Here is a 56,117-nt window from a genome sequence, read left to right on the forward strand (position 1 = left end):
CCGAGGCGCACGACCACCTTGACACCGCCCGCGCGGACATCCTCGCGTTCACCCAGTTCCCCGACGGGCTCTGGTCCCAGATCTGGTCCAACAACCCCAACGAGCGCCTGAACCGGGAGATCCGCCGCCGCACCGACAGCGTCGGAATCTTCCCCAACCGCGACGCGATCATCCGTCTCGTCGGTGCTGTCCTCGCCGAGCAGACCGACGAATGGGCCGAAGGACGCCGCTACCTCGGCCTCGACATCCTCGCCAAGAGCCGCCTCACCCTCATCACGGACAACAGCAAGGAGATGACCGACCAGCCCGTCCTCGAACTCAGCGCCTAACCCATCACACCGAAGGACACCGCGCTACACCACCACCAGGGACTTGACCGGCGTCGACGGTAAGCGGACGTGGCGAGGCACATTCGACCGGCGTCACGTTGGCGCAACTCGCCATCTGAGTCCGACGAGACCTTGGTTGCTGCCGGGTGAGGGGAGAACGCTACCGGAACGCGCTACTGGTAGCTCCGATTGTTGCCGAGTCGCGTATTCGAGGTTCTCGACTCTGAATGATTAGTCAGCGCCTGCTGTATAGTTCAGTAGATGCTGACTATTGCTTCACGCCTCGACGTCATGAACCGGCTCGGCCGGGCGATGGCGGACCCGACGCGTTCCCGGATCCTGATGACTCTGCTCGGCGGCCCAAGCTACCCGGCCGTGCTCTCGCGTGAGCTGGAGCTGACCCGCTCGAACGTCTCCAACCACCTCACCTGTCTGCGTGACTGCGGGATTGTGGTTGCCGAGCCCGAGGGGCGGCAGACGCGCTACGAGATTGCCGACCCGCATCTCGCGGCGGCGCTGGCCGCGCTTTTAGATGTCACGCTCGCGGTGGACGAGAACGCGCCGTGTGTAGATGCGTCGTGCACTGTGCCGGGCTGCTGCGGAATCGGGGCGGGCGCATGAGCGATGTGACGAAGTCCCAGGTGGAGGGCGTCGAGCGCGACGATGACGATGATGACCACGACGGTCCTTGGTGGACCGATCGCGGGATCATGGTCCCGGTGCTCTCCGGCGTCGCGTTCCTGACCGGTCTGATCCTGGAGTGGTCCGGGATGGAGATCCCGGCGCTGGTGGCGTTCTGGATCGGCCTGCTGCTGGGTGCGTCGACCTTCACCCCGGGCGCGATCCGGAAGTTGTTCAAGGGCAAGCTGAGCATCAGCCTGCTGATGACGATCAGCGCGGTCGGCGCGGTCATCCTCGGGTATGTCGAGGAGGCCGCCGCGCTGGCGTTCCTGTACTCGATCGCCGAGGCGCTGGAGGACAAGGCGATGGACCGCGCCCGCGGCGGGCTGCGGGCGCTGCTCAAGCTCGTCCCCGAGACCGCGACCGTCCGCCGCGACGGCGTCTCGGTCGAGGTTGCCGCGAAGGACCTCCAAGCAGGGCAGCTGATGCTGGTGCGGCCGGGCGAGCGGATCGCAACCGACGGCGTCGTCCGCACGGGACGTTCCAGCCTGGACACGTCCGCGATCACCGGGGAGTCCATCCCGGTCGAGGTCGAGCCCGGAGACACAGTGTCGGCCGGTGCGATCAACACCGCCGGGGCGTTGGAGGTCGAGACGACCGCGGCGGGCACCGACAACTCGCTGACCACGATCGTGGAGCTCGTGGAGCAGGCGCAGGCGGAGAAGGGCGACCGGGCGCGTCTCGCGGACCGGATCGCGCGCCCTCTCGTCCCGGGTGTGCTCATCCTCGCTGCCCTCGTCGCGATCATCGGGTCGCTGCTCGGCGACCCGGAGCTGTGGATCACCCGCGCCCTCGTCGTGTTAGTTGCGGCGTCTCCATGTGCGCTGGCGATCTCGGTGCCGCTGACGGTGGTGGCCGCGATCGGGTCGGCGAGCAAGTTCGGCGTGATCATCAAGTCCGGTGCCGCGTTCGAGCGTTTCGGCGTGATCCGTCACGTCGCCGTCGACAAGACCGGCACCCTCACCCGCAACGAGCCCGCCGTCACCGCCGTGCTCACCGCCGACGGCATCACAGAGGAGGAGGCGCTGGCTTGGGCTGCCGCGCTGGAGCAGCACAGCACCCACCCCCTCGCCGCCGCGATCACGGCCGCCGCACCGGGAGCCGCCGCGGCCGAGGGTGTGACCGAGCAGGCCGGGCACGGCATCGAAGGCACGCTCGGCGGTGCGCGGATCACGGTCGGCAGCCCGCGCTGGCTCGACGCCGGGACGCTCGGAGACCGGGTCGCAGGGCTGGAGGAGCAGGGCATGACGGTCGTGATCGTGCACCGCGACGGTCTGTCCGTGGCTGCGATCGGCGTCCGCGACGAGCTGCGCTCTGAAGTTCCGGAAGTGGTCCGCACCCTCGCTGCCCAGGGCGTCGGTGTCACGATGCTCACCGGCGACAACGCCCGTACCGCCCGCGCGCTGGCCGCGCAGGCCGGGATCGAGGACGTGCGCGCCGAGCTGCGCCCCGAGGACAAGGCCGCCGCGATCGGCGAGCTCGGCACGCACGGGCCAGTCGCGATGATCGGCGACGGCATCAACGACGCGCCGGCCCTCGCGGCGGCGGACATCGGGATCGCGATGGGCGCGACCGGGTCGGATGCCGCGATCGAGTCCGCCGACGTCGCCTTCACCGGGCACGACCTGCGCCTACTGCCGCGCGCGTTCGACCACGCCCGCCGAGGACGGCACATCATCAACCAGAACATCCTCCTGTCGCTGCTGATCATTACTGCCTTGCTCCCGCTGGCCCTGTTCGGCGTCCTCGGTCTCGCGGCCGTGGTGCTGGTGCACGAGATCGCCGAGGTCGTCGTGATCCTCAACGGCCTGCGCGCCGCCCGGACGCGGAAGGTCAGCGCGTGACCGCGCAGGATGTCGTTGTTGTCGAGAAGACGAGTGAGTCGTCCAGGGGCAGCGGGCGGGCGCTCGGTGTCACCCTCGCCGTCGCGGTGCTCGCTCTGGTGATCGACCAGGGCTCCAAGGCCCTCGCGGTGGCGCAGCTGACGCAGGGTGAGCGGATCCCGCTTCTCGGTGATCTGTTCGGCCTGTCGCTGGTCTACAACCCCGGAGCCGCGTTCTCGCTCGGCTCCGGGGCCACCTGGATCATCACCCTCATCGGCGTGCTCGCGTCCGCCGCGGTGGTCGCCTTCGCCGTGCGGCTGCACGGCGCACGGTGGGGTCTTGCGTTGGGACTGATCCTGGGAGGCGCGGTCGGCAACCTCGTCGACCGGCTCGTGAACCCGCCCTCGTTCGCGCGCGGGCACGTCACCGACTTCCTCGCCTACGGCGACCTGTTCGTCGGAAACGTCGCCGACGTCTTCGTCGTGGTCGGTGTCGGCCTGGTGTGCCTGAACCTCCTGCTACCGATCGCGCGCGAGACGCTCAACGGCTGAGGACGTCAAGGAGGTCGTGGGCCAGGCCACCCACTCACTTCAGCCGGGCACTGCGCGGACCTTCGGGTAGTCCGACCAATCGCCGCTGGCGAGGCGCGACCACGCGGCCGCGGATGCTGGTGTGATACCGAGCAAGTCGGAGACGATCCGGGGGTGCATCTGACGGGTGAGCTCGATCAGGGCCGTGGTCCGGGCGCTCCCGGAGCGGAGTCCCTCCGCACGGAGACGGCGGCTGATTGGCCCCGGGGTCAAGTGCAGCCCCGGGTTTCTGCCAGGGAAGAGCCACCCCTCGGGATGGCGCATCGATGCGTCGACGAGGTCGACGATCGCGTTCCCGAGGGCCTCGGGGAGTTCGATCGGCTCGGTTCCGACGGTGAGTTTCACCGGGCGGGAGGTCGCGTCGACCTGATCGCGGGTGAGGGTGACGATGCGGGTGAGCTGGATACCGTAGAGGAGCACGAGCAGGCCCGCGGTGCGGGTCCTCGAGTCCATGTCCGCGTCGGTGAGGAATCGGCGGGCCATCTGCCACCGATGGTCGGACTCGTAGTGCCGGCCCTCGAGGCGACTCATGCGGAACTCGACGCGGAGGGTGCTCAGCCGGTGCCGTCGCAGCCAACGAGTGAATGGAGCCAGCGCGTCGCGCTGGCTCGGCGAGTCGGTGAGAAGCGCGTCGAGGCGGCGTTGCGGGAAAGTGGCGATCGTCTCGTGCTGCGATCGGATCTCGTGAAGGAGCGCGGCGCAGTGCTTGAGTGCTGCTCGTTGCCGCTGGAAGCCGACGGCGGGGCTCGATGGGCTGCGGGACACCGCCCGGAACGCACGGGTCGAACGGAGCAGCTCCCAGGTGCAGTACCGGCGCAGGATCAGCCGGTCCTCGGCATGCTCGACGTTGGCCAGCCATTCCTCGAGCCAGTGGTCGAAGCGCGCGGCCTCGACGTCGAGCTCCGGCAGAACGCCAGAGCGGACCAACAGTGAGAGGAGGAACGCCGCGGACTGCCCCGACCTGGCTCTGATGATGATTGCGTCGGCGGCAAGGGGCAGGGTCCCGTCTGCGAGCTCGCTGAGCACGGCTGCGCACTTGCTCTTGTGCAACCACCGCTCGAGCGAGATCGCTTTGCCATGGTGCGTGATCAGGTAGTCCGCGAGAGGTTGTAGTTCCGCACGGATCACTCCAGTGTCGTCGGCGAGGAGCCGGCGGATTGCGATGGGCCGGCGGCACTCGACGCACAGGCGGTGCTTGCGGACCTCCTCGATCGAACCGCAACCAGGACACGCCATCGTGACCGGGGTGCCCGCGCAATCGGCGCACACCTTCTGGTCGTTCATGAACCCGGTGAGGAACACCTTGCGCCCGCACTCCGGACAGGGCTGCGGAGTGCGCATCGCGTAGTAGCAGCGGGCGCAGACGCGTCGCCCGTCGAGGTGGGACGCGACTCTGCCGGGCTCCCCGCAGACCCCGCAGGTCTTGATCGGCGCGGTGTAACAGGCCAGGCAGACGAGCTCGGGGCGACGGACGACGATGGTCGCGTGCTGACCACACCGCGAGCAGTGGCCGAACGAGCGGGGGTCGGCGCGCCAGCATTCGCGGCAGTACCGCTTTCCGCTGATGGTGCGCTGCACTGGCCTCTCCCGCCCGCATGTCGCGCACGCGACGGATCTGGCATTCCTCTCGCACCGGGAGCAGCGACGTCCGCCGCTCGGCGTCTTGTGCGGCATGCGGACAGCGCGCCCGCATGTCTCGCACGTCGGCAGGACGACCCGGCTCGCCCCTTCCGCGATGAGCGCGTGCGCGAGGTCCTGGACCGTCACCGGCACGTTCTGGTGACGGCCTTCGAGGACTCCAGGCTGCTTGAGGAGGGCAAGCTCAAGAAGGCGTTGCGTGAGCGGTACCGGAGCGACTGTGCTCACGATCTCGGCGAGGCGTTCCGCCGGGATCTCGAGCGCGCCCCACTGGATGAGCATCACGACTTCCGCGACCCTCGGCTCCTGCGGCAGCTTGGCCACGACGGGCCTAATTCGTGCGTGGACGGCGGATCGTCGCGCGAACGGGGCGGAGATCACCGATTGACCCGCGCGTCGCCTCCTCGCCCACAGCCACCGGGGCCGCGGCCTCGCGGCGGGTGATCGTCACGAGATCGTCGAGAGAGCACCCCAGTGCGTCACAGAGCGCGGCGAGGACGTCAAGACGCACCCGCTGCGGCGGCTGCGTCACCAGCCGATACACCTGCTCCCGGGAGAGGTCGATGCCGCGCTCCTCGAGCAGCGGCTTCAGCTTGGAGGTCTGGAAGATCCCGCGCGACGCCATCACGCTGCGCAGGTTCCAGCCAGTCTCGAGTTCAACGGTCATCCCGCTTCTCCTTCGATGAGGGACTTCAGCGCCTCCGCGAGCACCCGGTTCTTGTAGTCCGAGCTGACAGAGGCATAGATCGAGGTCGTCGACGCGTGCATGTGCCCGACCTGCTCCTGGACGAAGCGCTCGGCGTAGCCGAACTCCAGCAAGTGCGTGACGTAGGAATGTCGGAGGCTGTGCAGCGTCAGATCCTTCGACAGGCCGGCCTCGTCACGCAGCTCCGCGAACCTTCGGTCGAGGTAGCCGGCGGACAGGCGCGTGCGGCGCTCGGTCACCCAGAGCGCGTCGAGGTCGTCGCCGGGAGCGAATCGCTCCCGAGCCTGCTCGAGCCATTGCTGCATGCCCGGCACCCACCAGTCGAACTCCGGCACCAGCAGCACTGTACGACGACGAGGCGCACCGCCTCCCGCGGCCTTCGCCCACCGCACGTGGATCGCGCCGTAGCGCCGCCACTGACGCATCTCGGCGTTGTGGTGCAGGTCGACGGTGTCGAGCATCACCGCCTCGGTGCGGTGCAGCCCGAACGCGTAGACCGTCTTCAGCAGCTGCGCGTCCCGCAACGCCCCGAGCGCGCCCTTCCGCCCGGAGTTCACAAGCAGCTCGACACGGGCGTCGGCGGTGTCAAACAGGCGCTCCACCTCGTCGTAGGTGAACGGGCGGCGCTTCCCGTCGCCCTCGAACTCGAACCGGTGCGCAACCGTGTTCCACGGCAAGCACACCTGCGACGGGATCTCGCTGAACTCCCGTTCGCAGATCTCCATCCAGTCGTACAACGGGTTCGTCAGGTAGTCGCAGAACCCGCGGATGGCTCCATGATGGTGGCGCAGCGTCGACAGGGTCAGCGTGCGATCGGTGGCTTCCCTCGTGAAATCGTCGACGTCCGCGACCGTCCACTTCCACGGCGGCTTGTCCACGAAATCCCGGAACCGGAGCACCGTCGCCGTGCGGTTCTGAATCGTCTGCTCACGGAGCCCGCGTGAGAGCTGCTGATTCCGCCAGCCGTCCATCATCGCGTCGAAGACCTGCTGCTCCGGGTTCAGTCAATATGGAATGTCCGATGACACCTGGACCCGCGCGACGAAGGAATTGGAGGCATTGGGGCTTCTGACGATATCGATCGAGTCCTGGGGCGACGACGAGCGGATGCGGCGGGTCCGGCGGAGGTATCTACTTACCGATCTCTCTAGCATTCCAGGGCCAAGCTGATGCAACGCGGCGAAGCCCCATGGGGCACGCGAAGGTGGGGTGGCCAAAGGACCACCCCACCTACTGTTTCGGACTAGACAACGGCCGGCGCTCGCCCGGCTGACGCGACGGTGGCGACTGGCCCGGTCACGTATGTGTCCGGGCCTTCAGCTTTTGGGGCGCGGCGGATGACTTCCGCGGTGGTGTAGCGGAGGGAGGGGCCGACGCTGTCGGCGACGACTTCGGTGGCGGCTCGGGGTTCGCCGGTGGCTTGGTCGGTCCAGTGGCGGAACTCGAGGTTGCCGTTGACGATGACGGTGTCGCCTTTGGCGAGGCTGGCGCGGACGTTCTCGGCGGTGCGGCCGAAGACGGTGGTGCGGTGGTACTGGGTGTCTCCGTCGACCCACTTGCCGTCTTCGAGCTTGCGGTCGGTGACGGCGACGGTGAACTTGGCGAACTTCGTGCCGTTCTGGGACTCGCCGTAGTCGGGGTCGGCGACGAGGTTGCCTTCGATGCTGATCGGGACTCGTGTGCTCATCTTTCTTCCTTTCCATTTGGCGGCCATCTGTTGGGTCGCTTTCACTTAGAACTTCCGGGTCGGGCTCGGAAGATGCGCGCAGAGGGCGCGCAATCAGCGGCGTTCGGCTTGCGGATTGGCGTGGCTCTGGCGAATCCAATCGGCCCACTCCGTGGGGATTGTGTCGTCGCCGGTTTGTAGGAGTTCGGTGTGGCCGTTATGGCATTCGCCGTTGTACCAAGTCGCCAGTCGGGGCAGCGCGACGGCGAGGCGTTCGTGCCAGCCGATGGGTCCGTAGCCGGCGTCGAGGCTGTCGTAGGAGACCAGCCAGGCGGTGTGCAGGGCGGAGAGTTCCTCGACGAGCGCGCCGTGCTTGAACCAGCAGGGCGGGATCTTCCTCGGAGCGATGTTGTAGCGATGGGTGAACCAGACCACCCAGCTCCGCAGGTCGGTCCAGACCTGCGGGGCGTCCTCGTCCTCCAGGGTGCGCCAGTTGATGACGCGGATGCCGAGCATCCCCGGAGTCTGCCGGGGCGCTTGGTCTTCCCAGCCTGCGGCGAGGGAGGCGACGAGGTCGTCGAGGGGGATGTCGTCGGTCACTGCTGCTCCAGTGAGGCTTCGATGTAGTGGGCGATCTTCGCCCGTAGCCGGGCGATGGCTTGGAGTGAGGCGCTCCGGCGGGAGACGAACCCGGAGAACACGCGGTCGCGGTCGATGAGCTGGTGAACGTATTCGTGGCAGCGCGGATGCAGGGCCGTCAAGTCCTCGTGCTGCTCGTGGGCGGTCCAGCCGTGCGGGGTTTGAGTGACGCCGCGGTAGTCGAGGTGGTGCAGCTCGAGGCTGCGGGCACTGCCAACGCCGAGGCAGAGGGCGCAGCGGATGGTGCCGTTGCGGGACCCTTCCTCGAGGAACCATCGGTCGCGGCGGGCGAACCAGGCTCCCGAGTGCAGGTAGTTGGTGCGGTAGGTGTTGTCCCGGGCGGGACGGCGACGGTTGGACATCAGTTTCCCTCCCCCGCTGATCCTCGGCGATCGAGCGCGGCTTGATACTGTTCGGCGAAAACGACCTGCTGGTCGAGCTCGGTGAGCTTCTTGCCCGCGCTGACCTGTCGGGCGTCATCGCGATCTGTCCACCCCCGTAGGTCGAGCAGGATCCCGCGCCGGTTTCGGTAGGCGAGCAGCCCGACCGTTTCGGGCATCCGGCGAATCTCGTCGAGCGTCATGACCGGCACCTTCTCGTTCTGCACATTCGTGGACGATCCGTTGTCGTTGTACGAATGGCCGGTGTTCCGGATCCGACGGTTCCCGAGAAGCGATTCGATGTCCCGCAGGTGGTCGACATCGGACGCACCACCGAGCAGGAGCTTGGCCGTCGCGGCGGACCAGATCGTGTCAGCCTCGGATCGCGACCAGGCCGTCTCGGCCTGGGACAGAGCTTGGAGGACGACGATGGTGGAGATGCCGATGCCGCCGCCGTCGGCCATGATCCGCGGCAGTGCGGGCCAGGAGAACATGTTCGCGATCTCGTCGAGGATCAGCGCCAGCGGCAGGTCGAGCCGGGAGCCCACTGAGGCGAGTGCCTTGCGGCGCGCGGTCTCCACGATGTCATCGAGGACCGCTCCGAGGAATCCGCCGACCGACCCGGCTCCTGCTCCGGTGCCGACGAGATAGAGGCTGTTGGAGCCGACGAGGAAGGCGTCGAGGTCGAACTGCTCTCCTGGCCCGGGTGTCATCGCCTTCCGGATTGCGGGGATTGATAGTGGGCGGAGTGCGCCGAAGACTCCGAACCAGGAGTTGGCCAGCAGCTTTTCGTCGCCATTGATGATCGCGTCTAGGTCCTCTGACCAGCCCGGCGTCCCCTGGTTGGCGAGCACACCAACGGCCTCGAGGGCGAGGCGTGGGTTGGAGCCCCAGCGGGCGAGGGCGTCGGTGCCCCGCCCGGAGACGGCGGCCGCGTGCAGCAGTCGCGAGAGGACGGAGGAGGACACCTGCGCCCATTCCTGGTTCGTCTTGGATGCGCCGAGCGCGGTGCCGGCGATAATCGCTTGCCCACGCTGATCCGCGATCAGGGGATCCTCGCAGCCAGCCACTGGGGAGATCCGCAGCGCGGACCGAATACCGGTGAGTTCCTGCGGGTCGAACACCGTGACGTCGCCTACCCGAGCGCGCTCGCGCATCGTTGCCGAGAGGTTGTCGTTGCGGGTGGACGTGGTGATCAAAGGCCCGTCCCAGTCGAGGATGGCGTTGATGATGAACCGGTAGCCCTTCCCGGACCGGGGCGCGCCCTCAACCACGATCGAGTCCTCGATCGACACGTAGACGTCCTGCCCGTGGGCCCGCCCGACCTTCCAGCCCGCGGCCGACGGCGCGGGGTTGGCCACCGACGGCCGAAGGGTCTTGGCGCGGTGAAGAGCGGTGCGTGCGGAGGTGTGCTTGCGGACTTCGCCGGGCTTGGCGAGCCCGTCGCGGCCTCGGAGGTCGTTGATGAAGTGCCGGTCCGACTGCCGGTAGCGAAGCCACCAGACCACCCCAACGGCGATCGCGGTCAGAAGGAAGAAGACGGCCAGCAGAGCGAGGACCCGGATGAGGGTGACAGGCACCACGCACCCCGGCACCAAGCCGAAGCCGGAAACGTCTCCGCCGATGGCCAGTTGCAGACCGGCGAAGACGGTGCCTGGCTGGCCACCTGCGCCGCATGTTGCGGTGATGGTCGCGCTGGCGATTCCGGTGGTGAGGGCGCCGGCAATGACGATGGCGAAGAGGCTGTAGAGGGCGAGCTGCGTCCAGGAAGCGCCGTGGGTCCTCATGCTCGTTCACCACCCATCGCGTCGGTGCGGAAGATGCCGAGTTCGTAGTCGGTGCAGATATTGCGGACCTTCGCGACCCGGTCCTGGCCAATCTGCCAGAGCCCCTCCCCTTTATGGAGCTTGCGGACCAGGTCGGCCTGAGTGTCGTTCCAGCCCAGGATCTCCCGCGACCTCGCGATCTCCCCCGAGTGCTGCGCGTACGAGATCCGGGTCTCACAATCCGCGAGGAGCCCGAGCGCCCGTGAGTGGAGTGCGCTGTTGCGGTCACCGAGCGCGTCCAGGTCTGCGACGCGGTGGAGCAGATACCAGTTGGAGGTGCCGAGGTGTCGCGCGATCTTCTCGTCCTCGACCCGGTCGGCGAGGCCGTCTCCGCCGGAGACATCGTTCAGCAGCTCAACGGCGGCCTCCTCGTGGATGATGACCCGCGCCTGCCTATTCGCGCCGAGGGAAGAACGGCGGATCCAGTTCGCGGTCGCCAGCCGCGCTAGGGCCTGCGCTTCCGGCGATGCCCCTTTCAGCGCGGAGGTGTCGACGACCATCATCGGGGCGTCGGCGTCGAACCGGACGGTGGAGGGTCCGTCGAAGAACCCGGTGAGATCGCCGGAGACCATTCGCCGCAACGAGTGCGCCAACCGGTGGCCGGCCTCGACGACCTCGAGCGGCTGGCTCTGCTCGGGGTCGACGAGACGGTCGTAAACGTGGGTGATGGTGACGGTGGACTGGCCGCGGAGGGCGTCGAGTGCGACGTCGAGGGCGGTGTGCTCGACCGGTTCCAGGTTCCCTCCTTCGCGGAGGCGGCGGATGATCGTCTTCACTGTCGCGCGACGGTACTGGAGCACGTTCAGGTTCCAGTCCTCGTCCGAGAACGAGGGATCCCGTGCGCCTTCGTCGAGGAGATTGATCCGGGCAGCCTTGCCCGGGCCGACGCTGATCGACTTCCCGCCGACGTACGCAGCGACGCGCAACCACTCCCCGTTCGGGTCGTGCGGGACGGCGATCTTGCGCCCCAGCCTGGCAAGTCTTGAGGACCAGGACTTGGCGAGCATCGACTTGCCTGTCCCCTTCACCCCGAGGATCGCGACCGAGTGGGAGCGGACGGCTTCGGCCGAGTAGGCGTCCCAGGGGTCGAAGCAGAACGGCGCCCGGGAGAGGAGATTTTCCCCGATGTACGCGCCGGTGAGGATGTCCCCGGTCTCGGCCAAGAACGGGTATGCACCACCCAGCACTTTTGAGGAGCACCGGTGTGCTGGTGGGGTGGCGCGCAGTGGGCCGCGCAGGTTGTGCGGCTGCTTCCACCCCCACGCCGGCATCTTCGACGCCGGCAACTCCGCGGATTGCAGCTTCCAGGCGGAGTTCTTGTGGGTGGAAGCGGTCTGGCGGTGGCGTCCGTTGGCTCCGGGCTTCTCATTTGCCGGGATCCGGCCGATGACAGCTGACTGCTTCATGTCATTCCCCTTCCAGCGGCACCGTGAGTGCCGCGGTGACGAACCCGGCGGCCTGCTGCCCCGACATCGACGCCAGCACGAGACGTGCCGGGTGCGACGCTTGCTCGATGTCGGTCCGGGCCTTGGCGAGGGCGTCCTTGGACTCAGCGGAGATCGTCACGAACCCGCGATACTGAACATCCCCGAACCCATCGACAAGGTCATGCTCCCGCACCGCCAGGTCCTCCTCCTCCCGTAGATGAGTCAGCGGAATCCGCGACGACAGCTTCATCCGAATCGTCGCTGCGGTCTCCATGTCCGACTGGGCCCGATTCAGCTGGGCCAGCGCCTTGTGCGTCGCCACCGGCCGCACCTGCAACGTGATCACCCGGGTCGCGTCGCCGGCGTAGAGAAGTGGCTCGAGGAAACCGGTGCGGACGTCGGTGCGCGGCCACTCGGCGACCCAGAAGGTCTGGTGCCAGGACTCGTCTACCCGCAGCGCATCCCAGCCCTCGTCGATCCCCATCACCGGCGACGGCGCAGATACGATCCCGGAGTCCTGCTCACGTCGCGTCGCGGCGGCCACGGGGTCCGCCGACAGGGCGTTCAGTTCGTCGAGCTCCTCCGAGGTGAGCCATCCGGCCGGGGTGAGTCGGGCGTGCTCCATCGACGTCTCGATGCCGGCGACCCTCTCCTTGAGCACGGCGGCAAGCCCCGTGAGCCCTTTCCCCGCGTCCCGGATCGCGCCGTTGAGTGCGGCGGTGTCGAAGGTGAGGGTGATGTAGTTCGTGAACCCCATCGATCTTTTCGAGGCCGCCCGGGTCAGCGCCCAATACTGCTCGCGCAGCTCGGCGGTGACCTGCGGGTCGTGCTCGTTCTCCCGCACGACCAAGTAGTCGCGCAACTCGTTCGAGGAGGCCCGGTCGACGCGGATCCGGATCGTGGTCTCACGGACACCGGGCAGATTCTCCAGCGAGCTGAGCCATTCCACGAACCCGTCGTACGCGGCCTCCTGGGTGCCCTTGTCGCGCAGCGCCCACGCCTTCGATCCGACCTTCACGGTGACGGAGGCAAGCCGGCCGCGGGCGTTGTAGATGAAGCCGCCTGCACCGGGGATATGGACGATCTGCACGTCCCCGAGCGCGCCAGGGAGGAGGAACTTCGAGGTCACGACCGGGGTGACCGCGGCGACCTGCGCGTGCCCCACGTCGAGGGAGGCCACGCTCACGCGGAGCCAGACATCTCGGCGGAAGATCGTCTGGCCGGTCAGGCTCCTGCGCACGTAACGCGCCGCTTGGGCGACGATCACGATGACCGGTTCGCGCCGGTAGGTGGCGAGGGCGAAGAACACCACGACGGCGACGATCGGCAGCATCGCCCAGATCGCGTTGGTGTCGATGAACAGAGTGGAGAGCAGGACCGCGACAGCGGCGCCGATCACGACCAGCTGCAGGAACGTCAGCCCGAGGAAGATCCCTCGACGTTCCCGGGCGGCGAAGCGGACCCGAGGCGCGCCCTCCTCGGTGATGATCTGGTCTGCAGTGAGGGTGGTCATGAGCTATCTCCCAACCTTGACGACTCGTGCCGCAGTGCGGACGGGTGCGGCCGCGGTACTCGCCCGCGAGAACTGGTCGCGGACGGAGAACCGGTGATGGAGAGCGGTGCCAACTTCAGCACCGGCGAACGAGACGAGCTTGGTCGCCCACAGCGGGCTGAATGAGGCGGCGATCACCGCCCCGGCGGCGACGAGGATGACGCCGATACTGAGGCTGGCCTTGGTCAGCTCGACCGCCAGAAGGACCACGCCGGCGGCCAGGGGTTTGGCGATGAGGAGCCCGACGGAGAGATTCAGCCAACGTTGCGCCCAGGCGGTGAGCTTGGGCTGGCCGATCATCATCAACCCGACCGGAGCCATCGCGGCCAGGGCCAGGAGCCCGAACTCGCGGATCGACATGGCGATGAACAGGAACAGCGATGCGATCATCATCAGTCCAACGATGAGCAACGCCATCACGTATTCGCCGACCGAACCGGGACCCTGTGCCCCTTGTGTGGCCATGCCCCAGATGACGCCGTCCTGGGAGAACTGCATCGTCTTCATGACCGCACCGTGGATCTGCTTCGGGGCGTCAAAGAGGCCGACGACGCGGAGCAGGCTTTGGCTCAGGTCGCCGCCTTGGACGGCGGTGGTGAGCGCGTGTGTGATGTCGTCGGTGATGCCGGACGCCTTCTGCATCCCCCACACGCAGATCGCGCTGAACGGGATGGCGAGCGCGGCGCCGGCGGCGGTGCGGCCGATGCGTGACCAGTCCTGAAGAATCATCGCGATGCCGATCTGGACCAGCGCGACGATCAGAATGACCGGGGCGGTGACCGCGATCCAGAACAGGAATTGCGATTGGGCGATGTTCCAGCTGCCCTGGTCGATGTTGGTGTTGAAGGAGCCGGCGATCATGGTGGCGATGAAGTCGCCGAGGTTCTTGATCGTGGAGCCCATGAACTGGGCGACGGTTTGGGATGCCTGGCAGCCGAAGTCGGCGACGAAGCAGCCATAGTTCGGGGTGAACGGATCCGGCGGTGCGGATGCGACAGTGGCGATCATGATGGTCACGCCACGTGGAGCGACTGGCCCCAGTTGATCAGCCCTGCGATGCTGCCGGCGACAGCGACCCCGGCGAGACAGCTGAGCACGCCGATGATGCCCGCCTTCTGCACACGTCCGTTGCTGGAGACGTGGCCGACGACGATGAACCCGGCGGCGATCAGCCCGCCGATCACGCCGAGGATGAGCACGATGGCGAACACGACGTTCGCGATCGTCTGCAAGGCTCCGACGCCCGGCCCGGAGAAGTCGGGGCTGGGGTTCGGGACGGCCGCCACGGTGATGATGCGTGCGTGGACGGTGACGAGGGCTTCGTTGAGTGCGTTCATGATTCTTGGTTCCTTTCCGTGGGGTCGGTCGACGGTTCGGGTTCTTGTGCATCGCGCATGCGCCGGGCGGCGAGGTAGCCGGAGGCGGCGATGCCGAGCAGAGCGATGCAGATCAGGCACAGCAGGCCGAGCAGGTTGAGCAGCAGGTCCATGACGGTCACTCCCCGCTGGCGTTGGCCACGCCGGTCGCGGAGGCCGGAAGGGGGACGGTGAGGATGTTCGCCTTGCCTTCCGACGGGATGTTCACGGTGAGTTCGAGCTGGTCGACTCCGGCCGGGACGTAGTAGGCGGCGGCGAAGGATCGGCTCTTCTCGTTCGGGACCGTCCAAGTTGACTGTCCGTGGAAGAGCCCGGTGGGCAGCCAGGGCAGGCCAGCAGCCTTGGCGGCGGCGGGTCCGTCCGCGGTGTCGAGGACAGCTGGTTCAGGGCGGCCATCGAACTGGGTGCCCTTCAGGGTGGCGCCGGTGACGTCCTGGAAGTCCTGGTTGCCCTGAGACGGGATCCACTTGCCAGTCATAGTGACCTTCAGCAACAGGACCCGGGTTCCGACCGGGAAGAGCTCCGAAGGCGAGTTCGGGAGCGTGCACCGGCAGCCGCGCTTGGCCTTGAAGGTGGTGCCCGGGTAGACGTCCACCCAGACGCTGCTGACGATGCCCGATGCCGCCGGCATCGCGTCCTGCGCGGATGTCGAGGTTGGTGTCGGCTTGGCCGGTGCGACCGTCGTGAACGACGGGTTCCGTGTTGGCGTCGTGCCGACGCAGCCGGCGAGGGCTAGGCATGGGAGGAGCGCGACGAGTGCGATCAGCTTCTTGTTCATCTCAGTTCACCTCGGATTCGAATGCGCCCTTCACTTAGAACTTCCGGTTCGGAGCGATTTGTGGCACGCATCTTGGAAACTCGTTAGGTCAGGGCACCTGAATGTGCTGGTGGTTGCAGGTATCGGGAAAGTCGCTTGTGAAGTTCGTAAGCACACCGAGCGTCACGTGAGCGCGGGACCGGCAGTCGCTTTGACCGGCCGATGACCCGTGCGGTGCGTACGGGTCAAGGACGTGGATCAGCTGGACCGAGAGCGTGTCCGCGCCGGTCAGGGACTGTCGGTTGATCGCGTAGAAGTCGACAGCCTTGCCCTTCCAGTGCGCGGACGCGGTTCCCGCCCCCGGGGTCATGCCGGTGCAGCGCCGGTTGAGGTCGCTGACCCCGACCTGCTGAAAGGACTGGACGGCCACGGGGCTCGAGAAAGTTCAGCTTCTTCGCCTGGATCGCACGGACCAGGACTGCGGCGGCGGCGCGAGCGTCTGCCGGCATCTGACACGAACCGACGCTCGCTCCCGTCAGGGCGGCGAGGACCTGCTCGGCGGGAGTCCAAAACGGGGCGTAGTGGTTCGGGTCGGCATTGATCTGGACGGCGTGCGCGACCAGGGTCGGCGCGAGTGTCTGCCAGTCCGGGACGTGCAGCATGCGTGTGTAGAACGCGGCGGCCGCGGTCGCCGGGTTCATCCGCTCCCCTGGGGTGCCGTAACCGGCGCCTTGCTGGAAGACGCCGATCGTGGTGTTGTCCACCGCGTCGCCATGGTCCAGGTTGCGGAGGCCGGACTCCCCGATCGCGACCATCAGCGCGAGGGTCTGCCCGTGCGGGGGCACGCTCATTTGCTGGCCGACGGTGATGATTGTCGCGGCGATATTCAACTGCTCCGGCGGATCCACCGCACACTCCCCCACCGCCGCCGAAACCGTTGGCTCCCATCGCGAGAACCAAGCTGACCGGCACGGCGACAAGCGTGACGGGGACGACCAAGACGATGATGGCCGCGACGATCAGCAGGTTCCGCGTCGTTTTCGGATGCGTCACGGCATGAGCGGCCGCCGCGCCCGCACTGATCATGCCGCCACCTCCAGCTCGAGGACGTCCCGAGCGATCATCAGCAATCGCTTGGCGGTCGCGATTCGGGCTCGCGCCGATCCGGGGTGGATGTGGAGAGTGGCTGCGATGGTGTCTGCGTCGTCGCCGATCATCTCGGCGACTTCCCGAAAACCGCCGGTCTCGGGCACGCATGACACGATCACCGAACCGGTCATTGGCAGTCCCGCGTCCGCCGCTGCAAGGGCGGCGAGCACGGTTCGTGCGGTCTGGCACACTCGCTCACGGATCGTGCGGACACCGCGCTTGGACAGCTGGTGGGCTTCTGCCACCCGCTCGGCGTCGCCGTCGGCCAGGCTCAGGTCGCTCATCACGTGCCAGTCGGATGCGCCGACGTAATCGGCAACCAGCACCATCCACCGGTGCGCGTCAAAGCGGCGAATCATCGCCTCGAGCGGGTCGATGTCCGATTCGGACTCCACGTCCACGTCGACAGTGATATCGTCCGTCGGGCCGTACTTCCGCTCGATCTGCCGGAGCACGACGTGACGGGTGATCCCGAACACGAACGCGTGCGGCGATCCACGCTCCGGGTCATACGTGGAGGATCGGTGCCAGACCGTCTCCCGGGCGATCTGCAGAACGGCGTCGACCTCATTCGGCCAGCCGCGCAGTTGAAAGCGAACGTACGGCCGCAACGTGTCGACTTCACGGAGCAACTCCGTGAGAAAAGCATCCGTCCGCGAGCGGACTTGGGTTCCTCCAGCCACGAGATCACAACCTTCCTTGCATGGAAGTGGCTACTGCGAAGGACCGGGTTCGAGCCGGCGACGGCTCGTTAGAACAGGGCTATGTCAGCGCGCATGGGCGCGCAGGAGCCCTCCTTGGATTAGGAAGGTTGGATGTTCCGAGCTGCGCCGGGGATATGGGCTCCGGGGCGGCGCGCCCGGATTCGAGGGTGGAGTGGCGGCTTCGACTCTGAAGTTGGGGAATCTCAGCCACGATGCCTCACCGCCGCCCTGACTCGCTTAGCGAGGCCAGCGTTACGGTGAAGAGGGTAAGAATCAGCCGCTCCATTTGGTGCCGCACGCTACCCCCGAACAGGGGTCGCGCTTGGGCGGCACGCCGGGGTGAACCAGCTATTCTACTGACAGCTCTCGCACTGCAGAGCACCCATCGGATCCACCGGGACGAGATATCCGTCCACGAAGTCCTGAATGACGCCGGGAGGCTCTGTCGGGGGTTCGGCTACGCGTACGCTCCGGTCCTCGTCTGCGCGCTCGCTTCCAGCCATGCCAACACCTCCGCCCGCTTGTAGAGCACGGTGCGTGGGGTCGGCTTATAGAAGCGCGGGCCCTTACCGTGATACCGGAGTTGGGCGAGCGCTGCGATCGACAGCCCGGTGATCTCAACCACCTCAGCGGGCTGAATGAATTCTCCTGTCATCTCATCTCCTCCGTTTCGACAACTCAGGAGTGCTGCAATTGTTGAAACGACCATAGCAAGTATTCCGTGACTTGACAACAGAAGTGGCGTTAGGCTGTCGAAATGGCAGACTATCGATCGGAAACCAGCATCGGCGCGCGCATCAGACTGGCGCGACGTGAACGTGGATTTCGAACGACCAGCGACCTGGCAGAGGCGATTCCCGGTGGGAACATCACCCCCGCGATCCTGGAGAACATCGAATCCGGCCGGAAGGCCGACATCAGCGTCAGCCAGCTCTTGAATATCGCACGGGGCCTCGATGTGCCGATCAGTATGCTGCTCTCGCCAATCGGGCGGCCCGACGACAAACTCGACCTGCAAAATCTCGGCGAAGACTTCGACGGAATGACCGTGGCCGAATTCGATTGCTGGCTTTCAGCGACCCCCTCGAGTTCGTATCGGCCCCGATTGGCCGCCGAACGCGTGGACATCTCCGTCCTGAACTCGCTTCGCGAACTCGGGACCCTTCGACGTGAGTTCGACCGCCTCCGGATCGTTCGCGACGTCGGAACGGCGTCCGGAGACTCTGATCTCACCTTCGACTCAAGCGTCGAGGCGCGCCTGGAGCTGGTCGAGCGCGAGCTGGAGCGCGTCGCAGCGCTTCTCACCTCTGCGGGCATCGAAGAGGTGGCGGCACCCTAAAGAGGAGGGCGAGATGGGCAGCGTTCTGTCGTATGAGTCTGCCGGTGGTCGACGCTATCGCGTCATGTACCGCACCCCTGACCACCGTCAGACCACGAAGCGCGGATTCAAGACGAAGCGCGAAGCCGAGCTCTACCTCGCCACCGTCGAGACGAACAAGGCGCGCGGCGAGTACATCGATGCGAGCGCGGCGAGGGTGACCATCGCATCGCTCGGAGTTGAGTGGCTAGCCAACCAGACTCACCTCAAACCGTCCTCGCTCCGACCGCTCGAGATCGCATGGCGACTCCAGGTTGAGCCGCGCTGGGGACGCGTCCCCGTCGGTGACGTACGACACTCGGATGTCCAGGCCTGGGTAACGTCCTTGAGCGCAGAAAGGTCCGCTACGACCGTCTTGCGGGCGTTCGGTGTGCTTGCCGGAATCCTGGACATCGCCGTAAAGGACCGGCGCGTGCCGGTCAACGTAGCCCGTGGATCGCGTTTGCCCCGTAAGGTTCCTCGCGCGCACCGGTACCTCACCCACCAACAGGTTCACGACCTCGCCTACGCCAGCGGCAAACACGAAGCCCTCGTTCTCCTGCTTGCTTACACCGGCCTTCGCTGGGGCGAAGTCATCGCCCTGCGCGTGCGCGACGTCGACTTCACTCGTCGCCGGCTCGCCATCTCGGAAAACGCGGTAGAGGTCGGTCCTGCGACCATCGTCGGAACCCCCAAGAGCCACAAGCGTAGGTCCGTGCCCTTCCCCGCATTCCTCATCGACGCGCTAGCCGGCGCAGCCGCAGGCAAGGAGCCGAATGACCTGCTATTTTCCGGCCGGTTCGGTGAGCACATGAAGCGCGCGACACGGGGCCAACGGACATGGTTCAAGAGCGCACTCGACAGGGCCGGCCTAGACCCGATGACCGTTCACGACCTGCGGCATACCGCCGCCAGCCTCGCCGTGAGCGCGGGCGCCAACGTGAAGGCGGTCCAAAGGATGCTCGGCCACGCCTCAGCCGCGATGACGCTGGACGTTTACGCGGACCTCTTCGACGACGACCTGGACGCGGTAGCTGAAGCTCTGGACGGCGCAGCCAGACGTTCTGTGGTTCGAGCGCATCTCGCGGAGCGTCAGTCTTCAGTGGTGAGCAGACCAGTAGGCGCCGCCAACGTACTTGGCTAGCTTGCCCAGTCCTTTGACACCGGCCCCTAAAACAAGGACCGCGAGCACGAGAGCGAACCACGGGTAGGCGATGACGTCTGCCACGATCGCGTTCCAGATCATGACGATCGCTTCCCATCGGGCAGCACGCCACGTATCGAGAAGCCAGCCGACATCGATCATGTCCACATTGAAGCGGTAGCCGCTGACAATCGGCATTTGCAACGCCCGCGATCGCAGAAAGAGGCCCCGGATCACCAACTCGCGGCGGCGTTTGTTGTCAGTTTGTTGTCAAATCGAGCGCCGCAGGCCTGGAAACAACGACTCGATCCCAGTAATTTACTGGGATCGAGGCGTCCATTCTTTGGCGGAGGGCGTGGGATTCGAACCCACGAGACATTTCTGCCCACCAGTTTTCAAGACTGGCTCCATCGGCCGCTCGGACAGCCCTCCCGGCGCCGCATACCGGCGCCGTTGCAGTCTACAGGCCCGCAGATTTGCGCCGAATGTGGCGTCAGGCGGCGCGAGACGCCACATTCGGCGCACATCGCGAGAGGCCTCAGCGGGCGCGGCGACCCGTGATGACGGTGTTGGCGACGCCGGCGAGCAGCACGATCAGGGCGGACACGAGCGGGGCGTACATCGCCACGTGCGTACCGGCGCTCTGGGCGAGGGCGCCGACCAGTGCCGACGATGCCGACTGGCCGACGATGACCGCGGAGCCGAGGATCGTCATGACGGTGGCCGACCGGCCGATCGGGCTGCGCTCGGCGCCGAAGCTGTACTGCGTCACCAGGGTCGGACCGACGCCGAAGCCGGCGACCAGCAGCACCAGGATCACACCGGAGACGGTCGTCGCGAAGGGCAGGGCCAGCGTCGAGGCCGCGAGAAGCCCGGCGAAGGTCAGCCAGCGCCAGCGCAGCGAGAAGCGCAGCGGGAACCACGCGACCCCCAGCGCGAGCGCCGCGGAGCCGACGCCCATCACGCCGTAGACGAGCCCGGCCTGTTCCGGGTGGCCGAAGTCCGACAGGAACGACGTCAGGGCGGTGAGCATCGAGCCGAAGAACAGGCCCATCCCGAGCACACCCACGGTGACCGCCACCAGCCCCGGCCGGAAGAGCTCGCGCGCCGGCGCCTGCTGAACAGGGAGGCCGCCGTCGGTCGTCGGGCGCCCGGCACCGCTGCGATGCAGTGCGAACGCCGAGACGAACACGACCGTGAGCACCGCCGCGCCGATGATCGGGGCGGCCGGGTTCAGGGTCGTCGCGAGGAGGCCGACGATGAACGGCCCGAAGACGAAGACGATCTCGTCGGCCGCCGACTCGTACGCCATGGTGCCGTTGAGCACCGCCGCGTGCCGGTCTCCGGGGAGCCGGTTCGCGATGATCCCCACCAGGCGGCTGCGCGACATCGGCGACACCTGCGGGGCGGTCGCCCCGATCACGAAGGCGACGATCAGGACGACGAAGTCGGGCGATGAACTGAACGCCACCCACGCCATCGCCAGCAGCGCGACACTGTTCGCGATCCCGGCCGCCAGCACGACGCCGCGCTGGCCGACCCGGTCGGCCGCGGCGCCGATCAGCGGACCGAAGATCGCCGTGCCGACGCCGACCATCGCCGAAGTGAGACCGCCGAGCGACAGCTCACCGCGCGCGGAGACGACGAGCGTCAGCACGCCGACGACCATCATGGCGTACGGGAGGCGCGCCAGCAGGGCGACGGGGAAGTACGAGAACCCGGCTGCCCGCACCAGCGTGGTCGGCTGTTGCTGCGTCTCCCGGGTGGAGGTGCTGTGCGTCATACGTGTCGTGGCCTTCTGTCTTCCGCGGCGGACCGCGGCATTCAAGTGCCGCCTTGGTCCGCCGGGCGAACCGGCGCGAGGTAGATACACGATGGAACTACGTGGGAGGGCGAACCCCCACTGGTTTCAAGTCTGCACCACCGCGGGTCATTCCCGCAGCGCGCATTTCCGCAGCCCGCTCGCGCCGCGGAAATGCGCCGAGGTTCAGTCTTGGAACGGCTTCGAGCAGGTGACCTGCGCGGCCGTCTGGCCGTGCACGTTCGACGGGAGCTCCACCGACGATCCGTCGGTCGGCGCGGTCGTCGAGCCGTCGGTCGGCGCCGGAGTGGCACCGGCAGCCGGGGCCTGCGTCGCACCGGGATCGCTCGGCGCTGCCTCCGAGCCCACGCCGGTGTCACCGGTGAGCGTGACCGCCTTGTCGTTCTTCAGCGCCTGCATCAGCAGGTCGGCCGCGTCCTTGGTGGGAGCGACGCCGTCGCCTTCGTAGTGGTTCGGGTACTGGACGAAGACGACTTTGGACACGTCGATGTTCTTCAGCGCCATCGCCATCGAGGCGATGGTCGTCGGGTTGTTGAGGCTCTCGGACAGCGCGATGTTGCTGGTCGCCGCCTTTGCGAGGCCGTACACCTTGACCGGGTTGGCGAGCGTGTCGGCGCTCTTGATCGTGCGGACGAGCGACGAGAGGAACACCTGCTGGTTGCTGATGCGGCCGAGGTCGGAGCCGTCGCCCACTCCGTGACGCGTGCGGAGGAATGCGAGCGCCTGCTGGCCCTGGAGGGTGTTCTCTCCGGCCTTCACGTCGAGGCCGGTGTACGGGTCGAAGATGTCGCCCGCGACGCAGACTGGGACTCCGCCCACCGCGTTCGACATCTCGATCACGCCGTCGAACTCGATGACGCCCGCGTACGGGATGTCGAGCCCGGTGAGCTTCTCGACCGTGAGCACGGTGCACGCCAGGCCGCCGTAGCTGAGGGTGTTGTTGATCTTCTGGCGGCTCATCGCGTCGTAGCTGCCGCCCTTGGGGTCGGGGCAGGAGGGGATGGCGACGTACATGTCGCGCGGGAAGCTGATGACCGTGGCGTTCTTGTGGTCGGCCGATACGTGCAGCAGCATCGTGACGTCGTTGAGGACCTCGCCGCGGTCGCCGTAGGCCGCGTTGCCTCCGCCGGAGTCGCTGCCGGCGAGGAGCACGTTGAAGGCGCCGTCCATCGCGCCGACCCCTGGGGTGACGACCTTGCCCTTGGAGTCGACGAGCTTGACGGCCGGCTTGAGACTGGTCGCGACGTCGAACGCCGCGTAAGCGGCGACGCCGGCCGTGCTGACGCCGGCGACGGCGAGGGCGCCCACGAGCAGGGCGGCGACGGTCCGGAGCGGGTGACGTCGCTTGAGGCGTCCGTGCCGTGCGACAGGGGGGCCGGCGGACTTCTCCTGAGCTCGCACCTGAGCGCGGGTGGGCATCTCGTCCATTCACTCCCTCTCGTCGGACGACGTCGAACGGCGACGCCTGAGAAAGCGCACACCATCACTCAGTCTGACACAACCTCCTGGCAATGCTCTGGACGATGGAGGTCCTGGTCAGCGGCCGAATCCGGGCAGCCGACGCTGAGATCGGGAGCTGTGCGAACCGTCAGAGAGAGCGCAGGACGGCGGCGAGCCCGTCGTCGTCGACCGTTCCAGTGGTCTCCGTCGCCGCCGCCTTGACCTCGTCGGGAGCCTGCCCCATCGCCGCGCTCCGCCCTTCGGCGCCCGCCCAGCGGAGCAGTTCGAGGTCGTTGCGGCCGTCGCCGACCGCCACCAGCCGGGAGGCCGGGATGTCGAGCGCGTGCCGCACCCGCTCCATCGCCGTCGCCTTGCTGACGCCGTCCGGCGAGATGTCGAGCCAGGCCGTCCAGCCGATGGCGTAGCTGACCCGCTGCAGCCCCATCCGGTCGACGATCGCGAGGAATTCCTCCTCGTCGTGCTGCGGCGAGATGACGACGACACGGGTGGCCGGGTGCCTGCTGAGCTCGTCGAACTCGACCTGCTCCGCGTTGACCAGCTCCCAGTCCGTCATGCCCTCGGTGTACCGGCGGAATCCCGTCGGGTCCTCGACCATGAAGCTCCCGGACGGCAGGTGCGGGCGGATGGTGCGCAGCACCTCCGTCGGGTCGAACGTCTCGATGAACTCCCGACGGTAACCACCTTCGACGGTTTCGTCGCGCATCATGGTGAGAGCACCGTTGGCGCACACCACGAACCGGCTGGTCAAGCCGAACTTCTCATGGATCGGTCGCGCGGTCTCCCAGCTGCGGCCCGTCGCCAGCATCACCTCATGGCCCGCCTCGCGCACGCGAGTCACGGCGTCGAGCACGGCGTCGCCGACGGACTCGTCCTCATGGATGAGGGTGCCATCGACGTCGAGGGCGATCAGCAGACGGTCGCTCTCGGCCACAGTGCTCACGAGGCGATCGGCTCCAGCACTTCGAGGCCGCCCAGGTAGGGGCGCAGCGGCTCGGGGACCACGACCGATCCGTCGGCCCGCTGGTGGGTCTCGAGGATGGCGACCAGCCAGCGCGTGGTCGCGAGCGTTCCGTTGAGGGTCGCGACGGGCGCCGTCTTGCCGCTCTCGGTCCGGTAACGGATCTCGAGCCGCCGCGCCTGGAACGTCGTGCAGTTGGAAGTGGAGGTGAGCTCGCGGTAGCGGCCCTGCGTCGGGATCCACGCCTCCACGTCGTACTTGCGCGCCGCGCTCGACCCCAGGTCGCCCGCCGCGGTGTCGATGACGCGGTAGCTGAGCCCGAGGGCCTGCATCATCTCCTCCTGCCAGGCGAGCAGGCGCGCGTGCTCGGCCTCCGCGTTCTCGGGCAGCGTGAAGACGAACATCTCCAGCTTGTTGAACTGGTGCACCCGGATGATGCCCCGGGTGTCCTTGCCCGCCGAACCGGCCTCACGGCGATAGCAGGTCGACCAGCCGGCGTAGCGCAGCGGCTCGGCGACATCGAGGATCTCGTCGGCGTGGTAGCCGGCGAGCGCGACCTCGCTCGTCCCGGTGAGGTAGAGGTCGTCGTTGTCCAGGTGGTAGACCTCGTCGGCGTGCGAGCCGAGGAAGCCGGTGCCCTGCATGACCTCGGGCTTGACCAGGGTCGGCGTGATCATGGGCACGAAGCCGTTCGCGACGGCCTTGTCGAGCGCCAGGTTCATCAGCGCCAGCTCGAGGCGTGCGCCGACGCCGCGCAGGAACGAGAACCGGGCGCCGGAAACCTTCGCTCCGCGGGCCATGTCGATCGCACCGAGCAACTCGCCCAGCTCGAGGTGGTCGCGCGGCTCGAAGTCGAACTGCGGGATGCCGCCGACCTCTTTGAGTACGACGTAGTCGTCTTCGCCGCCGCTGGGCACGCCGTCGACGATCGGGTTTCCGATGCGGCGCAGCACGGAGTCGAAGTGCGCCTCTGCGGCGTTCGCCGCCTGCTGCGCCTCCTTGACGCGGCCCGCGAGCTGCTGGGCCTGAGCGACGAGCGCCTGCTTCTGATCCTTCGGGGCCTGGGCGACCTGCTTGCCGAAGGCGTTCTGCTCTGCACGCAGCTCCTCGAAAGCGGTGATCGCGGCACGGCGCTCGATGTCTGCCTGCAGCGCTTCGTCGACCACCTGCACGGAGTCGCCGCGCGCCTCCTGGGAACGTCGGACGACATCGGGGTGCTCGCGCAGGAGGACGGGATCGATCACCGGCTTAGCTTATCGTCGTCGGGTAACGTGAACCCGTGAGCGATCGGGAGGGGTCACGCGGCACCACGGTCGCGGTCGTCTACAACCCGGTCCGCGTCGACGTCCCCCGGGTGCGCGCGGCGGTGGAGGCTCGCGCGGCCGAGGCGGGCGACATCGAGGTGATCTGGCTCGAGACCACACCGGACGACGGCGGCCAGGGGCAGGCGCGCCAGGCGCTCGAGAGCGGAGCCGAGCTCATTCTCGCGGCGGGAGGCGACGGCACGGTGCGCGCCGTCGCGGAGGCCCTGCGCGACCAGGACGCCACGCTCGGCATCCTGCCCGGCGGCACGGGCAACCTCCTCGCCCGCAACATCGGCCTCCCCTACGGGAGCGTCGAGGAGGCCTGCGCCGTAGCGTTCGACGGCGTCACCCGCCGCATCGACATCGGCGTGGCCACGGCCGAACGCGAGGACGGCGAGCGCACGGAGCACGCTTTCCTGGTGATGGCCGGGATGGGGATCGACGCCCGGATGATCGCGACAGCCCGGCCGGAGCTGAAGAAGCGCCTCGGCTGGGTGGCGTACGTCGAGTCGGCCTTCCGCGCGCTGCCGCGCTCGAAGAAGGTGCGCGTGCGGTTCCGGATCGACGGCGAGCGCGAGCGGACCGCACACGTCAGCACGATCCTCTTCGCCAACTGCGGCACCCTCCCCGGCAACCTGGAGCTCATCCCCGACAGCGAGGTCGACGACGGCCTCCTCGACATCGCCGTGCTGCAGCCGGCGACGGTGTTCGGCTGGCTGGCGATCTGGCGCACGATCACGTGGGAGAACCGGGTGCTGCGCAAGAGCGCGCTGGGCCGCAGGATCATTCCCTTCACGAACCGGGCGGGCCGGACGCGGTTGAGCTACCTGCGCGGGCGCATCGTGACGGTGCGCCTGGACGAACCCGAGCCGTTCGAGCTCGACGGTGACGGCTTCGGCGACGTGGTGGGTCTGGACCTGACGGTCGACCCGCAGGGACTGCGGGTGCGGGTTCCGCGCTGAATGGCCAGCGGTTCCGCGCGCCGGTCAGCGGCAGGACGTGGTGAGCTCCAGCAGATCCCGCGAGGTCGTGGTGATCGCGTTGGCCACCGGCAGCGGATCCCGCTGGACAGCGTCCGCCGCCTCATAGTCGACGAATGCGGAGCCGAGCTTGGCGAGATCCATCTTCTCGGACTCGAGGCGGCAGGCCAGCGTGGAGTCGGTGACGCCCTCCGTCCAGAGGACCACGAAGCCCGTCTGCGCCTGACGGACTACCGCAGCCTGTCGCCGTCCTCGACGGAACGGCCGTCGACGGATTCGTCGCCCAACGGGACGGACCGCGGACGCCGTCCCGCCAGCGCCGTCAGGAACAGCAGCGCGACCAGCGTCGCGAGCCCGATCGTGATCATCGGGCCGGCGAGCATCCAGCCGAGCTGCGAGATCACGAGCGAGCCGACGTCGGTCGAAGGCGTCGAGCCCGTGTACGAGATGCTCACGGACACCGAATAGAGCACGATGCCGAGCACGACGAGCCCCGCGCCGACGATCCAGAGCGCCAGCATGAGCGGGTTGCGCCTCGGGGACAGGTCGAGCCGGTCGAGGAGGCTCGGCGCCGGCACGGCGTAGGCGCGGACGAGCTCGGCGCGCTCGGCGCCCTGGTCCGCCGTCACGGGCGAACCCGGGTCGCCGGAGGGGCTGTCGAGGGCGCCGGACGCGACGCGCGGCAGGGCAGCCGGGTCCACGGACAGCGTCGCGGCCTCCACCGACGAGCGGCCGTCATCCGACCGCGACCGTTCACTCTCGACATCCGGCGCAGGATCCGGCACGGGTGCGGTGCGCACGCGGGTGCGCGGCTGCTCGCCCGGCTGCGGACGGTAGCCACGCTGGAACTGCGGGTCGTAGCGGGGATCGAAGCCGCGCGCGGCGTCCTTCTGCTCGTCGTCCACGATCATCCCGACCTCCTGCAGCGCAGCTTACCCGTGGGAGGTCGAACCGGCACCGGCATCGTCGACGAGCGTCTCCAGCCATGCGCGCGCCTCTGTGAACACGTCGTCGCGGTAGCGCTGGTCGAACGCGACGTGCACCCCGTCGGCACGCGGGTAGGACCCCAGGAAGATCACCGACGGGCTGAACCGGCGCAGACCGAGCAGGGCGTCGGCCACCCGCTCGTCCTGGATGTGGCCGTCGGCGTCGATGACGAACCGGTAGCGACCGAGGGCGTCACCGATCGGGCGCGACTCGATGAGGCTGAGGTTGATTCCGCGGGTGGAGAACTGCTCGAGCAGGTCGAGCAGCGATCCCGGGCGGTCGTCGGGCAGCTCGGCGATCAGGCTGGTCTTGTCCGCACCCGTCGGTGCGGGCACGCTGCGCGAGGTACTCACCAGCACGAAGCGGGTCACGGCGTTCGGGTTGTCGCCGATGTTCTCGGCCAGCACGGTCACGTCGTGGTGGTCGACGATCCCCGGCGGGGCGATGGCCGCATCGGCCGTGCTGCCCTCGAACAGCGACGCGGCGGCCGCCACATTGCTGGAGGCCGGGAGGTGCCCGTGCGCGGGGAGGTGCGCGTCCAGCCACTGGTGGCACTGCGCGTAGGCGACGGGGTGCGCGTTCACGGTGTGCACGTCCGCGAGGGTCGTGCCCGGCCGGGCGACCAGCACGAAGTTGACGGGCACCAGGTACTCGCCGACGATCCGCAGACCGGGGATGGTGGCCAGCGCGTCCTGGGCGACGGAGACGCCGCCCTCGATCGAGTTCTCGATGGCGATCATCGCCGCCACGCTGCGCCCGGCGACCACGTCGGCGAGCGCTTCGCCCACGTTGTTCACGGCACGCCAGTGCTTGCCGCGCGCCTCCGGCACCTGGGCGAGCGCGGCCTCCGTGAAGGTGCCCGACGGCCCGAGGAAGCTGTAGACCTCGTCGACGGAGGCGGGCAGCTCGGCAGTGGGGTCGGCGGGGGCGCTGGACATGGCCCCTAGCTTATAGAGCGCATCGGGCCCGCCGACGCCGGCGACGACCGCTCTCGCCCGCGGCCCGCGGCCGTGGAAGAGTAGTCGCATGGACGAACGAGCAGGCACCCCCGCGCAGCCCTCCGACCTCATCGACGTCGACGCCCTGCGGCGCGCGTACTACGAGCTGAAGCCCGACGTGAGCATCCCGGAGCAGCGGGTGGTCTTCGGCACGTCCGGGCACCGCGGCTCGTCACTGAACACCGCGTTCAACGAAGACCACATCGCCGCGACGACGCAGGCGATCGTCGAGTACCGCAACGCGCAGGGGATCACCGGCCCGCTGTTCATCGGAGCGGACACGCACCTGCTCAGCGAGTTCGCGACGACCACCGCCCTCGCCGTGCTGGTCGCCAACGAGGTGCGCGTGCTTGTCGACGAGTTCGACGACTGGGTGCCGACCCCTGCCGTGTCGCACGCCATCATCGCCTACAACACGGCCGGTCACCCCGACCGGGCCGACGGCATCGTCGTCACGCCCAGCCACAACCCGCCGGCCGACGGCGGCTTCAAGTACAACCCGCCGCACGGCGGCCCGGCCGACACCGACGCCACCAGCTGGATCGCGAAGCGCGCGAACGAGATCATCGCCGACGGGATGCGCGACGTGCGGATGTCCGAGCCGAGCGGCGTCGAGACCTACGACTTCCGCGGCAACTACGTCGCCGACCTGAAGAACATCATCGACGTGGAGGCCATCAAGAACAGCGGCATCCGCATCGGCGCCGATCCGCTGGGAGGCGCGAGCGTCAGCTACTGGCAGGCGATCGCCGACACCTACGGACTCGATCTGACGGTCGTGAACCCGGAGGTCGACCCCACCTGGGGCTTCATGACGCTCGACTGGGACGGCAAGATCCGCATGGACCCGTCGAGCCCGTCCGCCATGGCGTCGGTCGTCGCCCGCAGCGGCGAGTTCGACATCCTCACAGGCAACGACGCCGACGCCGACCGCCACGGCATCGTCACCCCCGACGGCGGCCTGATGAATCCCAACCACTATCTGGCGGTGGCGATCGACTACCTGTTCCGCACCCGCACGGGCTGGCGGGCTGACGCCGCCGTCGGCAAGACGCTGGTGTCGTCCTCCATCATCGACCGGGTCGCCGAGTCCCTCGGACGCCGACTGTGGGAGGTCCCCGTCGGGTTCAAGTGGTTCGTGCCGGGGCTCATCGACGGGTCGGTCGGCTTCGGCGGCGAGGAGAGCGCCGGTGCGAGCTTCCTGCGCTTCGACGGGTCGGCCTGGACGACCGACAAGGACGGCATCCTGCTCGCACTCCTGGCGAGCGAGATCCGCGCCGTCACCGGCAGGTCGCCCTCCCAGCTCTACCGCGAGCTGACCGAGCGCTTCGGCGACCCGGTCTACCAGCGCGTGGACGCGCCCGCGAGCCCCGAGCAGAAGGCGGCGCTGAGCAAGCTCGACGGCGACGCGATCACGGCGACCGAGCTCGCCGGGGAGCCGATCACGGCCAAGCTGAGCCGGGCTCCCGGCAACGACGCCGCTCTCGGCGGTGTGAAGGTCGAGACGGCGGACGCCTGGTTCGCGGCGCGCCCGAGCGGCACCGAGAACGTCTACAAGATCTACGCCGAGTCGTTCCGGGGCGAGGACGACCTCCGCCGCGTGCAGGAGGAGGCCAAGCGGATCGTGTCCGACGCCCTCGACGCGTAACCCCCGCGTTCCTCGTCACCCGAGGGGCACGTTGTTGTCCCGTTCGCGCGCCGAAAGGGACAACGACGTGCCCCTCGGCGTCAGGATGCGGGGGAATCCCCGCCGCGGATGATGAGCACGGGGCAGTGCGCGCGCTCGGCGATGGAGCGCGACACCGAGCCGAGCAGGAGGCCGGCGAAGCCTCCGCGCCCGCGGTTGCCGACGATCACCAGGTCTGCGGTCTTCGTCGCCTCGATGAGCACGAACGCGGGCGAGCCGTGGACGATCTCGGGCGCGTACCAGGAGGGCAGGGCATCCCCGAAGACCTGCTGTGCGGTCTCGGCCGCGATCTCGTGGGCGTCCTGCTCGGGCGACCAGTCCGCGCCGACATAGCCGTGCCAGGCGTCCGGGTAGCTCCAGGCCGTGACACCCGCGAGCGTCGCACCGTAGCGCTCCGCGATCCCGGCCCCGCGCCGCAGTGCCTCGACGGAGGACGCGGAGCCGTCGACACCGACGATGACGCGGCCTCCGGATCGGACCAGACCTTCTGACGTCGTCGCTGCGTTCTCATCGGTCATGACAGGTGCTCCCCACTGATCCTGGGCGCGGCCGTGCGGCGCGCCCTCGCGTGCAGCCTGCCACTCCCTCCACGACGCGTCTAGCACGGGAGGCCAACGGCGTCAGGAGCTCCGGCGTACCACGATCGCGAGGGCCTCGCTGAGCGGCGCGGCCGCGCGCACCGCGCTGACGATGCGCGAGACGGCGCCGGCGGGGGTCGCCGAACCGCGCACGATCGCCTCGGCGCGCTGCAGACCGTGCTCGCCGCCGAGCGCGTCCAGCGCCCCGTCGCTCAGGCAGAGCAGCGAGTCGCCCGGAGCGAGCTGCACCGACGCCGCGACCCGGTCGGTGCTCGACTTGCCCAGCGGGAGGCCGGGCTCGAGTCTGCGCACGCCGCCCGCAGCCGCCACGACGAAGGCCAGCCCGTGGCCGGCGTCGACGTACTCGACGGTTCCCGACGGTGCGACGCGCGCGTGGAAAGCGGTCGCGAGGACGCCGAGCCTGCCGAGGTCGTCCTCCAGGTTGGCCGAGACGGTCTCGATCGCGCGCTCGAGACCCGCGTACGGTGTGGCGCTCCGGAGCGCTGCGCGCACGGACGCCGCGACGATCGCCGCGGACATGCCCCGCCCGACGACGTCGCCGACCGTGACGCAGAAGCCGTCGCCGTCGTCGTACCAGTCGTAGAAGTCTCCGGAGACGGCGGCGCCGGCCTCACTGGCCGCGGCGATCTCGAACCCCCTGGCTGTCGGCTTCCTCCTCGGCAGCAGCGCCGTCTGCACCACAGCGACCCCGTCGCTCTGCGCGTCCCTGTCGAGCTCGGCCTGCACCCAGTCGGCCAGGTCGCGCAGCAGCTGCAGCTGTTCGGCGTTCAGGCTGTGCGGCACCGTGTCGAGCACGCAGAGGGTGCCGACGGGCTCCCCTCCCGCCGCGCGCAGCGGCTCGCCCGCGTAGAAGCGGAGGTGGGGATCGCCGACCACGAACGGATTGTCGCGGAAGCGTTCGTCGGCGGCGGCGTCGTCGATGACCAGCTGAGCGTCCTGCCGCGCGGTCAGATCGCAGAACGCGCTCTCGCGCGGTGCCTCCGTGGTGAGCCCGCGATGCGACTTGCGCCACTGCCGCTCGCCGTCGAGGAGGGTGACGCTCACCATCGGCACCTCGAAGAGGCGCTGCGCGAGCCGCGTGATCCGGTCGAATCTGTCCTCGGGAGCGGTGTCGAGGATCTCGAGTGCGGCGAGTGCTTCGTGGCGGCGTTCCTCGGTGACCATCCCACCACTGTACGAAGGGCCGGAGGTGCCCCGCTGTCCTCATTTCGAGGTACCGGCGGGCGGCGCTAGTGGTATTCGGTGCCGCCCGGAACCCCGAAGAACTCCTCGAGCGTCTGGACCTTCTCCGTGTGGAGCTCGGTCGAGAGGGGGATGCCGACGTAACGGAAGTGCCACGGCTCGTACGTGAATCCCGTGATCGGGACCGTGGTCTGGGTGTAACGGAGGATGAAGCCGAACCGCCAGGAGTTGGCGCTGAGCCACTCGCCCTGCTGGGTGGTCCCGAAGCACGCGTCCAGCGAGCATTTGGCGGGGACCGCGCTGATGTCGACGGCCAGTCCGGTCTGATGCTCGCTGTGACCGGGACGCGCGGTGTCGGTGTCGGCGAAGGCCTGACCGTGCCGGGCGACGTCGTCGTCGTAGACATGGGTCTGCGACTCGAACGATCGATAAGCGCTTTGCACGGAGAAGTCCAGGCCGGCCTCCGTCTTGCCCGCCCGGAACATCGCGACGAGGGCGTCCGCCACTTCGGGGCGCATCGGCTGGCGGTTGACGTAGGTCACGTCCGGGTAGACGAGGGTCGGCGGCGCGTAGTCGATCGGGTTGAGCGGTCGCGCCTTGTTGACGACCACCCAGATGCTGTTCGGGTCGTCGACCGAGTGGGCCGACTTGTCGAAGCCGACGGTCGTCGGGGTCGCGGTGGCCGTGGGAAGAGCGCGCGGCGTGTGCGTGGCGGACGGTCTCGCGGAGTGCGAAGGTCGCCGGGTGGCCGGCGCCGAGACGGTGCAGGCGGTCAGCGCGAGCAGTACCGTGAGCGCGGCCGTCAGCACGACGCCGCGGCGGCGCACACGCGCACCTCGTTCACGTCCCGCACCGCGGGAATCCCCCAGAATCACGCGATGAGCATAGCCTCCGGGGAGGCCTGTTCGCGCAGCCGGCTCGCAGCCTCCGGCGTTGCCTGAGCGTCGGCCGCGAGCTACTTCGACAGACTCCAGAAGTGGCCGATCGCGCCGGGGTGCTCGACGGTGATGGTGTGGTCGAGGTCGCGGTAGTCGTTGTCCTCGTTGTGGCCGGCCATCTGGATGGTGATCTTGCCGTTGTCGTTGTGCACGCCGGTGACGATCTGCACATGGTCGAGCGAGTCGTTGTCGTTCCAGTCGAACATCACGATGTCGCCGAGCTTGATCTTGTCGCGCTGGTCGAACGAGTACTCCGTGAGACCGAGCTTCGCCGCGTTCTCGCGGAAGTAGTTGTCCATGGCGGGCACGTAACCCCAGGCCGGGCTCCAGTCGGCCGCGGCGTCGTGGTTGTACCACTCGGAGTTCATCTGCCAGCCGCGGGCGATCAGGGTCTGGCTCACGAAGTTGGCGCAGTCGCCGCCGACGGGGTTGAGGTCGCCGTACTCAGCGGTGTTGTAGTTGTTCCAGTGGGCCATCGCGTACGCAAGCTGCTGGTCGACGGGCGTGACGACCTGATAGGTGTACGTCTTGCCGTCGGTCGCGACGGGCTTGCCCGACGTGTCGGTGACGGCGATCGGCACGGCTCCTGCGGCGAAGTTCTGGGCTGCGGGAACCTCTACCACGGCCTTGTCGGCGGTCGCCTGCGTGATCGCGGCGGCCTGGCCGCCCACCTCGACCGATGCGACCTTCTCGAGGTTGGTCCCGGTGATCGTCACCGTTCCGCCGGAGACGCTGCCCGTCGCGGGCTGGATGCCGGAGACGATCGCGTTCTTCGGCTGGTTGACGGGCGAAGCGCCCGCGACGGCCTTGGTGATGGGCGACGGCTCGCCCGCGCAGCCGGTGAAGAGGAGTGCGGCGGCAGCCGCGACGGCGGCGACGGGGAGGAGACGGCGGGAACGGCTGAGAGAACTCATACGACCTTCGGGGATGATTCGGAGGGTGTTCGGGTCGGTGCCTTCCACGGTACGCCTGGCACCTATGGGGCACCTGGACGGGGGCCACTCAGGCAGTGGAAGACGCGCACGAACGCTCGGGAAACCGCGAGATCCCGCCGGATTCACCCTGCTGTTCGCCCATGGCGAACGTCGGCGCAAGGGCGTAGTCTCACGTTGCCGAAAGACTCGCACTGGGTGTAACTTTGCACTCTCCGCAAAATTCTTTGCCCCACACCGGTGTGACGTTCCGAGTGCCGGGCGTCCCCTCACACGACTCTCGACACGGAGACAGATGTCCAGTCAGACCAGCGCGGCGGTCGCCGCACCCAAACCGATCATGACGCATCGCCAGATCCTCCTGGTGATCTTCGGCCTCATGGCCGGCATGTTCCTCTCCGCCCTCGACCAGACCATCGTCGGTACCGCCATCCGCACCATCGGCGACGACCTGCACGGCCTGAGCCAGCAGGCGTGGGTCACCACGGCGTACCTGATCCTCTCGACGATCTCGACCCCGATCTACGGCAAGCTCTCCGACATCTTCGGACGCCGCCCGCTGTTCATCATCGCGATCGTCATCTTCATCGTCGGCTCGATCCTGGCGTCGTTCTCGACCTCCATGCTCGAGCTCGCGGCGTTCCGTGCGATCCAGGGCCTCGGCGCCGGCGGTCTGATGTCGATGCCGCTCGCGATCATGGGCGACATGCTCGCCCCGCGCGAGCGAGCCAAATACCAGGGCTACTTCCTCGCCGTCTTCGGCATCTCCAGCCTGATCGGCCCGCTGATCGGCGGTCTCTTCGCCGGAGCGGACCAGATCCTCTGGATCGCCGGCTGGCGCTGGGTGTTCCTCATCAACGTGCCGATCGGCATCGCGGCCCTCTTCATGGTCATGCGCTTCCTGCACCTGCCGAAGCAGGACAGGGGCTCCGCGCGCATCGACTGGTGGGGCGCCGCCGGCGTCATCGTGGCCCTCGTCCCGCTGCTGCTCGTCGCCGAGAAGGGCCGCGACTGGGGCTGGGGCAGCGCCGTCTCGATCGCGTGCTACGTGATCGGCGCTCTCGGCATCGTCGCCTTCATCCTCATCGAGCGCGCGATGAAGGACGACGCGCTCATCCCGCTGAAGCTGTTCCGCTCCAGCACCTTCTCGATGGCGACCGTCATCGGCGTCCTGGTCGGCTTCGGCATGTTCGGTGCGATGCTGACCCTGCCGCTCTACCTGCAGATCGTGCTCGGCGCGACCCCGACCGAGTCGGGCCTGCAGCTGCTGCCGATGATCCTCGGCCTGATGATCTCCTCGATCGCCTCCGGCCAGATCATCGCCCGCACCGGTCACTACCGCCAGTTCCCGATCATCGGAACCGCGATGCTCGCGGGCGGATTCTTCTACCTCACGTTCCTCAAGTTCGGCGACTCGTACTGGTTCATCGCCGGCGCGATGCTCCTCATCGGTCTCGGCCTCGGCCAGCTGATGCAGACGCTGACGATCGCCAGCCAGAACTCGGTCGGCCTCCGCGACATGGGTGTGGCGACCTCCGCCTCCACGTTCTTCCGCCAGATCGGTGGAACGCTGGGCACCGCCGTGCTGCTGTCGCTGCTGTTCACGGTGTTCCCGACGAACATCAAGGCGTCGCTCACCGACACCGCGACCCTGACCTCGGCGCTCGACGCCGCGTTCACGCCCTCGGTGGCGAGCGCTCCGGAGAACAAGCAGATCATGGAGCAGAGCTACAACAAGATCGTCGAGGAGTCGACCACGAAGGCACAGGCCGGCCTGCAGGCGGGCGTGACCAAGGCGCAGGATGCCGCCAAGGCCGCCGTCGCGGCGGGCGTCGCCTCCGGCGCCATCCCGCCCCAGGCCCAGGCTGCCGCCGAGGCCCAGGCGGTCTCCCAGGCGACGGCGAAGGCGGGGGCGGGCATCGAGCAGAAGTATCCGTACGCCCACGTCGCCGCCGACGGCACCGTGACGCTGGACTTCACCGACGCGGCCGCGCGCTCGCAGTTCGTCGACTCCATCGTCCCGGCCATCCAGACCCAACTCAAGAACCAGAACACGTCGAGCAACGCGTCGGCCACCAACGACACGTCGTTCCTGAACAACGCCGATCCGCGGCTCACCAAGCCGTTCCTCGTCGGGTTCAACGCGTCGGCGGTGCAGGTCTACTGGGTCGCGATGATCGTGGTCCTGGTCGCCTTCGTGCTGTCGCTGTTCTTCAAGACCCCGCCGCTGCGGGCGAAGTCGGCGCTGCAGGAGGCCGCCGACGCCAAGTCGGAGGCTGCGGCGGCAGAGGCCGCGGCCGGCGAGCGCGAGCCCGTGCCTGCCGGCGCGATGGCGTCAGACGCCTCCGACCGCGAGGAGCTCGAGGAGACCGACCTGGGCCTCATCGCGAGCCGCGTCGCGGGCGAGACCGGCGCGCTCATCGAGCCGGTCGTCGACACCGCCTCGGTCGCCGCACAGCGGCCGCGACCGGCGGTCGACTAGGCCGGGGCCTCACTCCACCTCACCGACGGAACGGCCGTCGCCCACCCGGGCGGCGGCCGTTCCGCCATCCCGGGCCGCCACGCGGCGCAGCACGAGCGGCGCCGCGACCCCGTGCAGCAGGATGCTGCCCACCACCGTGAGGACGGTCACACTCAGAACGTCGGCGCTGTCGCTGTCCGGGAGGTGGTTGAACGCCAGCAGGCCGAAGACGATCGTGGCCGTCCCGCGCGGGCCGACGAGCCCGATGTAGGTGCGCTCCCGCCAGGTGACGGAGGACCCGAGCATCGACACGTACACGGGCACCGCGCGGAAGACCGTGAGCGCCAGCACCGCGATCACCAGGATCCGCCAGTCGATGCCGTCGATGATGACGGCCGTGGTCATGCCGCCCAGGATGAACCAGACGAAGTTCGCGGCGACGGTGCTCGCCTCCTCCACGAGAAGCAGCTCGTCGTGGGGCACCGCCTCCAGGTCGTTGCGGCGGGTGCGGAGGACGCGGAACATGACGCCGGCGACGAACGCGGCGACGAAGCCGTTCGCCGAGACGTCGTGCAGGGTGGCGATCCCGTACGTCAGCAGCGGCGCGAGCAGCATCACGAACCGGATCCCGGAGGCGTCCGCCCAGCCGCGTGCGGTGGCCCAGCGCGTGAGGAGCCCGAGCAGCGCACCCACCACGACACCGACGAGGATCGCGAAAACGGTTGCCGGGATGGCGCCGAAGAAGGCCACGACGGCCTCCGACAGGTTCTTCTCGAGCTCCTTCTCGGTGGCGCCGGTGACCTGCTGGCCCGTGTCGGCGACCCTGATCAGCGTGGGCAGCGCGACCGCGATCGCCAGCGACATGCTGAACAGCGGCGAGATCAGCCCGTCGTTGTAGCCGCTCTCGACGTTGAGGATCTGGCGCACGCGGGCCGGGATGCGCCCGGAGCGCAGCAGGGCCGTCGCCGGCGCGAAGTCGGTCGGCATGACGATGCAGGCGATCACGATGAGCACGAAGACGTTCAGCTGAGGAAGGAGCCAGCCGGTCGCGACCACGACGAGGACGAGGGAGAGCGGGAGGGCGATCAGGACCAGGCGCGAGAGGCTGCGTCCTTCGCCGCCGAAGATGCCGCCGCGCACCTCGCACGCGTCGACGAACAGCAGAACGGCGAGGATGAGCTCGACGACGTGCTGGGCCACATCGCTGTCGATGGCGTCGGTGAACCCGCGGACGTCGATGAGCACGACGAGGGAGCCGAGCACGGCCAACGCGGCCGGCCCGGCGATCCCGAAGCGCTCGAACCGCCGCGCCACCAGCGACCACAGCGCTACGGCCGCGAGGCCGACGAGGATGATGACCGGCATCCGCCCCTCCTCCTCCCGCTGCCGCCTTGCTGCCTGCCGCGTGCTGCGTATTGCGTTCTGCCGGACCCAGTCTGTCCCCACCGCTCCTCGCGCGCCAAGAATCGAAGGGCACGTTGTTGTCCCCTTCGGGCGCCCAAAGGGACAACGACGTGCCCCTCGGCGGCTCTGGTGGGGCGCGCGGAGCGCCTAGTGGGCGGTCAGGAGGTCGAGGGCGAGGGTGCGGGCGTCGCGGAGGCGACGACGGTCGCCCTCCAGGCCTGAGCGCACGAGGGCACCGTGCAGGATGTACGACAGCTGCTGGGCCAGGCGGTCGGCGCGGGCCCGGTCGGTGAGCTCGCGCAAACCGGCGGCGAGGATGCCGTCGACCTCGGCGCTGTGCCGGCGGACGATCTCGCGCCCGGGATCACCCAGAGGCAGCTCGGCCGCGGCGTTCAGCAGTGGGCTCCCGCGGTATGCCGACTCCGGCGCGAGGGCCGCCTGGTCGAGGTACGCGTCGAAGACGGCGAGGGTGCGCGTGACCGGGTCGGCCGCGCGGCGCGCACGGCGGACATAGAGCGCGAGCCACTCGGCGTGGCGTGCTTCGAGGGAGGCAGCCACCAGCGCCGACTTGGAGGCGAAGTTGTTGTAGAGGCTCATCTTGGCGACGCCGGCGTCGGCCGTGATCGCGTCGATCCCGGTGGCCGCGATGCCGTCGAGGGAGAACATCCTGGCGGCCGATTCGAGGATGCGGCGACGCGCTCCCCCGGTGCGCGCACCCGAGTTGCGGGGTGATGAAGCCATGGCGACTCCCCTTATCTAGGTAGATCAGTCTATCTAAAAATCCCCGACCGAAGGTCACGGTTCGATCACGGCGGCCATCCGTCCACCGCGGGATTCCGCGGACCGCGCGGGCCTTCCTGCAAATCCCGGGTTTTCAACGATGAGAGCGCGATCACAAAGCGGCTTGACAAGATCGACACGCCCGATCTACATTCGCTCTCGATCCGTGAGAGCGCTCTCACCACACCCGAAAGAGAGCGCTCTCACAGAGTCACCAGACCCAACAACTCACACGCACAAGGGAGTGATCCGTGAAGCTTTCACGTCGCACCAAGGTCGCGGCGGCAATCGCCGGCGCGGCCTCGTTCGCCCTCCTCGCGGCCGGCTGCTCATCGAGCGGCGGCGATGCGGGGACCAGCTCGAACCCGATCACGCTGACCGTCACGACGTTCGGCACGATGGGCTTCGACAAGCTCTACTCGCAGTACGAGAAGGAGCACCCGGGCATCAAGATCAAGGCGACCAACATCGACACCGGTGACAACGCCCTGACCGACTGGCAGACCAAGGAGGCCGCGGGAAGCGGACTCCCCGACGTCCAGGCCGTCGAGGAGGGCTGGCTCTCCAAGGTCATGCAGGTCTCCGACCAGTTCAACGACCTCAAGGACTACGGCGCCAACGACATCAAGAGCCGCTGGGTCGACTGGAAGCTGAAGCAGGCCACCGACAAGAACGGCCGCATCATCGGCTACGGCACCGACATCGGTCCGGAGGGCCTCTGCTACAACGGCAAGCTCTTCGCCGCGGCCGGGCTGCCGAGCGACCGCGAGTCCGTCGCCACGCTCTTCGGCGGCGCCAACGCCACCTGGGACGACTTCTTCAAGGTCGGCGAGCAGTACAAGGCCGCCTCGGGCAAGGCGTTCTACGACCAGTCCGGCTTCATCTGGAACGCGATGGTGAACCAGCAGCCCGAGGGCTACTACACCAAGGACGGCAAGCTCAACATCGAGAACAACAGCGACCTCAAGGCGCTGTGGAGCAAGCTGGCCGCCGGTGCGGCCGCAGGCCTCTCGTCGAACCAGACCCAGTGGGACTGGGGCAAGGGCAAGGCGTTCACCGACGGTTCGTTCGCCACGTTCGTCTGCCCGGGCTGGATGCTCGGCGTCGTGCAGGGTCAGGTCAAGGCCGGCGGCGGCGACGCCTCCACCGGCTGGGACTTCGCGAACGTCTTCCCGGGCGGCGCGGCCAACTGGGGCGGCTCGTTCCTGACCGTGCCGAAGCAGTCCAAGCACCCGAAGGAGGCCGCTGCCCTCGCCGCGTGGCTGACCACCGCGAAGTCGCAGGTCGCCACCTTCCAGGCGGCCGGCACGTTCCCGTCGGTCACCGAGGCGCAGTCCGACCCCGGCGTGACCGGCGCGAGCGACCTGACGAAGTTCTTCAACAACGCTCCCATCGGCCAGATCCTGGCGGAGCGCGCGAAGGGCGTCGTCGCCCAGTACAAGGGCCCGGACGACTCGGTCATCCAGAGCCAGGTCTTCGGACCGTCGGTGCAGCAGCTCGACTCCGGCAAGGCGAACGGCGACCAGGCCTGGGCCAACGCGATCAAGCTCCTGAACCAGCTCGTCGTCAACAAGTAGTACACCTCACCAGTTCGGGCCCCGCTGCTGCAGGCGGCGGGGCCCGAATCCCCTCACCGGAGCCCCGGGCTCGGCGCAGAGCCCTTCCTCCCCCGTCCCACCACCGGAGAACCGCATGACCACCGTCACCCGCACCCCGGACGCCGCGCCGGCGGCCGCCCGGCGCGATCGCGACGACCGCCGGGCGCTCACCTTCAAGCAGAAGCTCAGCCGCTTCGACGTCAAAGCCTCCCCGTACTTCTACGTCGCGCCATTCTTCGTGCTCTTCGCCCTCGTCGGCCTGTTCCCGCTCGTCTACACCTTCGTCGTGTCCCTCAACAACTGGAACCTGCTCACCGGTCCCGGCGAGTGGGTCGGCTTCGCCAACTACCTCACCGAGCTGAAAGACCCGTTCTTCTGGAACTCGCTCTTCAACACGGTCAGCATCTTCCTGCTCTCGGCCATCCCGCAGCTCGTCGGCGCCGTCTTCATCGCCGCGATGCTCGACCAGAACATCCGCGCCAAGACCTTCTGGCGCATGAGCGTGCTCCTCCCCTACGTCGTGACCCCGGTCGCCGTCACCCTGATCTTCTCGAGCGCGTTCGACGAGAAGTACGGCCTGATCAACAACATCCTCCAGGCCGTCGGCCTCGACCCGGTGATGTGGAAGACCGAGGTCTTCCCGTCGCACCTCGCCATCGCGACCATGGTCAACTGGCGCTGGACCGGATACAACGCGCTCATCCTGCTCGCCGCGATGCAGGCGGTGCCGCGCGACATCCACGAGTCCGCCGCCCTCGACGGAGCGGGCCAGTTCCGACGGTTCTTCTCGATCACGCTGCCGAGCATCCGCCCGACCATGATCTTCGTCATCATCACCGCGACGATCGGCGGACTGCAGATCTTCACGGAGCCGAAGCTGTTCAACCCGTCGAGCGCGGTACCGGGAGGCCCGCAGCGGCAGTACCAGACCACCGTGCTCTACCTGTGGGACATGGCGTTCAACCGCCAGAACTTCGGGAAGGCGTCCGCGATCGCGTGGATGCTGTTCCTCATCATCGTGGCGTTCGGGGTGCTGAACTTCCTCATCTCGCGCCGCATCGCCTCCACGGAGGCGCGCGTGCACAGGAAGAGGACCGCCCGCCGTCTGGCGCGCAGCCGCGCGGCCACGGCGACCGGCACGGCACTCGGAGATGCCGCAGCGTCCGACGACGACGGAGCGAGCGGTGAAGGCGCCCTGGCCCTGGCCACGGCGAGCGAGGAGAAGAACGTATGACCACCGCGACCCGCCCTGCGGCCGCCCGCGCCTCGCGCGAACCGCGCCGCCGCGCCCTCGGCATCGACCGCCGACCCGGCTTCCTGACCTATGGCATCCTGCTCGCGATCTTCGTCGGCGGCGCCTACCCGCTGTGGTGGTCGTTCGTCGCCGGCTCCAGCGACAGCACGGTGCTCACCGCCACCTGGCCTCCCCTGCTGCCGGGCGGCCAGTTCTGGACGAACATCTCGGCCGTGCTCGACACCGTGCCCTTCTGGCAGGCGCTCGGCAACTCGATCATCGTCGCGACGGTGATCACGGTCTCCGTCGTGGCATTCTCGACACTCGCCGGCTACGCGTTCGCCAAGCTGCGCTTCCGCGGCCGCGAGGGCCTGATGGTCTTCGTCATCGGGACGCTCGCCGTGCCGACGCAGCTCGGCATCATCCCGCTGTTCATGGTGATGAAGCAGTTCGGCTGGACGGGCACGCTCGGCGCGGTCATCGTTCCGACCCTGGTCACCGCGTTCGGCGTGTTCTTCATGCGGCAGTACCTCGTGGACGTCATCCCTGAGGAGCTCATCGAGGCAGCCCGCGTGGACGGCGCGAACATGATCCGCACCTTCTGGCACGTGGGCGTTCCCGCGGCGCGGCCGGCCATGGCGATCCTCGGCCTGTTCACCTTCATGACTGCGTGGACCGACTACCTCTGGCCGCTGCTCGTCGCCCCGCAGAACCCGACCCTGCAGGTCGCACTGAGCCAGCTGCAGTCGGCCAAGTACGTCGACTACTCGATCGTGCTCGCCGGTGCGGTGCTCGCGACCATCCCCCTGCTCATCCTCTTCGTGCTCGCCGGCCGGCAGTTGGTCTCGGGCATCATGGCCGGCGCGGTGAAAGGCTGAATGTGACCGACAACCTCATCTCTCCTGGCTCCTCTGCGGCCTCCGGTGCCTCCTGGCCCGCCGGCTTCCTCTGGGGATCCGCCACCGCAGCGGCCCAGATCGAGGGCGCAGCGCACGAGGACGGCAAGGAGGACTCCATCTGGGATGCCTTCGCCCGCGTCCCCGGGGCGATCGCCGGCGGCGACACCCCAGAGCGCGCCGTCGACCACTATCACCGCGTTCCCCAGGACGTCGCGCTGATGGCCGAGCTCGGCCTCCAGTCGTACCGTTTCTCGACCTCCTGGGCGCGCGTCAAGCCGGGCGACCGCGAGGTGAACCGTGCCGGGCTCGACTTCTACAACAGGCTGGTCGACGAGCTCCTCGGCGCAGGCATCCTGCCCTGGCTCACGCTGTACCACTGGGACCTGCCGCAGGCGCTGGAGGAGCGCGGCGGCTGGGCGAACCGCGAGACGGCCTACCGCTTCCGCGACTACGCCGTCGCGGTGTACGACGCGCTCGGCGACCGGGTCTCGCACTGGACGACCTTCAACGAGCCACTCTGCTCGTCGCTCATCGCCTACGCCGCCGGCGAGCACGCGCCCGGCCGCAGGGAGCCGCGCGCCGCGCTGGCCGCGCTGCACCACCAGCACCTCGCGCACGGGCTCGCCGCCGCCGCGATCCGCGACCTCGCCGCGGAGCACGACGGCCGTGCGGAGGAACTGCGACTCGGCATCACACTCAACCTGACGAACGCGGTGCCGAACGACCCGGCCGACGCCGCGGACCTCGACGCCGCCCGCCGTATCGACGGCCTCTGGAACCGCATGTACCTCGACCCGATCCTGGAGGGCACCTACCCGGCCGACGTGCTGGAGGACCTCCGCGAATACCGGTTCGAGGAGCTCGTTCACGACGGCGACCTCGCCGCGATCCGGCAGCCGATCGACTTCGTCGGCGTCAACCACTACCACGACGACAACGTCAGCGGACATCCCCTTACCGCCGACACCGCTGCTGCGCCGGTGCCGACCGACCGGCCGAAGTCGTCGCCGTTCGTCGGCAGCGAGTTCGTCACGTTCCCGTCCAGGAACCTGCCGACCACCGCCATGGGCTGGGAGGTCAACCCGAACGGCCTCCGGGACCTGCTGGTGCGGCTCACGGCGGAGTACCCGGCGCTCCCGCCGCTGTACATCACCGAGAACGGGGCGGCCTACGACGACGTCGTGGACGACGACGGCCGCATCCGCGACCTCGAACGGGAGGCGTACATCGTGGCGCATCTCGAAGCGGTGCGCGCGGCGATCGCCGAGGGCGCCGACGTGCGCGGCTACTTCGTCTGGTCGCTGCTCGACAACTTCGAGTGGGCGTGGGGGTACGCCAAGCGGTTCGGGATCGTCCACGTCGACTACGACACCCTGCAGCGCACGCTTAAGGACTCGGGCCGCGCCTACGCCCGGATCATCGCTGCGGCGGCCGTCGACGCGGTCGACGCGGTGGGCGTGCCCACCGGATCTGCAGCAGCTCGCGCCTAACATGGGTCGGGCGTCGTCAACGGCGCCCGACCGCACTCGACGCACCGAGAAGAGGAACCGATGTCGACGGAGCAGGTGGACGGCCGTTCCGTGCCGACCCTGGAGGCCGTGGCCGCGCGCGCAGGCGTGTCGCGGGCGACCGTCTCCCGCGTCGTCAACGGCTCCCCCAAGGTGAAGCCGGAGGTGGCGGAGGCGGTGACCCGCGCCATCGCCGACCTCAACTACGTGCCGAACCGCGCCGCCCGCTCGCTCGCCTCCCGACGCACCCAGGTGATCGCGCTGGTGGTTCCCGAGTCGACGGCGAAGGTGTTCGCGGACCCGTTCTTCGCCTCCATCGTCCAGGGCGTCGCCCTGAGCCTCGCCGACACCGAGTACACGCTCAACATGGTGATCTCGTCGGAGACCAACCCCGACAAGACCCGCCGGTACCTCATGGGCGGCAACGTCGACGGCGCCCTGGTGGTCTCCCACCACTCGGGCGACCACTCGTACGCGCAGCTGGGCTCGACCCTCCCGATCGTGTTCGGTGGGCGGCCGGTGAGCGAGTCGCAGCACGAGTCGTACTTCGTGGACGTGGACAACGTGGCGGGCTCGGCCGGTGCCGCGGAGCACCTGATCGCGCGCGGCCGCCGCAACATCGCCCTGATCACCGGCCCGCAGGACATGCCGGCGGGGCTCGACCGCTTCACCGGCTGGCGCGACGCCTTGCAAGCGCACGGCCTCGACACCTCCCTGGTCGAGTACGGCGACTTCTCGCCGTACTCCGGCATGGAGGCCATGCGGAGGCTGCTCGCGACCGGCCGGCCGATCGACGGCCTGTTCGCGGCGAACGACCAGATGGCCGCGGGAGCCTACTCGGCGATCCACGAGGCGGGGCTCGACATCCCCCGCGACATCGCGGTGGTCGGCTTCGACGACGACAACTTCGGGCTCACCGCGACCCCGCCGCTGACGACCGTGCACCAGCCGTCCATCGGCCTCGGCGAAACGATGGCCCGCGTGCTCGTCCGCCGCCTCGCCGGCGAGCCCGTCGACCGCGTGACCCTGCTGCCCACCGAGCTCGTCGTCCGCCAGAGTTCTTGAGGCGGCTGCGGGCCGGGGTCGTCGGGCTCGTCTGCCGCGACCTCAGGCCAGGCGGCGGTAGAGACGGTTGCCGACCACGGCGAGCGCGAAACCGGTGGTCGCGATCGCGGAGACGCCTCCTGCGTAGGCGATGAAGAGGTGCTCGGTTCCGTTCTGGGTCGAGTTGTAGGTGACCACGAGCGCCACGGTGGCCACGATCCCGCACGCGGCGGCGATCCAGACCAGGGCCCAGAGCTTCGATCGCACCGGCGGGTCGGCCGGGCGAAGCCGCAGGGCGGCCAGCACGATGCCGGCGATGCATCCCCAGAACCCGACGACGAGCATCCCGGCGATGACGTCGCTCGGCCGGTGCCACTGCTCCACCAGCGTGGAGGCCCCCGCCGCGACCGTGAACAGCGAGCCGAGCACGGCCGCGAGCGGGCGGTAACGCGGCGTCGTCACCAGGAACACGACCAGCGCCGCGGAGGCCGCCACAGCCGTGTGGCCGGACGGCAACGAGTTCGCGAGCCCGGTGTCGACGCCCTTCGCCGGTCGTGAGAGCACCGAATACTTGAGCACCTGCGTGCTCACGTTCGCCGCCACAGCCGCCCCTGCGGCGATGGCCAGCACGAGCCAGTTGCGCCGCACGAGCACGATGATCAGCGCCACGACCGCGCCGATGACGACGGCCGCGACGGGCAGGGCGTTCAGGAACGACTGCGCGAACGCGATGAGGTCGCCCTTCCAGACATTCGCCCCGGCGAACGACCGCTCGTCGATGACTTGACCGATGTAGCTGCGCACGAAGAAGAGATACACACCGACGAAGAGGGCGGCCGTGCCGAGCGCACCCCAGACGAAGGGGAGGGCACGGAGAGCGGCGGGTCGCATAGTCATCAACCCTTCCACACCGTTCCCGGGAAGTCCCGGAAAGTCCCGGGGATGGGAGCATGAGAGCTCGAGCACGATCGGCTGGTGCAGCGTTCGAACCATGAAGGCATGAAAGCGCACGTCGAGCGCACGGCCTGAGTGTCCGCACGGAGGCCGTCAGCCGACGAAGCGCACGCCCTCGACGGCCTCTCCCAGCCGGGCGCGCATCACCGCGACCGCGTCGGCGCTGCTGTCGACCAGGAGGAACCTGCGGCCCAGCGCCGCGGCGACGGCGCCGGTCGTGCCGCTTCCCGCGAAGAAGTCGAGCACCCAGTCGCCTTCGCGGCTCGAGGCCTGCACGATCCGGCGGAGGACGCCCTCCGGCTTCTGGGTCGGATAGCCGGTCTTCTCGCGGCCGGTCGGCGACACGATGGTGTGCCACCAGACGTCGGTGGGCAGTTTGCCGAGTTCGGCCTTCTCCGGCGTGACGAGTCCCGGAGCCATGTAGGGCTCCCTGTCGACGGCTGCGGAGTCGAAGTAGTACTCTTTCGGGTTCTTGACGTACACGAGGATCGTGTCGTGCTTCGCCGGCCAGCGGTTCTTGGCCTTCGCGCCGTAGTCGTAGGCCCAGACGATCTCGTTGAGGAACGACTCGCGCCCGAAGAGCGCGTCGAGCAGCACCTTCGCGTAGTGCGATTCCCGGTAGTCGAGGTGCAGGTACAGCGTCCCGCTGTCGGCGAGCAGCCTCCACGCCTCGATCAGCCGCGGCTCGAGGAAGCCCCAGTAGTCCTCGAACCGGTCGTCGTAGCGGAGGAGGTCGCCCTTGATGCGCTCGTAGCTGCGGCCCTGGAAACCGATCACGCTGCCCGCGCCGGCCTCCGCTCGGACCGCCTTCGTGCGCTGCCGCGCCTGCGGGCGCCCGGTGTTGAAAGGCGGGTCGAGGTAGATGAGCTGGAAGCCTCCCGACGGGAGCCCGCTGACCACCTCGAGGTTGTCGGCGTGGACGACGGTGCTCGGCCCGTCCGGCTGCCACAGCACCGCGGAGGAGGCGTCGGCAGCGGGCTCGGGCATGCGTCCATTCTCGCGCATGGGCCGTCGCGGCGCGGGCACCGGGTAGCCTGTCGGCATGACGCTGACCGTCGAGAACCAGCCCGACCACTCCCGCTACGCCCTTCTGAAGGACGGCGAGGTGATCGGCGTGGCCGAGTATGAGCTCCGGGACGACGCGATCGTCTTCACCCACACCGAGGTCGACCCCGAGAAGCGGGAGCGCGGGATGGCCTCCGACCTGGTGCAGACGGCGCTCGACGACGTGCGCGACAACACCTCCCTGCGGGTCGTCGCGACCTGCCCCTACGTGCGCCGCTGGCTGCAGGACCACCCCGAGTACCAGGCGCTGCAGCGCCGCTGAGATCGCCGACCGACCCGCGCCGATCCGCGCCGCCCGCGTCGGCCCAACGCCGCCCCCGGTGAAGCGCGTCAGGCGCGGTGCGAAGCGGAGGTGCGGGCGGTGGCGCGGCCCTCCTCCGAGGGCGCACGGCCTTCGGCGCGCTGCCCGCGACCGGCGTCACCGACGTCGATCGTGATCTTGCCCGCCTCCCACACGCCCTTGTCGCCGTCGCCGGGAAGCGGGGCGGGGGCCGGGAGGAACGACTGACGGTCCAGCTCCTGCTGGGCTTCGTGGCGGGTCGGCGCGAAGATCTCGTCGAACGAGCCGCCGATCGCTCCGCTCATGGTGCCCGAGCCGCGGTTGGACTTGTTGGAGAGGTCGATCCAGCCGAGCTTGACGCCGGTGATGATGGCCGCGACGAGAATGCACACGACGCCCACGACCCACCAGTTCACGCGTCAAGGGTACCGGAGACCCGCTGGCCCCTCGGCGGACGCACAGGAAGAACCAAGGGTACGCCGCTGATCGGGTGCGGCACGACCTCCACCGGATGGTCGTAGACGTCGCCGACCCGGGAGGCCGTGAGCACCTCTTCCGGTCGCCCCTCCGCGACGAGCCGCCCGCCGTGCAGCAGCACCACCCGGTCGGCGTACGCCGCGGCCAGATCGAGATCGTGCAGCACCGCGAGCACTGCTCGACCATCGCGCGCGAGCCCCGCGGCGAGGCTCAGCACCTGTTCGCGGTGACCGAGGTCGAGGGCGTCGGTGGGCTCGTCGAGCAGGACGATCGGGCAGTCCTGGGCGAGCACCCGCGCGAGCGAGACGCGCGCGAGCTCGCCGCCGGACAGCGTCGTGACATCGCGGTCGACGAGGTGCGCGACGCCGGTGCGGGCGAGCGCGTCCGCGATGCGCTCGTCGTCGCGGGACACGTCGCGCGTGCGTGCCCACGGGGTGCGTCCCATCGCCACGACCTCCCGCACCGGGTACGAGAACGAGACGCCCTTCTGCTGGAGCAGCACCGCGCGGCGGCGGCCGAGGTCGAGCGGGCGGAGGCGGTGAGCCTCCATGCCGTCGATGAGTGCCGTGCCCGCAGTGGGAGGGAGGTCGCCGGCGAGGACGCTCAGGGCGGTGGACTTTCCGGCGCCGTTGGGCCCGATCAGCGCGACCAACTCGCCGGGCCCGACCTGCAGGTCGACGCGATCGAGGATGCGGCGCCCGGCGACCTCCACGCTCACGGCACGGAGCTCGGCGCCTCGCCCGACCGCCGGTGTCGCGGTCATGCCCGCTCCCCCGTCGCGACCGTGCGACGCAGCAGCACGAAGAACACGGGCCCGCCGACCAGCGCCGTGAACATCCCGATCGGGAGGTCGGCGAACGGGACCACGGTGCGCGCGGCGACGTCGGCCGCCGCGATCAGCAGCGCGCCCCCCAGCGCGCTGGCCGGAAGCAGCGCTGCGTGGGCCGGGCCGATGAGCAGACGGAGGACGTGCGGCACGATCAGCCCGACGAAGGCGATGATCCCCGCGAACGAGACCGCGACCGCGGTCAGCAGGGCGACCAGCAACACAGCCGCCAGCCGCACACGCTCGACGGGAACGCCGAGGTGGCGGGCACTCCGGTCGCCGAGGGCGAGCACGTCGAGCCGTCGGGCCAGCGCGCACGCCCCGGCCACACCGACCGCGAGCAGGGGCAGGGTGACGCCGACGGCCGACCAGGTCGCTCCGTTCAGCGAGCCGAGCTGCCAGAACATGATCTGCTCCCGGCTGGTCGTGTCGGCGACGAAGACGAGGAGCGCGATGATCGCGTTGGCGATCGCGTTGACGGCGATCCCGGTCAGCACGAGCATCAGGACCCTGGTGCGTCCCTGCGCCCGCGAGAGCACATACACGAGGAGGGTCGTGACGACACCGCAGACGAAGGCGGCGGCCGGCACGGTCGCGGCGCCGAGAGCGCTCACGCCGAAGACGATCGCGGCGCACGCTCCGACGGCCGCGCCTGCCGAGACGCCGACGACGGCGGGCTCCGCCAACGGGTTGGCGAACACGCCCTGCATGAGCGCGCCCGCGACCCCGAGCGCCGCACCGACGACCAGGCCGAGCACGATGCGCGGGAAGCGGACGTTCCAGAGCGCGCCGTCGGCATAGGCGTCGGTGGGCGCCGTGGGGGCGAGACCGAGGCGGCGGGCGAACGACGCCGCGATCTCGGCGGGAGACAGCGAGAACTGGCCGATGCCGGCCGACAGCAGCGCGACGGCGACCAGCAGCACGACGAGCGTCGCGATCACCGCCACGCGGCGTGCCCTGGCCCGCGCGACCGCCGACAGCTGCGGGACGCGGGCGGAGGTCGCCTTCGCCCGAGGAACGCGTACCTCCGTGTCCCGCGCGGTCATGGGCGCGCCCCCGACTCCCGCCCCGTCATCCCCGAGCCCCCGGCCGGTACAGCGCATCGGCCAGCGACCGCAGCACGGCCGGCGTCGACGGACCGAACGACAGGATCTGCCCATCGTTCATGTCGACGACACGGCGGTGTTGCCCGGCGAGCGTGTCGGCGACTCCCGGCCGCTTCAGGAGGCCGTCGACGCCTCCGGTGGAGGCCAGGCCGTCGCTCATCATCAGGAAGGCGTCCGGGTTGGTGGCGAGCAGCGCTTCACTGCCGGCCGGCTTCGCGCCGGTGATGCCGGCCGTGCTGGCGACGTCGACCGCGCCGAGGGCGGGGATGAGGGCGTCGGCGCCCATCCCCTTGCCGAAGAGGAAGAACACCCCGGCCGTGCCGCGCGCGTAGAGGAACGCCACCCGCAGGCGCTTCGACTCGTCGGCGGGTGCGAGGCGGGCGATGTCGGCCTTCGCCGACGCGAGTTCATCCGCCGTGCGCTTCGCGAGCTTCTCACCCAGGGCGTCCAGCCCGAGCGCGTGTGCGACCGCGCCGATCTGCGGGTCGATCGTGTCGATGCTGCGCTTCGGGTCGAAGAACACGACGGGTACCCCGGAGGCGCGGAGCTGGTCCTGCACCTCGCGCGGCCCGATCGTGGTGTCGGTCAGCACGAGGGTCGGGCGCAGCGCGAGCACGGCCTCCCCGTTCAGCTCGTGGCCGTTCTGGGTCACGACCGGGAGGTCCTTCATGATCTGGAGCGTGTTGGACGAACCACGACCGACCAGTCGGTCGCCCAGCCCCAGACCGACGACGGTCTCGGCGAGGGTGCCGTAGATGTCGAGCGCCAGGACGCGACTCGCGTCGCGGACGGTCACGGAGGCGCCGGTCGCGTCGGTGAGGGTGACGGGCAGGGCCGGTTTCGCCGTGCCGGCGATGGGCGCGATGTCGGTCACGGGCGCGGCCGTCGACGGCCCGGTGATCGTGCGCGGATCGACCAACGCAGCGCCGGTGGCGCCCGGCGTCGCGGAAGCCTCGGGCGTCGCGGCCGTCGACCGGGCCTCCCCGCCGGTCGCAGCAGCGCTGCACCCGGCGAGGAGGGCGAGGGTCGTGACCGCGACGACGAGGCGGGCGATCACCCGGGTCACGCGACCTCCACGGCCGCGCGGGTCGCACGCCTCCGCACGACGGCCACGGCTGCGACACCGACCAGGATGAGCAACCCGCTCAGGAGCGGCCAGTCGCCCGGCCCCTCGCCACCGGTCGACGCGAGGCCGGAGACCGAGGCCGTCGAGCTGTCGCAGGCGACCGTCGCGCCCAGCGGGAGGCGGAACGACACCGGGTCGAGCGCTGTTCCCGCCGTGTAGAAGCCAGCGAAGGCGGTGGCGCCGTCTGCGGTCAGCGACGCCGGAGCGCCGGTTGCCGAGAACGACGACCCGGAGGCCGACGCCCCGCCGAGGGCGACCGTCGCGAAGGCGACGCCGCGGTGGTCGGACGGCGTGCCGCTCATGTCGGTCGAGTGCACGTCGGCGACGATCGTGGCCGTGTTCGGGCCGGACACACGGAGGGCGACGTTCGAGAGCGTCAGCGTCAGGACGCCGCCGTGCCCGCTGAACGAGACCGTGCCGGGGAACCGCACCAGACCGCGGGTGTCCGCCGTGTTGAGGCTTCCGGAGCCGCCGCTCCAGCCGTAGCGGCCTCCGTCGTAGCCGGCGCCGCTCAGCGTCCAGGAACCGTTGGCGATGCCGCCGGAGATGTAGTTCCGGAAGCTCGACTTGATGCCCCAGTCGAGCGTGGCGCCGGAGACGGAGCGGGCGACGCAGACCGGCAGCGCGGTCTCGGCGGCCGCGGGCTGTGTCGGAGGCGTCACGGTGCCGCCCGGCGTTGTCGCCGCGGGCTGCACGGTGTGCGCGACCACCGGAGCGGTGGAGGGAGCGAAGGCCGACGGGTCGTCGGGCGCGAACGAGGCGGTGAAGGCATGCGCACCGGATGCCAGCGCGGGTACACGGGTCGTGACGGAGGACGATCCGCTGGAGGCCGCCGACGCCTGTGCGGACGCGAACAGCGCGGGCGCCACAGCGGGCGCAGCCTGGGGCGCGGTCGCATCGGGCGTCAAGCGCAGGCCGCTCGCCACGACGGCGCCGTTGTCGAGCAGGGTGACGGTGCCGTCGGCCTGCGGGGTGATCGTGACCGTGACGTCCACGGGGTCTCCGGCCTTCGAGGTCGGGGAGACATGGATCGCGAGCGTGGTCGCCACGGCGTTCTCACCGGGCGTCCCAGGGGTGGCGGCGTACGCGAGCGCGGTCACGGTGTCCTGCGAGCGGTCGGCCATCCCCTGACCGTGCGCCTTCGACGTGTAGATCGCGTAGGCGGGGACGGCCGTGGTCGCGGCCGGGATGGTGAGCGTCACCGAGAAGGTGCCGTCGGCCTTCAGCGGCGCCATCCGCTGGGCGCCGGAGTCGACGACCGGGTTGCCCGGCCCGATCCAGATGGTGTCACCGTCGAGGAGGCTGCCGGAGCCCGCGTAGAAGCCGGCGAGGCCGGCCGGGCCGACGCCGAGGTAGATGCCGGGCGGCTCCGCGGAGAAGCCGCTGCCGGTGACGGTGATGGTCCCTCCCGCGGCCGGGACTTCCGGCGCCGCGATGGACGGGCCGGTCGGCTGCGTCGGTGTCGTCGGGTCGGTCGGGGTCGACGGGTCGGTCGGGGTCGACGGGTCGGTCGGGGTCGTCGCCGCGGTCACCGTGACGGTCGTCTGGCCCGACGTCGACGCGGTGAAGGCGCCGGCGTCGGTGGGCGTGAACGCCCCTGTGATCGCGTGCGTTCCGACGGCGAGCGAGCTGGTCGCGAACGTCGCGACGCCGGTGCTCGCATCGGTCGGCCCGGAGCCGAGTACCGTCGCCCCCTCGCGGAACTCCACGCTTCCCGCAGCGGCCGGCGCGACCGTCGCGGTCAGCGTCACGGTCGCTCCGACGCGCACCGAGGCCGCGTCGGAGCTGAGCGTGAGGGAGGTCGCGATCGGCTCTGGAGCGGCATACGCCAGGGTCGTGATCGTGTCCTGCGAGCGGTCGGCCATCCCCTGGCCGTGCGCCTTCGACGTGTAGATCGCGTACGCGGGCACGGCCTCCGTCGGCGCCGGGACGGTCAGCGTGACCGAGAACGTGCCGTCGGCCGCCAGGGGCGACAGACGCTGCGCTCCGGTCGGGACCTCGGGGTTGCCCGGCCCGATCCAGATCGTGTCGCCGTCGACGAGGCTGCCGGAGCCCGCGTAGAAGCCGGCCAGCCCTGCCGGGCCGACGCCGAGGTAGATGCCGGGCGATGCAGCCGAGAAGCCGCTGCCGGTGACGGTGATGGTCCCGCCCGCGCTGGGCGCGGTCGGCGCTGAGACGGCGGGGCCGGCCGCGAGGGCCGGCGCGGCACCGACGGCCGTCAGACCGAGGCCGGCGAGGAGGGCGGCCGCCAGGGCCGCGACGAAACGAGGGGGTGACGATCTCATGGCACTCCTGTGAGCGGAGCGACGCACGGTCGTCCCGCTGTTCTCTGGTGAGGTTTCTCGACTGGTGAGATGAGGTAAGGCTTGGCTAACTAAGCTTTGCCTAACCTAACAGGATTGGCCGGGGTGAGCGCAAGCCCGCGGCACCCCGCTGACGCGACGAAGCCCGCATGCCTTCATCGGCATACGGGCTTCGTCCAGCGCTGGAGCGGGATCCAGGATCCCTACGGAACGCGGTACAACCACTCGTCGGTCGCGAACTTCTCGGCGACCAGCCTCTCGGCCTCCGCGTATTCCGCTTCGGTGATATCTCCGTCCGTCGCGCCGTACAGGTTGCGGAAGGTCAGCTTGAGCTGCTCGATGATCTCCGCGCGCGTGAGCCCGGTCTGGCTGCGCAGCGGATCGACACGCTTGGCCGCACTGGTGATGCCCTTGTCGCTGATCTTCTCCCGACCGATGCGGAGGACCTCCGTCATCTTCTGGCCGTCCATGTCGTAGCTCATCGTCACGTGATGCAGCACGGCACCCGAGCCGAGGCGCTTCTGCGCCGCGCCGCCGATCTTGCCCTTCGGGCTGGTGATGTCGTTCAGCGGCACGTAGCTCGCGTCGATGCCGAGCGACTTGAGCGCGATGATCGCCCACTCGTCGAGGAAGGCGTAGCTGTCGGCGAAGCTCATCCCTTGCACGAGATCGGCCGGAGCGTAGATCGAGTACGTGACGACCGAGCCGGCCTCCATGAACATCGCACCGCCGCCGGTGATGCGGCGGACGACCTGCACGCCGTACTTCTCGGCGTTGACCGGGTCGACCTCGTTCTTCACCGACTGGAAGCTGCCGATCACGACCGCGGGCTCCTCCCACTCCCAGATGCGGAGGGTCGGGCCGCGGCGCCCCTCGCCGACCTCCGTGGTCAGCACCTCGTCGAGCGCCAGGTGCATCTGGGGGGACACGGCCTTCGCGTGGACGATCTGCCAGTCGTAATCGCGCCAGCTGGTGGCCCGCGCGAGGGCGCGGCGCACGGCGACGGCGACCGCCTCCGGTGAGAACCCGAGCAACAGGGCGCCCTCGGGCAGCGCTGCCTTCACGGCCGCCGCGATCGCCTTGGAGTCGCTCTCGGCCGGGAGCCCGTCGACGGAGGCGTCGATGGCCTCCAGCGCGGTGTCCGGCTCGAGGAAGAAGTCACCCGCCAGCCGGAAACCGGAGATCAGGCCGTCCACGACCTCCAGGTCGACGACGACGAGCTTGCCACCCGGGACCTTGTACTCACCATGCATGCCCCCAGCCTAAATCCGCCCCGCACGCCGTCGTCCCCGCGAGCAGCCATCTCTTCCTCACTTTCTCCCGCCCGACGCCGGAGTGTTGCGGGAGAAAGTGAGGAACTGATGGTCAGGTGCGGGCGGGGATGCGGGGGTCGAGCCAGGCGGTGAGGTCGGCGAAGACTTCGAGGCGGTTGGTCTCGTTGAAGATCTCGTGACGGGCGCCGGGGTAGACGATCGTCGTCACGTCGGTGAGGCCGGAGCGGGTGCGGTACGACTGCTCGAGCTTCCGGGCGGAGGCCTCGCCGCCCAGCGGATCGTCGTCGCCGACCTGGATGAGCAGCGGGAGGTCGCGCGCGAGATGCCGGGCCGGGCGGCCGAGCAACCGAGCCGCGTCGGCCATCCCGAACAGCTTCTGCAGCGGCACGAGCGTGCAGAGCGGGTCGTCGATGAACGCCTGCGCGACGGCGGGGTCGCGGCTCAGCCACTCGGCTCCGGTGGTGCCCAGATGCGCGTGCCGCTTGTTGAGGTCTCCGCTGTTCATCGAGCCGATCATCCGGTAGGCCGTGCCGCTGAGCACGGCTGCGTCATAGTCGGCCGAGTGGTGGTTCAGCGTCATCTGCCCCATCAGCGACCCCCAGCTGTGCCCCACGAACACCAGCGGCACGTCGGGGTTCTCGTCGCGGATCAGGCGCGTGAACGCGCGCAGGTCGCGCAGCGCCGCCCGCAGCCCGCCGGGGCCGAGCCGCCCGAGCTTGCTCGCGTCGCCGTGCCACTGCTCCATCCCGGTGCGGCCGTGACCGCGGTGGTCGTCGGCGTAGACGCGGTAGCCCTCCCCCACCAAGTGCTCGGCGAGCGGGCGGTAGCGACCCGCGTGCTCGCCGACCCCGTGGGCCAGTTGCACGACGGCGCGGGGCCGGTCGGCGTCGTAGACGTCGAAGAAGATGCGAAGGCCGTCATCGGCGCTGAACTCTCGCTGCACGGGCTCATTCTGTCGTATCCGCGTGGAGGGCCGCACGATATCGACACGCTCCGGGCGAACGAGCTTTATTTAGCCAACCTAATTTGTTAGGCTAACTATCTATGGGACGGCTCTCGACACACGACCTCAGCAGCGCGCTGCGCATCGCCGTCGCACGACTCTCCCGCCGGCTGCGCGCCGAGAAGGAGGACGACGAGCTGAGCGACACCCAGACCTCCACGCTGGCCTTCCTCGTGCGCGAGGGGTCCGGCACGATCGGGAGGCTGAGCGAGCACGAGCGCGTCACCCCGCCCTCCATGAACCGCACCGTGAACCACCTCGAGCAGGCCGGGTACGTGCGCCGCACCGCCGACGCGGTCGACGGCCGCAAGGTCGTCGTCGTCCCCACCGAGGCCGGCCTCAGGCTGGTCGCCGAGACGCGGCGGCGCCGCGACGCCTGGCTGCACCAGCGGCTGCGCACGCTGACCCCTGAGCAGCGCGAGACCCTCGCCGAAGCCGCGACGATCCTCCGAGAGCTCGCCGACTCGTGAGCGCGATGTTCCGGTCGCTCGCCGGCGTCAACTACCGCATCTGGGCCGCGGGGGCGCTGGTCTCCAACGTCGGCACCTGGATGCAGCGCACGGCGCAGGACTGGATCGTCCTCACGCAGCTCACCCACAACAACGCGTCGGCCGTCGGCATCGTGATGGCGTTGCAGTTCGCGCCGCAGCTCGTCCTCCTCCCGGTGACGGGCTGGGCGGCCGACCACCTCGACCGTCGCCGCCTGCTGATGCTGACACAGGGCCTGATGGGACTGCTCGGACTCGGGCTCGGCCTCCTCACCGTCAGCGGAGCCGTGCAGCTGTGGCACGTCTACCTGTTCGCGCTGGCGCTCGGTGTGGTTGCGGCGTTCGACGCCCCCGCGCGTCAGACCTTCGTGTCGGAGCTGGTGGCCGGCCCCAACCTGTCGAACGCCGTCGCCCTCAACTCGGCGTCCTTCAACGCCGCCCGGCTGCTCGGGCCGGCTGTCGCCGGCCTCCTCACCGCCGCCGTCGGCGCCGGCTGGGTGTTCCTCATCAACGCCGCGACCTTCGGCGCGGTGCTGCTGTCGCTCACGATGCTGCGCACGGAGAAGCTCTACCGCACCGAGCGCGCCAAGCGCAGCCGCGGCGGTCTGGTCGACGGCTTCCGGTACGTGCGGCGGCGCCCGGACATCATGGTCATCCTCATCATGGTGTTCCTGATCGGGACCTTCGGCCTCAAC

The 56,117-nt window shown here is 69.1% G+C and carries 56 protein-coding genes and 1 tRNA gene (1 of these 57 running past the window's edge); 17 read left to right on the forward strand and 40 right to left on the reverse strand.

The genetic code is table 11. The annotated features are described in order from the left end of the window. The 4 genes from JNB50_RS02090 to lspA all read left to right on the forward strand — a co-directional run. Positions 1-329: transposase (locus JNB50_RS02090; protein ID WP_208038474.1), on the forward strand; the 329-nt coding region annotated here is incomplete at its 5' end. A 261-nt stretch (positions 330-590) separates the two neighbouring features. Continuing rightward, the gene (locus JNB50_RS02095; RefSeq protein ID WP_021758374.1) at positions 591-950 is read left to right on the forward strand and encodes a helix-turn-helix transcriptional regulator; all 360 of its coding nucleotides are present in this window, start codon (positions 591-593) and stop codon (positions 948-950) included. Further along, on the forward strand, positions 947-2,854 hold the full coding sequence (locus JNB50_RS02100; protein ID WP_021758373.1) for a cation-translocating P-type ATPase: 1,908 nt from the start codon (positions 947-949) through the stop codon (positions 2,852-2,854). The genes JNB50_RS02095 and JNB50_RS02100 overlap by 4 nt, the downstream gene beginning before the upstream one ends. Continuing rightward, the gene (gene lspA / locus JNB50_RS02105) at positions 2,851-3,384 is read left to right on the forward strand and encodes a signal peptidase II (protein WP_021758372.1); all 534 of its coding nucleotides are present in this window, start codon (positions 2,851-2,853) and stop codon (positions 3,382-3,384) included. Before JNB50_RS02100 ends, lspA begins: the two co-directional genes overlap by 4 nt. Positions 3,385-3,423: 39 nt before the next feature. On the opposite strand, the gene JNB50_RS02110 is transcribed toward lspA, so the two are convergent. The 16 genes from JNB50_RS02110 to JNB50_RS02185 form a co-directional block, all read right to left on the reverse strand. Then, entirely contained in the window at positions 3,424-5,385 is a 1,962-nt protein-coding gene (locus JNB50_RS02110) for a hypothetical protein (protein WP_021758371.1), read from the reverse strand. A gap of 7 nt (positions 5,386-5,392) precedes the next feature. Then, positions 5,393-5,728 (reverse strand): helix-turn-helix transcriptional regulator, encoded by a 336-nt coding sequence (locus JNB50_RS02115; protein WP_021758370.1) that lies wholly within the window; start codon positions 5,726-5,728, stop codon positions 5,393-5,395. Beyond that, complete coding sequence (locus tag JNB50_RS02120) at positions 5,725-6,741, reverse strand: tyrosine-type recombinase/integrase (protein ID WP_021758369.1); 1,017 nt, start codon at positions 6,739-6,741, stop codon at positions 5,725-5,727. The genes JNB50_RS02115 and JNB50_RS02120 overlap by 4 nt, the downstream gene beginning before the upstream one ends. 269 nt (positions 6,742-7,010) lie before the next feature. After that, positions 7,011-7,454 (reverse strand): single-stranded DNA-binding protein, encoded by a 444-nt coding sequence (locus JNB50_RS02125; protein ID WP_208038475.1) that lies wholly within the window; start codon positions 7,452-7,454, stop codon positions 7,011-7,013. Between the two features lie 93 nt (positions 7,455-7,547). Further along, positions 7,548-8,033, reverse strand: a complete 486-nt coding sequence (locus JNB50_RS02130; RefSeq protein WP_179603910.1) for a hypothetical protein — start codon at positions 8,031-8,033, stop codon at positions 7,548-7,550. Then, the gene (locus tag JNB50_RS02135) at positions 8,030-8,434 is read right to left on the reverse strand and encodes a hypothetical protein (RefSeq protein ID WP_179603911.1); all 405 of its coding nucleotides are present in this window, start codon (positions 8,432-8,434) and stop codon (positions 8,030-8,032) included. The genes JNB50_RS02130 and JNB50_RS02135 overlap by 4 nt, the downstream gene beginning before the upstream one ends. Continuing rightward, positions 8,434-10,239 (reverse strand): type IV secretory system conjugative DNA transfer family protein, encoded by a 1,806-nt coding sequence (locus tag JNB50_RS02140; RefSeq protein ID WP_243767934.1) that lies wholly within the window; start codon positions 10,237-10,239, stop codon positions 8,434-8,436. Before JNB50_RS02140 ends, JNB50_RS02135 begins: the two co-directional genes overlap by 1 nt. Next, positions 10,236-11,684, reverse strand: coding sequence for an ATP-binding protein (locus JNB50_RS02145; protein ID WP_208038476.1), 1,449 nt, complete (start codon positions 11,682-11,684; stop codon positions 10,236-10,238). The genes JNB50_RS02140 and JNB50_RS02145 overlap by 4 nt, the downstream gene beginning before the upstream one ends. Before the next feature lies 1 nt (position 11,685). Further along, positions 11,686-13,218 (reverse strand): SCO6880 family protein, encoded by a 1,533-nt coding sequence (locus JNB50_RS02150; protein ID WP_208038477.1) that lies wholly within the window; start codon positions 13,216-13,218, stop codon positions 11,686-11,688. 3 nt (positions 13,219-13,221) lie between these two features. Beyond that, complete coding sequence (locus JNB50_RS02155; RefSeq protein ID WP_208038478.1) at positions 13,222-14,265, reverse strand: hypothetical protein; 1,044 nt, start codon at positions 14,263-14,265, stop codon at positions 13,222-13,224. A gap of 5 nt (positions 14,266-14,270) precedes the next feature. Beyond that, complete coding sequence (locus tag JNB50_RS02160; RefSeq protein WP_179603916.1) at positions 14,271-14,594, reverse strand: hypothetical protein; 324 nt, start codon at positions 14,592-14,594, stop codon at positions 14,271-14,273. Beyond that, positions 14,591-14,746, reverse strand: coding sequence for a hypothetical protein (locus JNB50_RS02165; protein ID WP_208038479.1), 156 nt, complete (start codon positions 14,744-14,746; stop codon positions 14,591-14,593). The genes JNB50_RS02160 and JNB50_RS02165 overlap by 4 nt, the downstream gene beginning before the upstream one ends. Positions 14,747-14,751: 5 nt before the next feature. Further along, entirely contained in the window at positions 14,752-15,411 is a 660-nt protein-coding gene (locus JNB50_RS02170) for a hypothetical protein (RefSeq protein ID WP_208038480.1), read from the reverse strand. A gap of 224 nt (positions 15,412-15,635) precedes the next feature. Beyond that, positions 15,636-16,298 (reverse strand): hypothetical protein, encoded by a 663-nt coding sequence (locus JNB50_RS02175; protein ID WP_208038481.1) that lies wholly within the window; start codon positions 16,296-16,298, stop codon positions 15,636-15,638. Between the two features lie 174 nt (positions 16,299-16,472). Next, positions 16,473-17,222, reverse strand: coding sequence for a sigma-70 family RNA polymerase sigma factor (locus tag JNB50_RS02180; protein ID WP_208038482.1), 750 nt, complete (start codon positions 17,220-17,222; stop codon positions 16,473-16,475). A 478-nt stretch (positions 17,223-17,700) separates the two neighbouring features. Beyond that, complete coding sequence (locus tag JNB50_RS02185; protein WP_208038483.1) at positions 17,701-17,898, reverse strand: AlpA family transcriptional regulator; 198 nt, start codon at positions 17,896-17,898, stop codon at positions 17,701-17,703. A gap of 102 nt (positions 17,899-18,000) precedes the next feature. On the opposite strand from JNB50_RS02185, the gene JNB50_RS02190 reads away from it, so the two are divergent. Next, positions 18,001-18,582 (forward strand): helix-turn-helix domain-containing protein, encoded by a 582-nt coding sequence (locus tag JNB50_RS02190; protein ID WP_208038484.1) that lies wholly within the window; start codon positions 18,001-18,003, stop codon positions 18,580-18,582. A gap of 13 nt (positions 18,583-18,595) precedes the next feature. Next, complete coding sequence (locus tag JNB50_RS02195) at positions 18,596-19,744, forward strand: site-specific integrase (protein ID WP_208038485.1); 1,149 nt, start codon at positions 18,596-18,598, stop codon at positions 19,742-19,744. On the opposite strand, the gene JNB50_RS02200 is transcribed toward JNB50_RS02195, so the two are convergent. The 6 genes from JNB50_RS02200 to serS all read right to left on the reverse strand — a co-directional run bounded on the left by JNB50_RS02200 (position 19,700) and on the right by serS (position 25,229). Next, positions 19,700-19,942, reverse strand: a complete 243-nt coding sequence (locus tag JNB50_RS02200) for a hypothetical protein (protein WP_208038486.1) — start codon at positions 19,940-19,942, stop codon at positions 19,700-19,702. The genes JNB50_RS02195 and JNB50_RS02200 overlap by 45 nt on opposite strands. A 146-nt stretch (positions 19,943-20,088) precedes the next feature. After that, a tRNA-Ser gene (locus tag JNB50_RS02205) sits at positions 20,089-20,176 on the reverse strand. 106 nt (positions 20,177-20,282) lie between these two features. Then, positions 20,283-21,527 (reverse strand): MFS transporter, encoded by a 1,245-nt coding sequence (locus JNB50_RS02210; protein ID WP_208038487.1) that lies wholly within the window; start codon positions 21,525-21,527, stop codon positions 20,283-20,285. Positions 21,528-21,731: 204 nt separating this feature from the next. Continuing rightward, complete coding sequence (locus JNB50_RS02215; RefSeq protein ID WP_208038488.1) at positions 21,732-22,994, reverse strand: LCP family protein; 1,263 nt, start codon at positions 22,992-22,994, stop codon at positions 21,732-21,734. 160 nt (positions 22,995-23,154) lie between these two features. Further along, positions 23,155-23,967, reverse strand: coding sequence for an HAD family hydrolase (locus tag JNB50_RS02220; protein ID WP_307794575.1), 813 nt, complete (start codon positions 23,965-23,967; stop codon positions 23,155-23,157). Further along, a complete protein-coding gene (gene serS, locus JNB50_RS02225) occupies positions 23,964-25,229 on the reverse strand; it encodes a serine--tRNA ligase (RefSeq protein WP_208038489.1) in 1,266 nt (421 codons plus the stop codon). Before serS ends, JNB50_RS02220 begins: the two co-directional genes overlap by 4 nt. Before the next feature lie 35 nt (positions 25,230-25,264). Here serS and JNB50_RS25705 point away from each other — a divergent pair, with 35 nt between their 5' ends. Then, positions 25,265-26,251: a diacylglycerol kinase family protein gene (locus tag JNB50_RS25705; RefSeq protein ID WP_208038490.1), complete on the forward strand. Its 987-nt coding sequence runs from the start codon at positions 25,265-25,267 to the stop codon at positions 26,249-26,251. Positions 26,252-26,275: 24 nt separating this feature from the next. On the opposite strand, the gene JNB50_RS02235 is transcribed toward JNB50_RS25705, so the two are convergent. The 3 genes from JNB50_RS02235 to pheA are packed head-to-tail and all read right to left on the reverse strand — an operon-like array spanning position 26,276 to position 28,194. Further along, positions 26,276-26,476: a hypothetical protein gene (locus JNB50_RS02235; protein ID WP_208038491.1), complete on the reverse strand. Its 201-nt coding sequence runs from the start codon at positions 26,474-26,476 to the stop codon at positions 26,276-26,278. A gap of 23 nt (positions 26,477-26,499) precedes the next feature. After that, positions 26,500-27,180: a hypothetical protein gene (locus JNB50_RS02240; protein ID WP_208038492.1), complete on the reverse strand. Its 681-nt coding sequence runs from the start codon at positions 27,178-27,180 to the stop codon at positions 26,500-26,502. Positions 27,181-27,201: 21 nt separating this feature from the next. Beyond that, positions 27,202-28,194 (reverse strand): prephenate dehydratase, encoded by a 993-nt coding sequence (pheA, locus tag JNB50_RS02245; protein ID WP_208038493.1) that lies wholly within the window; start codon positions 28,192-28,194, stop codon positions 27,202-27,204. A gap of 88 nt (positions 28,195-28,282) precedes the next feature. On the opposite strand from pheA, the gene pgm reads away from it, so the two are divergent. Beyond that, positions 28,283-29,902 carry a phosphoglucomutase (alpha-D-glucose-1,6-bisphosphate-dependent) gene (pgm, locus tag JNB50_RS02250; RefSeq protein WP_208038494.1) on the forward strand — a complete coding sequence of 540 codons (1,620 nt, stop codon included), beginning with the start codon at positions 28,283-28,285 and terminating at the stop codon, positions 29,900-29,902. Positions 29,903-29,982: 80 nt separating this feature from the next. Here the strand turns inward: pgm and JNB50_RS02255 are convergent, their stop codons facing one another. The 4 genes from JNB50_RS02255 to JNB50_RS02270 all read right to left on the reverse strand — a co-directional run bounded on the left by JNB50_RS02255 (position 29,983) and on the right by JNB50_RS02270 (position 33,574). Beyond that, a complete protein-coding gene (locus tag JNB50_RS02255) occupies positions 29,983-30,459 on the reverse strand; it encodes a universal stress protein (protein WP_208038495.1) in 477 nt (158 codons plus the stop codon). A 102-nt stretch (positions 30,460-30,561) separates the two neighbouring features. Continuing rightward, a complete protein-coding gene (locus tag JNB50_RS02260) occupies positions 30,562-31,704 on the reverse strand; it encodes a PP2C family protein-serine/threonine phosphatase (protein ID WP_208038496.1) in 1,143 nt (380 codons plus the stop codon). Positions 31,705-31,769: 65 nt separating this feature from the next. After that, complete coding sequence (locus JNB50_RS02265) at positions 31,770-32,549, reverse strand: D-alanyl-D-alanine carboxypeptidase family protein (RefSeq protein WP_208038497.1); 780 nt, start codon at positions 32,547-32,549, stop codon at positions 31,770-31,772. A gap of 128 nt (positions 32,550-32,677) precedes the next feature. Then, complete coding sequence (locus JNB50_RS02270) at positions 32,678-33,574, reverse strand: amidase domain-containing protein (RefSeq protein ID WP_208038498.1); 897 nt, start codon at positions 33,572-33,574, stop codon at positions 32,678-32,680. A gap of 313 nt (positions 33,575-33,887) precedes the next feature. On the opposite strand from JNB50_RS02270, the gene JNB50_RS02275 reads away from it, so the two are divergent. Then, the gene (locus tag JNB50_RS02275; RefSeq protein WP_208038499.1) at positions 33,888-36,074 is read left to right on the forward strand and encodes an MDR family MFS transporter; all 2,187 of its coding nucleotides are present in this window, start codon (positions 33,888-33,890) and stop codon (positions 36,072-36,074) included. A 9-nt stretch (positions 36,075-36,083) separates the two neighbouring features. Here the strand turns inward: JNB50_RS02275 and JNB50_RS02280 are convergent, their stop codons facing one another. After that, positions 36,084-37,418, reverse strand: a complete 1,335-nt coding sequence (locus JNB50_RS02280) for a cation:proton antiporter (protein WP_208038500.1) — start codon at positions 37,416-37,418, stop codon at positions 36,084-36,086. A gap of 186 nt (positions 37,419-37,604) precedes the next feature. Continuing rightward, positions 37,605-38,198: a TetR/AcrR family transcriptional regulator gene (locus JNB50_RS02285; RefSeq protein WP_208038501.1), complete on the reverse strand. Its 594-nt coding sequence runs from the start codon at positions 38,196-38,198 to the stop codon at positions 37,605-37,607. A gap of 290 nt (positions 38,199-38,488) precedes the next feature. Between JNB50_RS02285 and JNB50_RS02290 the strand changes: the two genes are divergently transcribed. The 5 genes from JNB50_RS02290 (at position 38,489) to JNB50_RS02310 (ending at position 44,541) form a co-directional block, all read left to right on the forward strand. Next, positions 38,489-39,814 (forward strand): ABC transporter substrate-binding protein, encoded by a 1,326-nt coding sequence (locus tag JNB50_RS02290; RefSeq protein ID WP_208038502.1) that lies wholly within the window; start codon positions 38,489-38,491, stop codon positions 39,812-39,814. A 115-nt stretch (positions 39,815-39,929) separates the two neighbouring features. Then, entirely contained in the window at positions 39,930-41,069 is a 1,140-nt protein-coding gene (locus JNB50_RS02295; protein ID WP_208038503.1) for a carbohydrate ABC transporter permease, read from the forward strand. Further along, positions 41,066-41,947 (forward strand): carbohydrate ABC transporter permease, encoded by an 882-nt coding sequence (locus JNB50_RS02300; RefSeq protein ID WP_208038504.1) that lies wholly within the window; start codon positions 41,066-41,068, stop codon positions 41,945-41,947. The genes JNB50_RS02295 and JNB50_RS02300 overlap by 4 nt, the downstream gene beginning before the upstream one ends. A 2-nt stretch (positions 41,948-41,949) precedes the next feature. Then, positions 41,950-43,458: a GH1 family beta-glucosidase gene (locus JNB50_RS02305; RefSeq protein ID WP_307794576.1), complete on the forward strand. Its 1,509-nt coding sequence runs from the start codon at positions 41,950-41,952 to the stop codon at positions 43,456-43,458. A gap of 60 nt (positions 43,459-43,518) precedes the next feature. Further along, a complete protein-coding gene (locus JNB50_RS02310; RefSeq protein WP_208038505.1) occupies positions 43,519-44,541 on the forward strand; it encodes a LacI family DNA-binding transcriptional regulator in 1,023 nt (340 codons plus the stop codon). A 42-nt stretch (positions 44,542-44,583) separates the two neighbouring features. On the opposite strand, the gene JNB50_RS02315 is transcribed toward JNB50_RS02310, so the two are convergent. Then, positions 44,584-45,417: a phosphatase PAP2 family protein gene (locus JNB50_RS02315; protein WP_243767935.1), complete on the reverse strand. Its 834-nt coding sequence runs from the start codon at positions 45,415-45,417 to the stop codon at positions 44,584-44,586. 150 nt (positions 45,418-45,567) lie between these two features. Continuing rightward, positions 45,568-46,461 (reverse strand): site-specific DNA-methyltransferase, encoded by an 894-nt coding sequence (locus JNB50_RS02320; protein WP_208038506.1) that lies wholly within the window; start codon positions 46,459-46,461, stop codon positions 45,568-45,570. Positions 46,462-46,516: 55 nt separating this feature from the next. On the opposite strand from JNB50_RS02320, the gene JNB50_RS02325 reads away from it, so the two are divergent. Continuing rightward, positions 46,517-46,801 carry a GNAT family N-acetyltransferase gene (locus tag JNB50_RS02325; protein ID WP_208038507.1) on the forward strand — a complete coding sequence of 95 codons (285 nt, stop codon included), beginning with the start codon at positions 46,517-46,519 and terminating at the stop codon, positions 46,799-46,801. Positions 46,802-46,869: 68 nt separating this feature from the next. On the opposite strand, the gene JNB50_RS02330 is transcribed toward JNB50_RS02325, so the two are convergent. The 7 genes from JNB50_RS02330 to JNB50_RS02360 form a co-directional block, all read right to left on the reverse strand. Continuing rightward, positions 46,870-47,235, reverse strand: coding sequence for a hypothetical protein (locus JNB50_RS02330; protein ID WP_243767936.1), 366 nt, complete (start codon positions 47,233-47,235; stop codon positions 46,870-46,872). Then, the gene (locus JNB50_RS02335; RefSeq protein ID WP_208038508.1) at positions 47,232-48,059 is read right to left on the reverse strand and encodes a heme ABC transporter ATP-binding protein; all 828 of its coding nucleotides are present in this window, start codon (positions 48,057-48,059) and stop codon (positions 47,232-47,234) included. Before JNB50_RS02335 ends, JNB50_RS02330 begins: the two co-directional genes overlap by 4 nt. Beyond that, positions 48,056-49,168, reverse strand: coding sequence for an iron ABC transporter permease (locus JNB50_RS02340; RefSeq protein WP_208038509.1), 1,113 nt, complete (start codon positions 49,166-49,168; stop codon positions 48,056-48,058). The genes JNB50_RS02335 and JNB50_RS02340 overlap by 4 nt, the downstream gene beginning before the upstream one ends. A 25-nt stretch (positions 49,169-49,193) precedes the next feature. Beyond that, entirely contained in the window at positions 49,194-50,294 is a 1,101-nt protein-coding gene (locus tag JNB50_RS02345) for an ABC transporter substrate-binding protein (RefSeq protein ID WP_208038510.1), read from the reverse strand. After that, positions 50,291-52,639, reverse strand: coding sequence for an HtaA domain-containing protein (locus JNB50_RS02350; RefSeq protein ID WP_208038511.1), 2,349 nt, complete (start codon positions 52,637-52,639; stop codon positions 50,291-50,293). Before JNB50_RS02350 ends, JNB50_RS02345 begins: the two co-directional genes overlap by 4 nt. Before the next feature lie 221 nt (positions 52,640-52,860). Continuing rightward, on the reverse strand, positions 52,861-53,910 hold the full coding sequence (locus tag JNB50_RS02355) for a biotin/lipoate A/B protein ligase family protein (protein ID WP_208038512.1): 1,050 nt from the start codon (positions 53,908-53,910) through the stop codon (positions 52,861-52,863). Between the two features lie 112 nt (positions 53,911-54,022). After that, a complete protein-coding gene (locus JNB50_RS02360; RefSeq protein WP_208038513.1) occupies positions 54,023-54,874 on the reverse strand; it encodes an alpha/beta fold hydrolase in 852 nt (283 codons plus the stop codon). A 101-nt stretch (positions 54,875-54,975) separates the two neighbouring features. On the opposite strand from JNB50_RS02360, the gene JNB50_RS02365 reads away from it, so the two are divergent. Then, positions 54,976-55,404, forward strand: coding sequence for a MarR family winged helix-turn-helix transcriptional regulator (locus tag JNB50_RS02365; RefSeq protein WP_208038514.1), 429 nt, complete (start codon positions 54,976-54,978; stop codon positions 55,402-55,404). A 5-nt stretch (positions 55,405-55,409) separates the two neighbouring features. Further along, on the forward strand, positions 55,410-56,117 hold the 5' portion of the coding sequence (locus tag JNB50_RS02370) for an MFS transporter (protein ID WP_208039139.1). It continues 591 nt past the right edge of the window; the window shows 708 of its 1,299 coding nt (coding positions 1-708); the start codon lies at positions 55,410-55,412; its stop codon lies off the right edge, out of view.

Source organism: Leifsonia sp. TF02-11 (assembly GCF_017565305.1).
In the GTDB taxonomy this organism is placed as follows: Bacteria; Actinomycetota; Actinomycetes; order Actinomycetales; family Microbacteriaceae; genus Leifsonia.

Excerpts from the sequence above, each read along its gene's own strand:
- JNB50_RS02095 (WP_021758374.1), top strand. The coding sequence starts at position 591 with ATGCTGACTATTGCTTCACGCCTCGACGTCATGAACCGGCTCGGCCGG.
- JNB50_RS02100 (WP_021758373.1), top strand. The coding sequence starts at position 947 with ATGAGCGATGTGACGAAGTCCCAGGTGGAGGGCGTCGAGCGCGACGAT.
- JNB50_RS02115 (WP_021758370.1), bottom strand. The coding sequence starts at position 5,728 with ATGACCGTTGAACTCGAGACTGGCTGGAACCTGCGCAGCGTGATGGCG.
- JNB50_RS02120 (WP_021758369.1), bottom strand. The coding sequence starts at position 6,741 with ATGATGGACGGCTGGCGGAATCAGCAGCTCTCACGCGGGCTCCGTGAG.
- JNB50_RS02125 (WP_208038475.1), bottom strand. The coding sequence starts at position 7,454 with ATGAGCACACGAGTCCCGATCAGCATCGAAGGCAACCTCGTCGCCGAC.
- JNB50_RS02135 (WP_179603911.1), bottom strand. The coding sequence starts at position 8,434 with ATGTCCAACCGTCGCCGTCCCGCCCGGGACAACACCTACCGCACCAAC.
- JNB50_RS02140 (WP_243767934.1), bottom strand. The coding sequence starts at position 10,239 with ATGAGGACCCACGGCGCTTCCTGGACGCAGCTCGCCCTCTACAGCCTC.
- JNB50_RS02145 (WP_208038476.1), bottom strand. The coding sequence starts at position 11,684 with ATGAAGCAGTCAGCTGTCATCGGCCGGATCCCGGCAAATGAGAAGCCC.
- JNB50_RS02150 (WP_208038477.1), bottom strand. The coding sequence starts at position 13,218 with ATGACCACCCTCACTGCAGACCAGATCATCACCGAGGAGGGCGCGCCT.
- JNB50_RS02155 (WP_208038478.1), bottom strand. The coding sequence starts at position 14,265 with ATGATCGCCACTGTCGCATCCGCACCGCCGGATCCGTTCACCCCGAAC.
- JNB50_RS02160 (WP_179603916.1), bottom strand. The coding sequence starts at position 14,594 with ATGAACGCACTCAACGAAGCCCTCGTCACCGTCCACGCACGCATCATC.
- JNB50_RS02165 (WP_208038479.1), bottom strand. The coding sequence starts at position 14,746 with ATGGACCTGCTGCTCAACCTGCTCGGCCTGCTGTGCCTGATCTGCATC.
- JNB50_RS02170 (WP_208038480.1), bottom strand. The coding sequence starts at position 15,411 with ATGAACAAGAAGCTGATCGCACTCGTCGCGCTCCTCCCATGCCTAGCC.
- JNB50_RS02185 (WP_208038483.1), bottom strand. The coding sequence starts at position 17,898 with ATGACAGGAGAATTCATTCAGCCCGCTGAGGTGGTTGAGATCACCGGG.
- JNB50_RS02190 (WP_208038484.1), top strand. The coding sequence starts at position 18,001 with ATGGCAGACTATCGATCGGAAACCAGCATCGGCGCGCGCATCAGACTG.
- JNB50_RS02195 (WP_208038485.1), top strand. The coding sequence starts at position 18,596 with ATGGGCAGCGTTCTGTCGTATGAGTCTGCCGGTGGTCGACGCTATCGC.
- JNB50_RS02200 (WP_208038486.1), bottom strand. The coding sequence starts at position 19,942 with ATGCCGATTGTCAGCGGCTACCGCTTCAATGTGGACATGATCGATGTC.
- JNB50_RS02210 (WP_208038487.1), bottom strand. The coding sequence starts at position 21,527 with ATGACGCACAGCACCTCCACCCGGGAGACGCAGCAACAGCCGACCACG.
- JNB50_RS02215 (WP_208038488.1), bottom strand. The coding sequence starts at position 22,994 with ATGGACGAGATGCCCACCCGCGCTCAGGTGCGAGCTCAGGAGAAGTCC.
- JNB50_RS02240 (WP_208038492.1), bottom strand. The coding sequence starts at position 27,180 with ATGATCGTGGACGACGAGCAGAAGGACGCCGCGCGCGGCTTCGATCCC.
- pheA (WP_208038493.1), bottom strand. The coding sequence starts at position 28,194 with ATGTCCAGCGCCCCCGCCGACCCCACTGCCGAGCTGCCCGCCTCCGTC.
- pgm (WP_208038494.1), top strand. The coding sequence starts at position 28,283 with ATGGACGAACGAGCAGGCACCCCCGCGCAGCCCTCCGACCTCATCGAC.
- JNB50_RS02255 (WP_208038495.1), bottom strand. The coding sequence starts at position 30,459 with ATGACCGATGAGAACGCAGCGACGACGTCAGAAGGTCTGGTCCGATCC.
- JNB50_RS02260 (WP_208038496.1), bottom strand. The coding sequence starts at position 31,704 with ATGGTCACCGAGGAACGCCGCCACGAAGCACTCGCCGCACTCGAGATC.
- JNB50_RS02270 (WP_208038498.1), bottom strand. The coding sequence starts at position 33,574 with ATGAGTTCTCTCAGCCGTTCCCGCCGTCTCCTCCCCGTCGCCGCCGTC.
- JNB50_RS02275 (WP_208038499.1), top strand. The coding sequence starts at position 33,888 with ATGTCCAGTCAGACCAGCGCGGCGGTCGCCGCACCCAAACCGATCATG.
- JNB50_RS02280 (WP_208038500.1), bottom strand. The coding sequence starts at position 37,418 with ATGCCGGTCATCATCCTCGTCGGCCTCGCGGCCGTAGCGCTGTGGTCG.
- JNB50_RS02285 (WP_208038501.1), bottom strand. The coding sequence starts at position 38,198 with ATGGCTTCATCACCCCGCAACTCGGGTGCGCGCACCGGGGGAGCGCGT.
- JNB50_RS02295 (WP_208038503.1), top strand. The coding sequence starts at position 39,930 with ATGACCACCGTCACCCGCACCCCGGACGCCGCGCCGGCGGCCGCCCGG.
- JNB50_RS02300 (WP_208038504.1), top strand. The coding sequence starts at position 41,066 with ATGACCACCGCGACCCGCCCTGCGGCCGCCCGCGCCTCGCGCGAACCG.
- JNB50_RS02310 (WP_208038505.1), top strand. The coding sequence starts at position 43,519 with ATGTCGACGGAGCAGGTGGACGGCCGTTCCGTGCCGACCCTGGAGGCC.
- JNB50_RS02315 (WP_243767935.1), bottom strand. The coding sequence starts at position 45,417 with ATGACTATGCGACCCGCCGCTCTCCGTGCCCTCCCCTTCGTCTGGGGT.
- JNB50_RS02320 (WP_208038506.1), bottom strand. The coding sequence starts at position 46,461 with ATGCCCGAGCCCGCTGCCGACGCCTCCTCCGCGGTGCTGTGGCAGCCG.
- JNB50_RS02325 (WP_208038507.1), top strand. The coding sequence starts at position 46,517 with ATGACGCTGACCGTCGAGAACCAGCCCGACCACTCCCGCTACGCCCTT.
- JNB50_RS02335 (WP_208038508.1), bottom strand. The coding sequence starts at position 48,059 with ATGACCGCGACACCGGCGGTCGGGCGAGGCGCCGAGCTCCGTGCCGTG.
- JNB50_RS02340 (WP_208038509.1), bottom strand. The coding sequence starts at position 49,168 with ATGACCGCGCGGGACACGGAGGTACGCGTTCCTCGGGCGAAGGCGACC.
- JNB50_RS02350 (WP_208038511.1), bottom strand. The coding sequence starts at position 52,639 with ATGAGATCGTCACCCCCTCGTTTCGTCGCGGCCCTGGCGGCCGCCCTC.
- JNB50_RS02355 (WP_208038512.1), bottom strand. The coding sequence starts at position 53,910 with ATGCATGGTGAGTACAAGGTCCCGGGTGGCAAGCTCGTCGTCGTCGAC.
- JNB50_RS02365 (WP_208038514.1), top strand. The coding sequence starts at position 54,976 with ATGGGACGGCTCTCGACACACGACCTCAGCAGCGCGCTGCGCATCGCC.